The sequence below is a fragment of the Streptomyces sp. NPDC017202 genome (assembly GCF_044331705.1).
Classification (GTDB): domain Bacteria; phylum Actinomycetota; class Actinomycetes; order Streptomycetales; family Streptomycetaceae; genus Streptomyces.
The window spans coordinates 10,876-67,435 of the sequence record NZ_JBIRNP010000020.1 but is presented as its reverse complement, the minus strand read 5'-3'; the positions used below and the strand labels follow the sequence as shown (position 1 = coordinate 67,435).

At 74.0% G+C, this 56,560-nt stretch carries 49 protein-coding genes and 2 pseudogenes; 21 read left to right on the top strand and 30 right to left on the bottom strand.

Features of this window, described 5'->3' with window-relative positions:
* The first annotated feature begins 185 nt into the window (after nt 1-185).
* From ACH4N1_RS28525 to ACH4N1_RS28500, 6 genes are all read left to right on the top strand, one after another.
* On the top strand, nt 186-503 hold the full coding sequence (locus ACH4N1_RS28525; RefSeq protein WP_398101467.1) for a hypothetical protein: 318 nt from the start codon (nt 186-188) through the stop codon (nt 501-503).
* 219 nt (nt 504-722) lie between these two features.
* A complete protein-coding gene (locus ACH4N1_RS28520) occupies nt 723-1,070 on the top strand; it encodes a PRC-barrel domain containing protein (RefSeq protein ID WP_398101464.1) in 348 nt (115 codons plus the stop codon).
* A 103-nt stretch (nt 1,071-1,173) separates the two neighbouring features.
* Nucleotides 1,174-2,814 (top strand): phosphoglucomutase (alpha-D-glucose-1,6-bisphosphate-dependent), encoded by a 1,641-nt coding sequence (gene pgm, locus ACH4N1_RS28515; protein WP_398101461.1) that lies wholly within the window; start codon nt 1,174-1,176, stop codon nt 2,812-2,814.
* A gap of 303 nt (nt 2,815-3,117) precedes the next feature.
* Nucleotides 3,118-4,005, top strand: a complete 888-nt coding sequence (locus ACH4N1_RS28510) for a PP2C family protein-serine/threonine phosphatase (RefSeq protein WP_398101458.1) — start codon at nt 3,118-3,120, stop codon at nt 4,003-4,005.
* Nucleotides 4,006-4,064: 59 nt separating this feature from the next.
* Complete coding sequence (locus tag ACH4N1_RS28505; protein ID WP_398101595.1) at nt 4,065-5,063, top strand: MASE1 domain-containing protein; 999 nt, start codon at nt 4,065-4,067, stop codon at nt 5,061-5,063.
* Between the two features lie 293 nt (nt 5,064-5,356).
* Complete coding sequence (locus tag ACH4N1_RS28500) at nt 5,357-6,064, top strand: ribonuclease H (RefSeq protein WP_398101455.1); 708 nt, start codon at nt 5,357-5,359, stop codon at nt 6,062-6,064.
* Between the two features lie 15 nt (nt 6,065-6,079).
* Here the strand turns inward: ACH4N1_RS28500 and ACH4N1_RS28495 are convergent, their stop codons facing one another.
* The 3 genes from ACH4N1_RS28495 to ACH4N1_RS28485 all read right to left on the bottom strand — a co-directional run bounded on the left by ACH4N1_RS28495 (nt 6,080) and on the right by ACH4N1_RS28485 (nt 7,909).
* Nucleotides 6,080-6,532 (bottom strand): SRPBCC family protein, encoded by a 453-nt coding sequence (locus tag ACH4N1_RS28495; RefSeq protein WP_398101452.1) that lies wholly within the window; start codon nt 6,530-6,532, stop codon nt 6,080-6,082.
* 75 nt (nt 6,533-6,607) lie between these two features.
* The gene (locus ACH4N1_RS28490; protein WP_398101449.1) at nt 6,608-7,432 is read right to left on the bottom strand and encodes a tyrosinase family protein; all 825 of its coding nucleotides are present in this window, start codon (nt 7,430-7,432) and stop codon (nt 6,608-6,610) included.
* Between the two features lie 39 nt (nt 7,433-7,471).
* Nucleotides 7,472-7,909, bottom strand: coding sequence for a tyrosinase cofactor (locus tag ACH4N1_RS28485; RefSeq protein WP_398101446.1), 438 nt, complete (start codon nt 7,907-7,909; stop codon nt 7,472-7,474).
* Nucleotides 7,910-8,264: 355 nt separating this feature from the next.
* Between ACH4N1_RS28485 and ACH4N1_RS28480 the strand changes: the two genes are divergently transcribed.
* From ACH4N1_RS28480 to ACH4N1_RS28470, 3 genes are all read left to right on the top strand, one after another.
* Nucleotides 8,265-9,497, top strand: coding sequence for an FAD-dependent monooxygenase (locus ACH4N1_RS28480; RefSeq protein ID WP_398101443.1), 1,233 nt, complete (start codon nt 8,265-8,267; stop codon nt 9,495-9,497).
* 209 nt (nt 9,498-9,706) lie between these two features.
* Nucleotides 9,707-10,690 (top strand): aldo/keto reductase, encoded by a 984-nt coding sequence (locus ACH4N1_RS28475; protein WP_398101440.1) that lies wholly within the window; start codon nt 9,707-9,709, stop codon nt 10,688-10,690.
* An 82-nt stretch (nt 10,691-10,772) separates the two neighbouring features.
* The gene (locus tag ACH4N1_RS28470) at nt 10,773-11,267 is read left to right on the top strand and encodes a DUF6328 family protein (RefSeq protein WP_398101437.1); all 495 of its coding nucleotides are present in this window, start codon (nt 10,773-10,775) and stop codon (nt 11,265-11,267) included.
* 314 nt (nt 11,268-11,581) lie between these two features.
* Here the strand turns inward: ACH4N1_RS28470 and ACH4N1_RS28465 are convergent, their stop codons facing one another.
* Complete coding sequence (locus ACH4N1_RS28465) at nt 11,582-12,553, bottom strand: LLM class F420-dependent oxidoreductase (RefSeq protein WP_398101434.1); 972 nt, start codon at nt 12,551-12,553, stop codon at nt 11,582-11,584.
* A gap of 98 nt (nt 12,554-12,651) precedes the next feature.
* On the opposite strand from ACH4N1_RS28465, the gene ACH4N1_RS28460 reads away from it, so the two are divergent.
* Nucleotides 12,652-14,112, top strand: coding sequence for a serine hydrolase domain-containing protein (locus ACH4N1_RS28460; protein ID WP_398101431.1), 1,461 nt, complete (start codon nt 12,652-12,654; stop codon nt 14,110-14,112).
* A 34-nt stretch (nt 14,113-14,146) separates the two neighbouring features.
* Here the strand turns inward: ACH4N1_RS28460 and ACH4N1_RS28455 are convergent, their stop codons facing one another.
* The 8 genes and pseudogenes from ACH4N1_RS28455 to ACH4N1_RS28420 form a co-directional block, all read right to left on the bottom strand.
* Nucleotides 14,147-15,814 (bottom strand): protein kinase, encoded by a 1,668-nt coding sequence (locus tag ACH4N1_RS28455; RefSeq protein ID WP_398101428.1) that lies wholly within the window; start codon nt 15,812-15,814, stop codon nt 14,147-14,149.
* 318 nt (nt 15,815-16,132) lie between these two features.
* Entirely contained in the window at nt 16,133-17,092 is a 960-nt protein-coding gene (locus ACH4N1_RS28450) for a threonine/serine dehydratase (protein ID WP_382790399.1), read from the bottom strand.
* Nucleotides 17,093-17,181: 89 nt separating this feature from the next.
* The gene (locus tag ACH4N1_RS28445; RefSeq protein ID WP_398101426.1) at nt 17,182-18,288 is read right to left on the bottom strand and encodes a polyprenyl synthetase family protein; all 1,107 of its coding nucleotides are present in this window, start codon (nt 18,286-18,288) and stop codon (nt 17,182-17,184) included.
* Nucleotides 18,285-19,355: a tetratricopeptide repeat protein gene (locus ACH4N1_RS28440; RefSeq protein WP_398101423.1), complete on the bottom strand. Its 1,071-nt coding sequence runs from the start codon at nt 19,353-19,355 to the stop codon at nt 18,285-18,287. Before ACH4N1_RS28440 ends, ACH4N1_RS28445 begins: the two co-directional genes overlap by 4 nt.
* Before the next feature lie 231 nt (nt 19,356-19,586).
* Nucleotides 19,587-20,165: pseudogene (locus ACH4N1_RS28435) on the bottom strand (LuxR C-terminal-related transcriptional regulator); the annotation flags it as partial.
* An 88-nt stretch (nt 20,166-20,253) separates the two neighbouring features.
* Complete coding sequence (locus tag ACH4N1_RS28430; protein WP_398101421.1) at nt 20,254-20,607, bottom strand: UBP-type zinc finger domain-containing protein; 354 nt, start codon at nt 20,605-20,607, stop codon at nt 20,254-20,256.
* On the bottom strand, nt 20,604-22,112 hold the full coding sequence (locus ACH4N1_RS28425; RefSeq protein WP_398101592.1) for an ATP-binding protein: 1,509 nt from the start codon (nt 22,110-22,112) through the stop codon (nt 20,604-20,606). The genes ACH4N1_RS28430 and ACH4N1_RS28425 overlap by 4 nt, the downstream gene beginning before the upstream one ends.
* A gap of 11 nt (nt 22,113-22,123) precedes the next feature.
* Nucleotides 22,124-23,800 carry an FAD-dependent oxidoreductase gene (locus tag ACH4N1_RS28420; RefSeq protein WP_398101418.1) on the bottom strand — a complete coding sequence of 559 codons (1,677 nt, stop codon included), beginning with the start codon at nt 23,798-23,800 and terminating at the stop codon, nt 22,124-22,126.
* 448 nt (nt 23,801-24,248) lie between these two features.
* Here ACH4N1_RS28420 and ACH4N1_RS28415 point away from each other — a divergent pair, with 448 nt between their 5' ends.
* The gene (locus ACH4N1_RS28415; protein ID WP_398101416.1) at nt 24,249-25,121 is read left to right on the top strand and encodes a universal stress protein; all 873 of its coding nucleotides are present in this window, start codon (nt 24,249-24,251) and stop codon (nt 25,119-25,121) included.
* 55 nt (nt 25,122-25,176) lie between these two features.
* Here the strand turns inward: ACH4N1_RS28415 and ACH4N1_RS28410 are convergent, their stop codons facing one another.
* Complete coding sequence (locus tag ACH4N1_RS28410; RefSeq protein ID WP_398101414.1) at nt 25,177-26,412, bottom strand: DUF4032 domain-containing protein; 1,236 nt, start codon at nt 26,410-26,412, stop codon at nt 25,177-25,179.
* 9 nt (nt 26,413-26,421) lie between these two features.
* Nucleotides 26,422-27,180 carry an MBL fold metallo-hydrolase gene (locus ACH4N1_RS28405; RefSeq protein WP_398101412.1) on the bottom strand — a complete coding sequence of 253 codons (759 nt, stop codon included), beginning with the start codon at nt 27,178-27,180 and terminating at the stop codon, nt 26,422-26,424.
* 166 nt (nt 27,181-27,346) lie between these two features.
* Here ACH4N1_RS28405 and ACH4N1_RS28400 point away from each other — a divergent pair, with 166 nt between their 5' ends.
* Together ACH4N1_RS28400 and ACH4N1_RS28395 are read left to right on the top strand one after the other, a co-directional pair.
* A complete protein-coding gene (locus ACH4N1_RS28400) occupies nt 27,347-28,057 on the top strand; it encodes a TetR/AcrR family transcriptional regulator (protein ID WP_398101410.1) in 711 nt (236 codons plus the stop codon).
* Nucleotides 28,058-28,074: 17 nt separating this feature from the next.
* Nucleotides 28,075-29,772, top strand: a complete 1,698-nt coding sequence (locus ACH4N1_RS28395; protein ID WP_398101589.1) for an FAD-binding dehydrogenase — start codon at nt 28,075-28,077, stop codon at nt 29,770-29,772.
* Between the two features lie 141 nt (nt 29,773-29,913).
* On the opposite strand, the gene ACH4N1_RS28390 is transcribed toward ACH4N1_RS28395, so the two are convergent.
* Nucleotides 29,914-30,261: a DUF488 domain-containing protein gene (locus tag ACH4N1_RS28390; RefSeq protein ID WP_398101408.1), complete on the bottom strand. Its 348-nt coding sequence runs from the start codon at nt 30,259-30,261 to the stop codon at nt 29,914-29,916.
* Between the two features lie 152 nt (nt 30,262-30,413).
* Here ACH4N1_RS28390 and ACH4N1_RS28385 point away from each other — a divergent pair, with 152 nt between their 5' ends.
* The gene (locus ACH4N1_RS28385; RefSeq protein ID WP_398101406.1) at nt 30,414-31,811 is read left to right on the top strand and encodes a M1 family metallopeptidase; all 1,398 of its coding nucleotides are present in this window, start codon (nt 30,414-30,416) and stop codon (nt 31,809-31,811) included.
* A gap of 263 nt (nt 31,812-32,074) precedes the next feature.
* On the opposite strand, the gene ACH4N1_RS28380 is transcribed toward ACH4N1_RS28385, so the two are convergent.
* The gene (locus ACH4N1_RS28380; RefSeq protein ID WP_398101404.1) at nt 32,075-32,323 is read right to left on the bottom strand and encodes a WhiB family transcriptional regulator; all 249 of its coding nucleotides are present in this window, start codon (nt 32,321-32,323) and stop codon (nt 32,075-32,077) included.
* A gap of 120 nt (nt 32,324-32,443) precedes the next feature.
* On the bottom strand, nt 32,444-33,343 hold the full coding sequence (locus ACH4N1_RS28375) for a LysR family transcriptional regulator ArgP (protein WP_398101401.1): 900 nt from the start codon (nt 33,341-33,343) through the stop codon (nt 32,444-32,446).
* 69 nt (nt 33,344-33,412) lie between these two features.
* Here ACH4N1_RS28375 and ACH4N1_RS28370 point away from each other — a divergent pair, with 69 nt between their 5' ends.
* On the top strand, nt 33,413-34,027 hold the full coding sequence (locus ACH4N1_RS28370) for a LysE/ArgO family amino acid transporter (protein ID WP_398101398.1): 615 nt from the start codon (nt 33,413-33,415) through the stop codon (nt 34,025-34,027).
* A 76-nt stretch (nt 34,028-34,103) separates the two neighbouring features.
* Nucleotides 34,104-34,349, top strand: a pseudogene (locus ACH4N1_RS28365) (MFS transporter); the annotation flags it as partial.
* Nucleotides 34,350-34,448: 99 nt separating this feature from the next.
* Here the strand turns inward: ACH4N1_RS28365 and ACH4N1_RS28360 are convergent.
* The 3 genes from ACH4N1_RS28360 to ACH4N1_RS28350 form a co-directional block, all read right to left on the bottom strand.
* Nucleotides 34,449-34,904 (bottom strand): cyclic nucleotide-binding domain-containing protein, encoded by a 456-nt coding sequence (locus ACH4N1_RS28360; protein ID WP_398101395.1) that lies wholly within the window; start codon nt 34,902-34,904, stop codon nt 34,449-34,451.
* Between the two features lie 301 nt (nt 34,905-35,205).
* Nucleotides 35,206-36,684 (bottom strand): aminotransferase class I/II-fold pyridoxal phosphate-dependent enzyme, encoded by a 1,479-nt coding sequence (locus ACH4N1_RS28355; protein ID WP_398101393.1) that lies wholly within the window; start codon nt 36,682-36,684, stop codon nt 35,206-35,208.
* A gap of 57 nt (nt 36,685-36,741) precedes the next feature.
* Complete coding sequence (locus tag ACH4N1_RS28350; RefSeq protein WP_398101391.1) at nt 36,742-36,963, bottom strand: hypothetical protein; 222 nt, start codon at nt 36,961-36,963, stop codon at nt 36,742-36,744.
* A gap of 342 nt (nt 36,964-37,305) precedes the next feature.
* On the opposite strand from ACH4N1_RS28350, the gene ACH4N1_RS28345 reads away from it, so the two are divergent.
* The 5 genes from ACH4N1_RS28345 to ACH4N1_RS28325 all read left to right on the top strand — a co-directional run bounded on the left by ACH4N1_RS28345 (nt 37,306) and on the right by ACH4N1_RS28325 (nt 40,738).
* Nucleotides 37,306-37,719 (top strand): ATP-binding protein, encoded by a 414-nt coding sequence (locus tag ACH4N1_RS28345; protein ID WP_398101587.1) that lies wholly within the window; start codon nt 37,306-37,308, stop codon nt 37,717-37,719.
* 285 nt (nt 37,720-38,004) lie between these two features.
* On the top strand, nt 38,005-38,862 hold the full coding sequence (locus ACH4N1_RS28340) for a SigB/SigF/SigG family RNA polymerase sigma factor (RefSeq protein ID WP_398101388.1): 858 nt from the start codon (nt 38,005-38,007) through the stop codon (nt 38,860-38,862).
* A gap of 54 nt (nt 38,863-38,916) precedes the next feature.
* Nucleotides 38,917-39,153 carry a DUF5133 domain-containing protein gene (locus tag ACH4N1_RS28335; RefSeq protein WP_398101386.1) on the top strand — a complete coding sequence of 79 codons (237 nt, stop codon included), beginning with the start codon at nt 38,917-38,919 and terminating at the stop codon, nt 39,151-39,153.
* A 285-nt stretch (nt 39,154-39,438) separates the two neighbouring features.
* Nucleotides 39,439-40,278, top strand: a complete 840-nt coding sequence (locus ACH4N1_RS28330; RefSeq protein ID WP_398101384.1) for a DUF1206 domain-containing protein — start codon at nt 39,439-39,441, stop codon at nt 40,276-40,278.
* 28 nt (nt 40,279-40,306) lie between these two features.
* Nucleotides 40,307-40,738, top strand: coding sequence for a hypothetical protein (locus ACH4N1_RS28325; protein ID WP_366056337.1), 432 nt, complete (start codon nt 40,307-40,309; stop codon nt 40,736-40,738).
* 231 nt (nt 40,739-40,969) lie between these two features.
* Here ACH4N1_RS28325 and ACH4N1_RS28320 read toward each other — a convergent pair whose 3' ends face one another.
* From ACH4N1_RS28320 to ACH4N1_RS28275, 10 genes are all read right to left on the bottom strand, one after another.
* Entirely contained in the window at nt 40,970-43,216 is a 2,247-nt protein-coding gene (locus tag ACH4N1_RS28320) for an FUSC family protein (protein ID WP_398101381.1), read from the bottom strand.
* A gap of 56 nt (nt 43,217-43,272) precedes the next feature.
* Nucleotides 43,273-44,649, bottom strand: coding sequence for an NAD(P)/FAD-dependent oxidoreductase (locus ACH4N1_RS28315; RefSeq protein ID WP_398101379.1), 1,377 nt, complete (start codon nt 44,647-44,649; stop codon nt 43,273-43,275).
* A 268-nt stretch (nt 44,650-44,917) separates the two neighbouring features.
* Nucleotides 44,918-46,636, bottom strand: a complete 1,719-nt coding sequence (locus ACH4N1_RS28310; protein ID WP_398101376.1) for a PP2C family protein-serine/threonine phosphatase — start codon at nt 46,634-46,636, stop codon at nt 44,918-44,920.
* Complete coding sequence (locus tag ACH4N1_RS28305; protein WP_398101374.1) at nt 46,633-47,676, bottom strand: SpoIIE family protein phosphatase; 1,044 nt, start codon at nt 47,674-47,676, stop codon at nt 46,633-46,635. Before ACH4N1_RS28305 ends, ACH4N1_RS28310 begins: the two co-directional genes overlap by 4 nt.
* On the bottom strand, nt 47,676-48,119 hold the full coding sequence (locus ACH4N1_RS28300) for an anti-sigma regulatory factor (protein WP_398101372.1): 444 nt from the start codon (nt 48,117-48,119) through the stop codon (nt 47,676-47,678). Before ACH4N1_RS28300 ends, ACH4N1_RS28305 begins: the two co-directional genes overlap by 1 nt.
* Nucleotides 48,116-48,532: an STAS domain-containing protein gene (locus ACH4N1_RS28295; RefSeq protein ID WP_398101370.1), complete on the bottom strand. Its 417-nt coding sequence runs from the start codon at nt 48,530-48,532 to the stop codon at nt 48,116-48,118. Before ACH4N1_RS28295 ends, ACH4N1_RS28300 begins: the two co-directional genes overlap by 4 nt.
* The gene (locus ACH4N1_RS28290) at nt 48,529-49,428 is read right to left on the bottom strand and encodes an STAS domain-containing protein (protein WP_398101367.1); all 900 of its coding nucleotides are present in this window, start codon (nt 49,426-49,428) and stop codon (nt 48,529-48,531) included. Before ACH4N1_RS28290 ends, ACH4N1_RS28295 begins: the two co-directional genes overlap by 4 nt.
* 236 nt (nt 49,429-49,664) lie before the next feature.
* The gene (locus ACH4N1_RS28285) at nt 49,665-50,051 is read right to left on the bottom strand and encodes an STAS domain-containing protein (RefSeq protein ID WP_366056328.1); all 387 of its coding nucleotides are present in this window, start codon (nt 50,049-50,051) and stop codon (nt 49,665-49,667) included.
* A 243-nt stretch (nt 50,052-50,294) separates the two neighbouring features.
* On the bottom strand, nt 50,295-52,904 hold the full coding sequence (locus ACH4N1_RS28280) for a SpoIIE family protein phosphatase (protein ID WP_398101584.1): 2,610 nt from the start codon (nt 52,902-52,904) through the stop codon (nt 50,295-50,297).
* A 59-nt stretch (nt 52,905-52,963) separates the two neighbouring features.
* On the bottom strand, nt 52,964-56,560 hold a 3,597-nt coding region (locus ACH4N1_RS28275), incomplete at its 5' end, for a HAMP domain-containing protein (RefSeq protein ID WP_398101364.1).

Sequence of the window (56,560 nt, the reverse complement as noted above, 5' to 3'; positions counted from 1 at the left end):
CGCCCGCGGAGCCCGGCTGCCGGTCCGCCCGCGGAGCCCGCGCGCGGTTGCGGGCAGGGCGGCGGCCCCGTGCGGCCCACGTCCCCGTCTCCGGGACACCCCGCCGATCGGGGCAGGTTCGGCGGCGTTCCGATGGCCGGGCGGAACTCGGGGTAGGCGGGGAGACAACCCAGGAAAGGATCGCCATGACGACCTACGTGATCAGCGTCCCCGGCACCTTCACCACCGGCGTCGACGCGGACACCCGGGCCCGGATCGGCCGTTCCCTCAGGCCGACCGACCCGCACCGCACGCAGATGGGGAACGCCGAGGACCTCGACGCCCTCTCCCTGAACGACGACGACACGTTCACCATCCGCCTGACCGTGGAGGCGGACAGCGCGCCGCACGCCGAGGAGAGCGCGCGGCTGCTCGCGCAGTCGGCGTTGCGCGAGTCCGGCCTGGACGAGGACGACGCCCCGCTGGGCCCGGCGGCGGTCACGGGCATCGACTCCGACATCTGAGCCCCGCCCCGCGCGATCGGGGACCGTACGACATCCGAGTCCGCCCCGCGCGATCGCGGACCGTACGACATCCGAGTCCCGCCCCGCGCGGGCGCCGGCCGGAGGGGACTTCCGGAAGGCCTGCCGCGCGCGGGGACGCGGGAACCGGTTTCCCGAACGTCTGCCGCGAGCCGTACCGGGCACACGCAGGAACCAGGACACGACCACAGGGAGGACACCGTGAGCGAATACCGAGGGCACAGCGTCCCGACCGCCGGGCACACGCCCGACGACGACCTGACCGGCTACCAGCTGGACGCCACGGACGGCCACGCGGGCAAGGTCAGCAAGTACTCCGCCGACCTCGGCCCGCAGTTCCTGGTCGTGCGCACCGGCGTCTGGTTCCTCGGCAAGGACGTGGTGCTCCCGGCGGACGCCGTCATGGGCATCGACCACCAGGCGCGCATCGTGCAGGTCTCCCGGACCAAGGACGAGGTGCGGTCGGCGCGCGTCTTCGACGTGGACAGGTACCTGGGCGACCCCCGCCACCGCGACCAGCTCGGCGGCCGGCACGGTTCGGGACACTGACCCGCTGCGCGCGGCCGCGGGCCGGGCCCCCTCGCGGACCGGCCCCCCGACGAGGAAAGATGGGACGGCGAGCGACGGATCAACCCAAGCGGAGGAACGGACCATGCAGCACGAACGAGCGGGTCGGCCGGCCGGCCCCGAGGACCTCGTCGACGTGGCCCGGCTGGTCACCGCGTACTACGCGCTGCACCCCGACCCCGCCGACCCGGCGCAGCGGGTGGCCTTCGGCACCTCCGGGCACCGCGGTTCCTCCCTGAACACGGCGTTCAACGAGGACCACATCGCCGCGACCAGCCAGGCCATCTGCGAGTACCGCACCGCGCAGGGCACCGACGGCCCCCTCTTCCTGGGCGCCGACAGCCACGCCCTGTCCGAGCCCGCCCGGGTCACCGCCCTCGAGGTGTTCGCCGCCAACGACGTGACGGTGCTCATCGACGCCGCCGACGGCTACACGCCCACCCCGGCCGTCTCGCACGCCATCCTCACCCACAACCGGGGCCGTACGGAGGGCCTCGCGGACGGCGTGGTCGTGACCCCTTCGCACAACCCGCCGGGCGACGGCGGCTTCAAGTACAACCCGCCCAGCGGCGGCCCGGCCGGCTCGGACGCCACCTCCTGGATCCAGGACCGCGCCAACGAGATCATCACGGCCGGCCTGAAGGACGTACGCCGCGTCCCCTACCGCCGGGCGCTCGCCGCCCCCGGCACCGGCCGCCACGACTTCCTCGGCGCGTACGTCGCCGACCTGCCGGCCGTCCTGGACCTGGACGCGATCCGCGCCGCGGGCGTCCGCATCGGCGCCGACCCGCTCGGCGGGGCCTCCGTCGCCTACTGGGGCCGGATCGCCGAGGAGCACCGGCTCGACCTGACCGTGGTCAACCCGCTCACCGACCCCACCTGGCGGTTCATGACGCTGGACTGGGACGGCAAGATCCGCATGGACTGCTCGTCGCCGTACGCGATGGCCTCGCTCATCGACCAGCGTGACCGGTTCCAGATCGCCACCGGCAACGACGCCGACGCCGACCGGCACGGCATCGTCACGCCGGACGCGGGCCTGATGAACCCCAACCACTACCTGGCCGCCGCCATCGCCTACCTCTACACCCACCGCGAGCAGTGGCCCGAGCACACCGGGATCGGCAAGACCCTGGTGTCCTCCTCCATGATCGACCGGGTGGCCGCCGATCTCGGCCGCCGTCTCGTCGAGGTGCCCGTCGGCTTCAAGTGGTTCGTGGACGGCCTGGTCGACGGCTCGCTCGGCTTCGGCGGGGAGGAGTCGGCCGGCGCGTCCTTCCTGCGCCGCGACGGCTCGGTGTGGACCACCGACAAGGACGGCATCATCCTGGCGCTGCTCGCCTCCGAGATCACCGCCGTCACCGGGAAGACCCCCTCGGAGCACTACGCGGCGCTGACGGCCCGCTTCGGCGAGCCCGCCTACGCCCGGATCGACGCTCCCGCGACCCGCGAGGAGAAGGCGCTGCTCGCCAAGCTCTCGCCCGCGCAGGTCACCGCGGACACGCTGGCCGGAGAGCCGGTCACCGGCATCCTCACCGAGGCGCCCGGCAACGGCGCGGCCATCGGGGGCATCAAGGTGACCACCGAGAACGCCTGGTTCGCCGCCCGCCCCTCCGGCACGGAGGACGTGTACAAGATCTACGGCGAGTCGTTCCTGGGCCCCGACCACCTCCGCCAGGTGCAGGAGGAGGCCAAGGACGTGGTGATGACGGCCCTCGGCGGCTGACGGCCGACGGCTGCCCGCTGGCCCGCTGACGCACACGCCGCGCCGGGCCGCGCTGTGCCGTGCTGCGGCCCGGGCGACGGTGAAGCGGAAGGCTCCGTCGCCCGGGCCCACGGCGTCAGCCACAGGTGCGGGTCCTCCCGCACCGGCGGCAGCGCCACGTACGCGCAGCCGGGCCGCGGCCGTGCGCTCCCGGACAACTCGCCCCGGTTCGACGTTCCCGACCGCCGACCTGTCGGTATCATCCAATAAACGTAAAAGGCGAGTTTCGCCCCGAAGGGGTTACCGTCCTCTCCGGAGGGAGCCATGGCCCGCAAGCGCCCGACGGACGACGGCGACGAGCTGCTGGCCAGGCTCGGTTCGCTCACCGCCCAGGCGCGCGAACGCGCGGAGCTGCAACGCTCCCGCGTCGAACTCGCCGTCGCCCTCCAGCGCGGCATGCTCCCCAGGGACCTGCCCACCGCCCCCGGCTACCGGCTCGCCGTCCGGTACGCGCCCGCCCACCACGGCCTCAACGTGGGCGGTGACTGGTACGACGCCTTCCGGATGGCCGACGGCCGTGTCGGCCTGTCCATCGGCGACGTCCAGGGCCACAACATCGAGGCGACCGCCTTCATGGGCCAGGTCCGCGTCGGCCTGCGCGCCCTCGCCTCCGTCACCGGCGAGCCCGGCGAACTCCTCGCCGCCACCAACGACCTGCTGCTCTCCCTCGGCGGCCACCTCTTCGCCACCTGCACCTTCATACGTCTCGACCCCGCGACCGGCGTGCTGGAGAGCGCCCGCGCCGGTCACATCCCGTGCGTGTGGGCCACGGCGGACGGCAGGTCCGGCATCGCCGAGGACGAGGGCGGCCCGCCCCTCGGCGTCCTGGCGGGGATGACGTACCCGGTCACCCGCTACCGGCTCACCCGGGGCGGGGTGTTCGTCCTGCTCACCGACGGCGTCGTGGAAGGGCCCTCGATGAGCGTCGACGAGGGCCTGGACCAGGTCGCGCGGCTCGCCGGTGTCGCCGCCGGCGCCGGCCTGGACGCCCCCGCTCTCGCCACCGCCGTGATGAGGGGCGCCGAGCGCGTCGGGCACGAGGACGACGCCGCCGTCCTGGTCGTCGGACGCGACGGAGCGGACGGCGACGAACGGGGAGCGGACGCCCATGGAGCGGACGGCGACGAACGGGGACGGCGCGTTCAGCCATAGGGCCGTCCCCCGCGCCCCCCGCCTCGCCGTGGGCGCGGGCCCGGTGTCTGATGGCTGCTGTGGTGGGTACCAGCGATCTGCGCCGGGCGGCCGTCCTCGCCGCCGAGACGGCGGCGGTCGCGGCCTGCTACTACGCGGCCGGAAAGCTGGGCCTGCTGCGGCAGCTCGTCGTCGAGGGCGCGATCTTCACCCCCATCTGGCCGCCCTCGGGCGTCGCCGTGGCCTGCCTGCTGATCCTCGGACTGCGCTGCTGGGCGGGCATCACGCTCGGGGCGCTGCTCGTCATCCTGTCGCTCACCTCGCCCGACCCCGCCATCGTCTTCAACCTGGCTGGCAACACCGCCGCCCCCGTCTGCGCCTACCTGATGCTGCGCAGGGCGGGCTTCCGCAACGACCTCTCCCGCTTGCGCGACGGTCTCGCGCTGGTGTTCCTCGGGGCGCTGACCGCGATGCTGATCAGCTCGACCACGGGCGTCGGGGTCCTCGTGCTCACCGACCAGCTGCCCGCGCACGCCTTCTGGTCCGTCTGGCTGGCCTGGTGGGTCGGGGACGCGATGGGCGTCCTCATCGTCACGCCCGTCCTGCTCCTCGTGCACACCGCTCGCCGGCCACCGCCCCTGACCCGCTGGAAGGAGGCCACGGGCCTGGCCGTCATCGCCCTCGCGGTGATCCCCCTGGCCACCAACAGCTCCGTCAGTCTGCTCTTCCTCGTCTACCCGCTGCTGATCTGGGCGGCCCTGCGCTTCCAGCTCGCGGGCAGCATGCTGTGCGCCCTGGTCACCTCGGTCCTCGCCACCGTCGCGGCCACCGACGGGGTCGGCCCCTTCGCCCACCTGACGCGGACGGAGGTCATGGGCAAACTCCAGGCCTTCAACGGCACCATGGCCCTGACCGCCCTGCTGCTCTCGGCCGTCATCACCGAACAGCGCAACACCCGCCGCTCGGTGGAGCGGGCCTGCCAGGAACTGGCCGAGGTGCTGGAACACCTCACGGCGGGCGACACGCCGCACGGCCGGCCCCAGAAAGGAGCGGAGGACGATCCGCCCCGCGAACGCTAAGCCCCGTCGTCGCCTTCCCGCCGTCCGCCCGCGGGGCGGTCGGGAAGGTGACGACAGGGCCCTGGGGCAGGGGAGGCATCCGGTGCGCAGGACGGCACCCGGACGACCGGGGCGAGGAACCGGGCACCACCGACGGGCCCGCTGTTCTCCCCCCCCGCCCGCCGCCCGCACCGACCCGCGGGGCGCGGGCTTCCCGGTGATCGACGTCACCACCACCGAGGGCGGGACGCCGCAGACCGGGGGCGTCCCCCGGGCCCCGGGCCGGCCGCGGCGGGCCCCGGCCGGGGCATGGCATGATCGTGCGCATGCGTGAACGAGTGGTGGCCGCGTGCGACGGGGCCTCGAAGGGAAACCCCGGTCCGGCGGCCTGGGCCTGGGTGATCTCCGACGGCTCCGAGGCCCCGGCCCGCTGGGCGGCGGGACCACTCGGCAAGGCCACCAACAACGTCGCCGAACTCACCGCCCTGGAACGCCTGCTGGCCGCGGTCGACCCCGACGTACCGCTGGAGATCCGCATGGACTCGCAGTACGCCATGAAGGCCGTCACCACGTGGCTGCCCGGCTGGAAGCGCAACGGCTGGAAGACCGCCGCGGGCAAGCCGGTCGCCAACCAGGACCTGGTCGTGCGCATCGACGAACTGCTCGACGGCCGCACGGTCGACTTCCGCTACGTGCCCGCCCACCAGGTGGACGGCGACAGGCTGAACGACTTCGCGGACCGGGCCGCCAGCCAGGCGGCGATCGTCCAGGAGCCGGCGGGCAGCGCCCTCGGTTCGCCCGAGCCGCCTCCCGCCCCCGACGTCCCGGCGAAGTCCGGCGCACGCCGCAAGGCCGCCGGGGGCACATCGCCCCGGCGGCCCGGCGGTTCGTCCGCCCGCACGATCAAAGCCAAGTTCCCCGGCCGCTGCGCGTGCGGGCGGTCCTACGCGGCGGGGGAACCGATCGCCAAGAACGATCAGGGCTGGGGTCACCCGGACTGCCGCACGGCGGCCGTCGGGTGACCGGGACGGCACCGGTCAGACGACCGCGCCGCGCCAGCCGCCGGTCTCGAGACCGCGCTCCTCGATGAACTCCTTGAAGCGCTTGAGATCACCCTTGGTCTGCCGCTTCACGAAGCCGAGCTTGTCACCGACGGTCTCGGCGAGACCCTCGGGTGCGAACTCCAGCTGCAGCATGACCTTCGTGTGGTCGTCGTCGAGGCGGTGGAAGGTCACCACGCCGGCCTGCCGGGCCTGTCCGGCCACCGTCGTCCAGGCGACCCGCTCGTCCGGGATCTGTTCGGTGATCTCGGCGTCGAACTCACGGTGCACGCCGTTCACGGCCGTGACCCAGTGGGTGAGCGTGTCGGTGCGCTGTTCGACGCGCTCCACCCCGCCCATGAACTCCGGGAACGTCTCGAACTGCGTCCACTGGTTGTAGGCCGTGTGCACCGGGACACTGACCTCGATGGATTCCTCGACCTGCGTCACGGTCGTCTCCTCCTCGCTCTCGTCGGGTACGTGGCGCCCGGGTATCCGTGACCCCGGTGGCCAATCCGGCCGCGGTCAGGCGGAGTCGAAGGTGTAGTGCGGGGTGTGGTCGAGCAGGTCCGCCGGGGTGGTGTCGTTCCACGGCTTCATCGTCTCGTGCAGGTCCACCACGTCCGGCGTCCCCGCCACCGGGACGTACCCCGCCCCCGGGTGCCTGCGCTGCCACGTGGCCCACAGTTTGTCGATGTAGGCGTGGTGCAGCCAGAACACCGGGTCGTTGGGGGAGACCCCGGTGGCCATCTGGCCGCCGACCCAGACGTGCACCCGGTTGTGCAGGTTCACGCCCCGCCACCCCTCCAGATGGTTGCGGAAGCCGTCCGAGCCGCTGTTCCAGGGCGCCATGTCGTACGTCGGCATCGCGAGCACCGAGTCGACCTGGGCCCGCGTCGGCAGCTCACGCACCCCCGCACCCAGCGCGCGCCGCAGATAGCTCCGCCCGTCGACCCGCACCCCGATGGGCCAGTTGCCGCCGGACGCGGCGAACGGGCCGTCCATCACCCGCCCGTCCAGGCTGCGTCCGGTGCCGCCGAGGAAGTCCGGAGCCCACAGCGAGGAACGCGTCGAGCGGTCGGCGGACCAGTCCCAGTAGGGCAGTGCCACCGAGGCGTCCACGGACTGGAGCGCCCGCTCGAACTCCAGCAGGAATCTGCGGTGCCAGGGCAGGAAGGACGGTGAACGGTGGCCGGTGCGCTCGCCGTTGTCGGTGTCGCCGACGATGAACGCGTTGTGCGTGGTGACGAAGGCGTCGTAGCGGCCGCTGCGCTTGAGTTCGAGGACGGCGGCGACGAAGCGGCGCTTCTCGTCGGCGGTCAGGGAGGCCTGGTTCTTGCGGACGGTCATCTGCGGGGTGCTCCAAGGGCAAGTGCGCTTGCGGGAAGGTCAGTCGGTCGGGAACGGCAGCAGCCGGGCGCCCTGCAGCTCGTCGACCGCGGCGCGGGCGGCGGCCCGTGGCGTGGGCACCGGGTCGTAGTGGCTGACCACGCTGATCCAGCTGCCGTCGGCGTTGCGCATGACGTGCAGTTCCACGCCGTCGACGAACACCGCGTAGCCGCCGCCGTGGTGACCACCGCCGTGGTGACCGCCGCCGGTGGCCGGCCGGCCCTGTATCCGGCGTCCCTTGTAGACCTCGTCGAAGGCGGCGGGGAAGCCGGAGGAGGTCGCGGAGGTGGTGGAGGCCGCGGAAGCGGGGGAGGTGGGGGAGCCGGGCGAGTTCGCGTGGTGATCGCCCGGGGCGGCGTTCGCCGCGCCGGCGGCGCCGACGGTCGCGGCGAGGGCGGCCGCGCCGGTGAGCGCGCGACGACGGCTGAGTTCCGGCATGCGGGACCTCCTGGGGTGTGTTCGGTTGACGACCCCGCATGCCTATCGGCCCACCGGAGAACGGGAGAAATCCCTCAGGACGGGTTGGCTCCGATCCGGACAATCAATAACAAGCCGTACGGTCTTCAATGAAGATGATCTTGCTGTGGGGCGGGTGCCGCGCGCCGCGGAACGGGCAATTCCTTTCCCCGGGACGGGCTCTTCCGGTGATCCTTCGCGCGAGACCGCTCCGCCGGTGGTGTGGCTCACGTGGAGAAAGTGACGGAATCACGAAGAAGGCCCCACCGTGACCGGCCGCGGCGACTGCTACTGTGCGTCGTCAATCGACCACATTTCGTCATTCCTGGGGGTGTGCGTGAAGGTCGCCTGCGTCGGCGGCGGGCCCGCCGGCCTGTACCTCTCCATCCTGCTCAAGCGGCAGGACCCGTCCCACGAGATCACCGTCCACGAACGCGACCCGGAGGGCTCGACCTACGGCTGGGGCGTCACCTACTGGCGAGGACTCCTCGACCAACTCCACGCCCGCGAACCCGAGTCGGCGCGCGCCGTCGAGGAGAACTCCGTCCGCTGGAACCAGGGCGTCGCCCACGTACGGGACCTGGTGACCCGTCAGCCCGGCGACGAGGGCCACGGCATCGGCCGCCACAAGCTCCTGGAGATCCTCACCGCCCGCGCCCGCGCACTCGGCGTACACCTGGAGTTCGAGCGCGAGATCACCCCCGACACCCTGCCCGAGGCGGACCTGGTCGTCGCGGCCGACGGCGTGCACAGCGCCCTGCGCACCCGCCACGCCCAGCACTTCGGCGCCCGGCTGACGACCGGCCGCAACCCCTACGTCTGGCTCGGCACCACCAAGGTCTTCGACTCCTTCACCTTCGCCTTCGTGGAGACCGGCCACGGCTGGATCTGGTGCTACGGCTATCCGTTCAGCTCCGAACGGAGCACCTGCGTCATCGAGTGCTCCCCCGCGACCTGGACCGGCCTCGGCCTGCACCGGGCGCAGGACGCCGACGGGACGGCACGGCTGGAGAAGCTGTTCGCGCACATCCTCGACGGCCACCCCCTGATCGGCCGCGCCCGCGGCGACGGCGGCGCCGCCTGGCTGACCTTCCGCACCCTGACCAACCGCACCTGGCACCGGGACAACGTCGTCCTGCTCGGTGACGCCGCCCACACCACCCACTACTCCATCGGCGCCGGCACCACCCTCGCCCTGGAGGACGCCTTCGCGCTCGCCGACGCCCTGCGCGACGGCCCCGGCCTCCCGCAGGCCCTCACCCGCTACGAGCGCGAGCGCACCGCGGCCCTGCTGGCCCCGCAGAGCGCCGCCCGGCACAGCGCCCAGTGGTACGAGAACCTCGACCGCTACATCGACCTGCCCCCGGAGCGGATGTTCGCCCTGCTCGGGCAGCGCCACTCGCCCCTGCTGCCCTACGTCCCGCCCCAGTTGTACTACCGGCTCGACAAGGCCGCCGGGCAGCTGGAAGCCCTGCGCCGCCTCAAGCGCTGGCTCGGCCCCCGGCTCGCCAGGACCGCGCAGAGCAGGACCCCGGCCGCCCGCGAGCAGCCCCACGGCACCCCGCGCTGAGCACGGCCCCACCGGGAGGACCGCCGACCGCCACGGCCCGGCGGTCCGGGCACCCCCACCGTCCGGCCCCCACCGTCCGGCCCCCACCGTCCGGCCCCCACCGTCCGGCCCGCGCCGGCGGACGAACCGCAGGTGACACACCGAACCGCAGGTGACGGACCGGACCGGTCGGTTCCGCACCCGGCCGTCACGGATGACAGACTGCCCCCATGGACGAGCGCGAATTCGGCAGGTCTGGTCAGCACGCATCCGTCATCGGTCTCGGCACCTGGCAACTGGGCGCCGACTGGGGTGACGTCGACGACAAGGAGGCCCTGGCGGTACTGGAGGCGGCCGCCGAGTCGGGCGTCACCTTCTTCGACACCGCCGACGTGTACGGCGACGGCCGCAGCGAGCAGACCATCGCCGCCTTCCTGAGCGGACGGCCCGACCTGCACGTGCTGGTCGCCACCAAGATGGGCCGCCGTGTCGACCAGATCCCTGAGAACTACGTCCTCGACAACTTCCGCGCCTGGAACGACCGCTCCCGCCGCAACCTCGGCGTCGACCGCATCGACCTGGTGCAGCTGCACTGCCCGCCCACCCCCGTCTACTCCACGGACGAGGTCTTCGACGCCCTCGACACCCTGGTGGAGGAGGAGCGCATCGCCCACTACGGCGTCAGCGTGGAGACCTGCGCCGAGGCCCTCACGGCGATCGCCCGGCCCGGCGTGGCCAGCGTGCAGATCATCCTCAACCCGTTCCGCATGAAGCCGCTGCACGAGGTGCTCCCCGCCGCCCGCGAAGCCGGCGTCGGCATCATCGCCCGCGTGCCGCTCGCCTCCGGCCTGCTGTCCGGCAAGTACACCAAGGACACCGTCTTCCCGGCGAACGACCACCGCACCTACAACCGGCACGGCGAGTCCTTCGACCAGGGCGAGACCTTCTCCGGCGTCGACTACGCCACCGGCGTCGAGGCCGCCGCCGAGTTCGCCGCCCTCGCCCCCGAGGGGTACACCCCGGCCCAGCTCGCGCTGCGCTGGATCGTCCGGCAGCCCGGCGTGACCACGGTGATCCCGGGCGCCCGCTCCCCCGAACAGGCCCGCGCCAACGCGGCCGCCGCCCGCCTGCCCGAGCTGTCCGAGGAGACCCTCACGGCGATCCGGGACCTGTACGAGCGGCGGATCGAGCAGCAGGTCGAGGACCGCTGGTAGTCAACACCGCGACCGGGGCGGAGAAAAACGCCGATCAGCGGGTACTCGCCGGGTGAACATCCACGCGAACCGGGGAGGACACGTGAGCACCGCAGTGGGGGACGAGCGTCGCAGAGGCCGTGACGAGACCGAGGAGGAGAGGGCCGACCGGAAGTGGGGCGAGCTGATCCAGGAGGTCCGCGTCGCCCAGACGGGCGTGCAGATCCTCTTCGGTTTCCTGCTCACCGTCGTCTTCACCCCGCGCTACGCGACCCTCGGGGACACCGAGCACGCGATCTACCTCGTGACGGTCGTCCTGGGCGCCTGCGCGACGGGCGCCCTGATAGGACCGGTCTCCCTGCACCGCCTGGTCTCCGGGCGGCGGGTGAAGCCCGAGGCGGTCACCTGGGCCTCCCGGATGACCTTCACCGGCCTGGTGCTGCTGCTCGCCACGATGACCTCCGCCCTGCTGCTGATCCTGCGGGTGGCGACCCACGACGCCTACGTGCCCTACCTGGTCACCGCTGTGGTCGCGTGGTACCTGCTGTTCTGGTTCGGCATCCCGATGTGGACCCGGCACCGCTACACCTCCCGCTGAGAGGCCTTCCGGACGGCGGCACGAGCGGAGAACACGGCCGGCGCTCGTGCCGCCGTCCGCCGTCCGTGGCTCAGTCCGTGGCTCAGTCCGCGGCGCGGGCCCCGCGCAGGGCCGCGATGCAACCACCGATCGCCTGCTGGAGGTCCTCTGGCTGCCGCACCATGTCGTCCTCGTGGAAATCCTGCGCGTCGTCGAAGCCCAGGACGAGGACGCGCAGACCGGCAGCCCAGGACAGTCACCGGCGCCGTCCACGCCCGTCACGCCGGTCGAGGACCGGGCGGACGGGCGGGGCGGACAGGTCGCGCGGCGCGGGATCAGGCGAACGCCTCGCGCAGTGCCGGCAGCAGGGTCTTCTCCGACCAGTCCAGGTACGCCGGCTGCGTGTCACCCCCGATCTGCACCAGGGCCACCTCGGTGAACCCGGCCTCCGCGTAGGGGCGGACCGCTTCGACGAAGGCGTCCGGGTCGTCGCCGCAGGGGATCGACGCGGCCACGTCGTCCGGGGTGACGAACTGGGTCGCCGCCTCGAAGGAGTCCGGGTGCGGCAGCTCGGAGTTCACCTTCCAGCCGCTGCCGAACCAGCGGAACTGGGCGTGCGCCCGCTTCACCGCCGTGTCCCGGTCGGGGTCGTAGGAGACCGGCAGCTGGCCCACGCGCGGCTTGCCCGCACCACCGTGCCGGTCGAAGGCCTCCAGCAGTCCCGGCTTCGGTTCGGTGGCGATCACCAGGTCGGCGAGGCGGCCCGCGAGCGCGCACGACTGCTCCCCGGAGACCGCGATGCCGATCTCCGGCGGCTGGTCGGGCAGGTCCCACAGGCGGGCCGAGTCGACGTCGAAGTGCGTGCCGTGCCGCGTCACGTGGCCGCCCTCGAAGAGCGCGCGGATGATCTCCACGGCCTCCTCGAGCATCTCGTGCCGCACGTTCACCGGCGGCCAGCCGCCGCCCACCACGTGCTCGTTGAGGTTCTCCCCGGAGCCCAGCCCCAGCCGGAAGCGGCCCTCGGACAACAGCTGCATCGTGGCCGCCTTCTGCGCCACGATCGCCGGGTGGTAGCGGACCGTGGGACAGGTCACGTAGGTCATCAGCGGGATGCGGGAGGTGGCCTGGGCGGCGGCGCCCAGCACGCTCCACGCGTACGGCGAGTGCCCCTGCGACCGCAGCCACGGGAAGTAGTGGTCCGAGGTCACCGAGAAGTCGAAGCCGGCCTCCTCGGCCCGCACCAGATGGCCGACCAGTTCACGGGGGCCGGCCTGCTCGGTCATCATCGTGTATCCGATTCGCACCATGGGTGCCGGGTCCCCCGGCGGGCGGGGGAGGAAACGGGCCACGGGCGGGACGGGAAATCCCCGCGGTGTCCGCCCGGCGCACGGGGAAGGATGCGGGCATGAGCGCCCGTCCCCTGCCTTCCAGCACCCCGTCCGCCCAGGGCGTCGACGCCTCGGGCGTCCTCGCCTTCCTCGACGCCGTCGAGGCGGCCGAGGCCATCGAGCCGCACAGCCTCATGGTCCTGCGGCACGGCCGTGTCGTCGCCGCCGGCTGGTGGGCGCCGTACGCGCCCGACCGCCTCCACCTGCTGTACTCGCTGAGCAAGAGTTTCACCTCCACGGCCGCCGGGTTCGCCGTGGCCGAGGGGCTGATCGGGCTCGACGACCCGGTGATCTCGTACTTCCCCGAGTTCGACGCCGACATCACCGATCCCCGCAGCCGCGCGATGCGGGTACGGCACGTGGCGTCGATGGCGAGCGGGCACGAGGCCGAGACCCTGGACCGGGCCCGCGCCCTCGACCCCGACGACCTCGTCCGCGGCTTCCTGCTGCTGCCGCCGGACCGCGAGCCGGGCACGGTCTTCGCCTACAACCAGCCCGCCACCTACACCCTCGCCGCGATCCTCCAGCGCGTCACCGGCCAGTCGCTCACCGCCTACCTGCGGCCCCGGCTGCTGGACCCGCTCGGCTTCGGCGAGGTCGCCTGGCCGACCGACCGGACGGGCCGCGAGCTGGGATTCAGCGGCCTGCACGGCACCACCGACGCGATCGCCCGACTGGGTCAGCTGTACCTGGACGAGGGCCGTTGGGAGGGGCGGCGGCTGCTGTCGCCCGAGTGGATCGCCGAGGCGACCCGCGCGCACGTACCGACCGCGGGAGCCATGGGCGACGCCGACCGGCAGGACTGGGACCGCGGGTACGGCTTCCAGTTCTGGCGGTCCCGGCACGGCTACCGCGGCGACGGCGCCTACGGCCAGTTCTGCCTCGTCCTGCCCGAGCACGACGCCGTCGTCGCCACCACCGCGGCGACCCCCGACATGCAGGGCCTGCTCGACCTCGTCTGGGAACACCTCCTGCCGGCGTTCCGCCCGGCCCCGCTGCCCGGCCCCCGGGACGCCGACACGGCACTCGCCGACCGTCTCACCCGCCTCGCCCTCCCGCCCGCTCCCGGAAAGCCCGCGCCGCCGGAACGCCCGCGGGAGTGGCGGGGCGCCGGCTTCATCCCGTACGGCGGTGTCCGCGCCGACCGGCCGAGCCTCACCGGTGTCACCGTCACGGCGGACGGCGACGGCTGGACGCTGGTCCTCGCCGAGGGCGACGACCGCCTGACGGCGCGCCTGGGCACCGGCGCCTGGACCGTGACCGAGGAACCCGTGCCCCTCGCGGTGAGCGGCGGCTGGAGCGACGGCGACACCCTCACCGCGGACCTCGTCCTCCTGGAGACCCCTCACCGGCTCCGGGTGACCTGCACCCTCCCGGACGGCACCTTCACCGCCCGCTGGGCCACCCAGCCGCTGCACGGCGGCCCGCTGCGCAGGATGCGCGCGCCGCGCGGCCCGGTCCCCTCCGACGGAACCTAGGTTTTCCGTCCGGGCCGGGCCGGACCGGGCCGGGTCAGACCGGACCGGGCCGGAAGGTCGTGAGGAAGGCGTCCAGGGCCCGCCGGTTGGCGGTGGTGTCCCAGTCGGCGGCGGGGGTCGTCCAGCGCAGGGAGAAGCCGCGGTGGCCGCCGAGCAGGAAACCGCGGCCGAAGGTGCGCACCCGGGTGCCGTCGACGTCGACGAGCCATTCCATGTCGGCCGCCTCGTACCCCTGGTACGTCGTCGCCTCGATCGCCCCGATGCGCTCGAACCCGTCCGCCCCGCGCAGTCCCGGCTCCACGTCCTCGCGCCAGACGGCCACCGGGTCCGGGCCGACCCGCTCGCTGTAGGTGACCGCGAGGGTGCGCGGGTCGCCCTCGGCGCCGAAGGTGACGCGGTAGGCGAGGTCCCCGGAGCGCGCGGTGTCCAGCCGGGTCCAGCCCTCGGGGAGGGCGACGGAGAAGCCCTCGGGCGCCCGGAGGACCCGGAAGCCGGCCGGCAGGGTCCCGGCGGTGGCCGACGGGGAGGCGGCCGTGGGGCTCGGGGCCGGGGCCGGGGTCGGGCTCGTGTCCGGGGAGGTGGCGGGCGGCGAGGCGGGCGCCGGCCGGCCGGGGTCCGGCGCCGGCACGCCGGTGACTCTGTCGGCGCCGTCCTCGCCGGGCGGGGCGCCGGGCGAGGACGGACGGGACTGGGCGCTGTCCGACGCCGTCTGTTCGATGCCGGGCAACTGGCCCGTCGCGGCCAGCGCGGCGACCGCCACCGTGACCACGGCCAGCGCGGTCCCCGCGGCCATCGTCCGCCCGCTCCACCGCGGACCGGCGACCCGCGCGACGGCGTACGCCCGCCGCAGCCGGGGCGCGGGCACGGCGTGCGTGTCCTCCTCCAGGGCGCGGACGAGGTTCTGGCGCGCCGTCGGCCGGGTCATCCGCTCCCGTGATTCCTTGCGCAGCAGGCCCTGGACGGCGGGTCCGAGCGCACCGGAGCGCAGGGGGGTGCGCAGCGGCAGCCGGTCCACGCCCTTCAGCGTGGCCTCCGGCCGGTCCCGGTCCCGGTAGGGCGGCCGGCCCTCGACGACCGTGTAGAGGATCGCGCCCACCGCCCACAGATCGGCCGCCGGCCCGATGCGTTCGTCGCGCGCCTGCTCGGGGGAGGCGTACGCCGGGGCCGCGAGCCGGGGGGCGAGGGTCGCGCCGGCGAGGCCGAAGCCGGTGACGACGACCGGGCCGCGCGCCCGCACGAACACCTGACCGGGGCTCAGTTCGCCGTGGGTGATGCCCTCACCGTGGGCCGCCTCCAGCACGTCGAGCAGTTCCAGCCCGATCCGGGCGGCGCGGGCGGGCCGGAACACGCGTCGCTGCTCGATCAGTTGGCCGAGGGGGAGGCCGTCGATCCACTCGGTCACGGTCCACAGGGACCCCGCCTCCACGAGGGCGTCGAGGACGGTGGCGATCCGGCCGGGGCACACCCGGGTCATCGTCTCGGACATCCGCACCACGCGTTCGGCGGCCCGGTGCGCGTCCTCCTCGGCGAGGTCCGCGGGCAGCTCGATCCGGGTGACCAGACACGGCCGGGAACCCGCCGGCCCGTCGGCGTACTCGCCGTACCAGCTGACGCGGTTCGTCTCGCGGTGGACGACGCCGAGGAGCCGGTACCGACCGGCGACCAACTCGTGCGTGGAGACGTGCGCCTTGACCATGGTCATCCCTCGCTGAACCCCGGCTGCTCACCTTTCCCAGTGGTACGGCGGTCGAGAGGGTGCGCGTTCAAGAGCGGAGCGACTCGGCGGGATTTCTGTCTTTCGGTCAAAAACGGCGCGCGCCCGTGCGGGGAAACCCGTGCGGGGAAAGGAGCATGACGGCGAGCGGTCCGGCCGTGCGACCAGCGGTGAACCCGCGCCGGCCGCCCGGGGAGACACCCGCGCCGGGTGCCCGCGGAAACGCCTGCGGCGGCCGTCGGCCGGAAACACCGCGGCGGCCGTCGGTCCCTTCCCGGCAGAGGCCGCCGCGGACGTTTCCCGGTCTCAGCGCAGGCCGAAACGCCCGACCCAGGACGCCATGTCCGCGGCCGACGCGTTGCCCCCGCACACCACCAGTCCCAGCCGGGCGTCGGGGCCCACCCGCTCCACGACCCGCCGGGCGGCCGGCAGCAGACATCCGGCGGCCGGCTCGGTCCACACCTTCGCGTGCTCGGCCAGCTCCAGACAGCCCCGCACGGCCTCCCGGTCCGGCACCACGAGCACCTCGCCGACCAGCGCCGAGACGTGCTCGTACGTCAGCGGCGCGACGGCCGGCGCGCTCAGCGTGGTGGAGATGGACGACACCTCCACCGGCACCGGACCGCCGGCCTTCAGCGCCTCCGCCATCGCCTCCGCGCCCTCGGTCTCCACCCCCCAGATCCGCACCCCCGGCCGCAGCGCCCGCAGGGCCGCGGCGACACCGGAGATCAGCCCGCCGCCCCCGACGCTGACCAGGACGTCCGTCAGCTCGTCGGCGTCCCGCGCGAGCTCCAGGCCGACGGTGCCCTGACCGGCGACCACCACCGGGTCGTCGAACGGGTGGACCAGGGTCAGCCCCTCGTCCCGCAGGTCGTTCACGAGCGAGAAGGCGCTGCCCATCCCGTCCGTCAGCCGTACCGAGGCGCCCGCCTCCTCGACGATCTCGACGGCCCGGGCGGGTGCCGAACGCGGCATGACGACCGTGGCCTTCACGTCGAGGGCGGCGGCCATGACCGCCACCGCGATCCCGTGGTTGCCGCCGCTCACCGCGACCACCCCCGCCGCCCGCTCCGCCCCGGAGAGCGAGAGCAGTTTCGCCGTGGCCCCGCGCGCCTTGAAGGAACCGGTGCGCTGGAGCAGCTCCAGCTTGACGGTGACGGGGACACCGAGCAGCCCGGACAGTCCGGGACTCGGGAGGGTCGGGGTGCGGACGACGTGCCCGGCGATCCGCTCCGCCGCGGCTTCGATGTCCGTGATGCCGATCAAGACGACCACCTTTCCCGCGCGCTGTGCCGCGCGCTCCCCGCACCCTGTCGCGCGGCGGTGGACCGGGTCAACCGGGGTCCGGACGGTGGTCAGAGGTCGCGCCGCACCAGGAAGTCCAGCAGCGACCGCAGGTCGTCCGCGGCCCCCGCCCGCAGCGGCACCCCGGCGAGCGCCGACTCCACGGCGGACACCTGCCGGCGCGCCTCGGCGAGTGCCGCCGCCCGGCCCCCGGCCTCCTCGGCCAGCGCCGCCGCCTCGACGGGATCGCCCCCCGACTCCAGCAGCCGGGCGAGGCGCCGGGCCGCCGGCCGGGGGGACTCCAGGGCCGCCAGCACCGGAAAGGTCTTCTTGCCCGCGCGCAGGTCACCGTGGACGGGCTTGCCGGTCACGGCCGGATCGCCCCAGATCCCCAGCAGGTCGTCGACCACCTGGAAGGCGATCCCGAGATGCCGTCCGGCCCGGTCCAGCGCGGTGACGGTCGCCTCGGGGGCCCCGCCGAGCACGGCGCCCAGCGCGGCGGCGCAGCCCAGCAGCGCGCCGGTCTTGCCCTCGGCCATCGCCCGGTACGCGTCCGGCCGCACCCGCTCGGGCCCCGACCAGGGCCGCGCGGCGAACAGCAGGTCGTCGGCCTGCCCGTGGACCAGCCCGGCGAGCGCCCCGGACAGCAGCCGTACGCCGCCGGCGCCGCCGGGGGCCGCGGCGAGGGTCTCGACGGCCAGGGCGAACAGGGCGTCACCGGCGAGGACCGCGGGTCCCGTGCCGTAGGCCTTCCAGACCGTGGGGCGGCGCCTGCGCGTGGGGTCGCCGTCCATGATGTCGTCGTGCAACAGGGAGAAGGCGTGCACGAGTTCGACCGACACGGCCGCGGCGACCCCGGCCCGTGCGGGCGCTCCCGCCGCCTCGGCGCCGAGCACGGCGAGGGCCTGCCGCAGCCCCTTCCCGCCGGAGGCGGCGGTGGGCGCCCCGCCCACCTCGCACCAGCCGAAGGAGTACGCGGCCATCTCGCCCACCCACGGATGCAGTCGGCCGACCGCTTCCGCCAGCGCGGGCCGCACCAGCGTGCGGCAGCGGTCGAGGACGGCGGGGGCGGCCGGCCCCGCCGCCGGCGCGGCGACCGCCGTGGAGAGCCCCGTGCCCGAAGGCGCCGTCGCGGAGAGCGCCGTCGCGGAGAGCGCGGTGGTGGAGAGCGCCGTCACCGTGCGGCCTCCGCGGTCGCGCCGCCCGGACGGCCGGCGGCCGTCCCGATGCCGAGTTCCTCCTCGGCCCGCGCCACCATCTCCCGTGCGTGCCGCAGTCCGATCCGCTCCAACTCCGCTGCCAGTCGCGTCAGTTCCGTGGCCGTCTCGGAGCGGTCGCGGCCCAGGCGGGCCAGCGACTTGGCCAGCCCGAGCCGGGCGAGGGCCGTCCCGCGCGGCTCGCTCATCGCGCCGAACTCCGCGAGGGCCTGCTGGTAGAGGTCCCGCGCCTCGGCGTAACGGGCCGCCCGGTACAGGACGTTGCCGCGCATCTTGTGGTTGTAGGCCAGTGCGCCGGTGAGGTTCATCGCACGGCAGGCCGTCTCCGCCTCGGCCAGCAGGACGAGGGCGCGCTCGGTGTCGCCGTCCCGCACGGAGACGACGTCCGCCAGGCCGCGCAGCGCCCAGGCGTGGCCCCGCCGGTCGTCGGCGCGCGCGGAGATCTCGGCCGCCTCCTGGAACAGCGCGTAGGCGGTGTCGAAGTCCCCGGAGTTGCGGTGCATCTGCGCGATGCCCTCCAGCGCCCACACCGTGTGCCGTGCCTCGCCGCGCCGGCGGGCCTCGGCCAGGAGCTGTTCGTGCAGCCTGCCGACGGCCTCGTAGTCGCCCTGGATGCGGCCGGTCTCCGCGAGCCCGGCCAGCGAGTAGCCCCGGACGACGACGTCCCCGCCGCGCTCCCCGAGGTCGGCCGCCAGCGCCAGCAGCCGCCGGGCCAACGGGAAGGCGCCCCGCTGCCGGGCCAGGGTGCCGCCGCTCCACAGGGCCCATGCCATCGCCGCCACGTCGCCCGCGTCCCGGGCCGCGCGGTAGCTCGCCTTCCAGGCCCGGTCGGCCTCGCCCACCTGGCCCAGCCTGCGGTGCGCCTCGGCGACCGCGAGCCCGGAGCGCGCCACCTCGGCCCGTTCACCGGCCCGCTCGGCCGCCGCCAACTGCTCGGTTCCGGCGGTCAGTACGTCGACCAGGGACGAGTTCACCGACAGGGTGGTGAGGGCGCCCTGGTACTCCGGGGCGAAAGCCTTGCCGTACATCGGTTCCTTTCGGCCATCACGTATACACTGTGTGTATACATGGCGTGTATAGTGCGTCCGGAAAACGCCCCGGTCGAGAAGACGACCGGGGCGGGCGTCATCGGACGCCGCGTGTCGTTGCCGGTCAAGACGTGTGTACGGCGGACCGGGTTGCCTGTGAGGCGCAGATCACTCGACGGGCCGCGGCACGGTGGGCCGCCGGGGCGGCGGGGGAGGGGTACCGCCCCGCGCTCAGCCCGGCGCGTCCGTCCCGGGCTCCAGCAGTCCCTCCCGGTGGGCGATCGCCGCCGCCTCCGTACGGCCGGCCGCGCCCAGCTTCGCCAGGATGCCGGAGACGTGGACGCCGGCCGTCTTGGCGCCGATGAACAACTCCTCGCCGATCTGCCGGTTGCCGCGGCCGCGGCCGCGGCCGAGGGCGAGCAGCCGCAGGACGTCCCGTTCCCGGGCCGTGAGGACGGCCGGTCCCTTCCGGCCGGACGCCACGGGCGTCAGGCGGCCCCGCCGGACGGGGGCGTCCACCCGTGCCGGCAGCGGCGCCGCCCGCAGTCGTACGGCCGTCTCCCGGGCGGCGCGGGCCTCGCCCGCCGCCTCCTCGCGCCGGCCGGCGGCCGGCAGGGCCTCCGCCGGCCGCAGCCGGCAGCGCGCCCGCTCGTACACGTCGCCGAACGCGAACGCGGCCATCGCCCGCTCCCAGGCCGCCGCGTCCGGCTCGTCGGCCGCCCGCGCCCGCTCGGCCCCGGCCCGGGCCGGCCAGGCCTGCCCCTCCGGGCCCTGCGGCCTCCCGGCCGCTGAACGCGGTGGTGAACGCCGTGGGTGGCACGGCTCCATCCCGGCACGCGGCACCGACGACACCGCCCGGCGGCGGGGCGGACCCCGCGGGGGAACGGGCTGCCGGGCGTCAGCGGTTCAGCGACCGCGCCCAGTCGTCCGGCAGCCGGCCCGCCGGGCCGGGCACGGGCTGGTCCAGAGGGTGGGAGGACGGCTGCGCCAGGTCCGGGCCGGACTCGTACAGCTCGTCGCCGTCGTAGTCCCAGAACCAGTCCTCGCCCGGCTCGAAGCTCTGCACCAGGGGATGCCCGGTGGACTTCCAGTGCGCGGTGGCGTGCTGGGCGGGGGAGGAGTCGCAGCAGCCGACGTGGCCGCACCGGGCGCAGCGCCGCAGGTGGAACCACCAGCCGCCGCTCGCGTCGCACTCGACGCAGCCGGTGCCGCTCGGCGGGACGCTCGGATCGATGGCGTGGGCGTCGGTCATACGGGCTCCTCGGCGGTGTCGGACGCGGTGTCGGAGGTGCTTTCGGCGTCGGTGCCGGTGCCGGTGTCGGCTCCGGCGTCGTTCGTGGGCTGCGGCGCGGTCAGCGGCAGCAGTACCTGGAAGCGGGTGTCGCCCGGCGCGGACTCGACCTGGAGGCTGCCGTGGTGCTTGTTGACTACGATCCGCCAGGAGATGTCCAGGCCGAGGCCGGTGCCCTCGCCGACCGGTTTGGTGGTGAAGAAGGGGTCGAAGATCCGGCTGCGGACGTCCGCCGGGATGCCGGGCCCGGTGTCGCCGAACTCGACCAGCAGCCGGTCGCCCTCACGCGCGGTCCGCACGGTCAACGTGCCTTCCCCGCCGACGCTGTTGATGGCGAAGACCGCGTTGTCGACGAGGTTCGTCCACACCTGGTTCAGCTCCGCCGGGTACGCGGGGACGTCCGGTACGCCGCGGTCGTAGTCCTTGACGACCTCGATGCTCTGCCCGATCTTCCCGGACAGCATCAGCAGCGTGCTGTCGAGGAGTTCGTGGACGTCGACGACCCGGTAGGGGGCGCGGTCGAGCTGCGAGTACTGCTTGGCCGCGTCGACGAGATGGGAGATCCGGTTGGTGGAGTCGTCGATCTCGTCCATCAACAGCTCGGTCTCGACGGTGTAGTTGAGCCAGCCGATCGCGTTGGGCAGGATGTCGGCCGCCACGGCCGCCGCGACCTGCTCCAGCCAGTCCACGTCGAGTCCGGCCTGCACGAACGTCGGCGCGATCCGCCAGCCCTCCGGGATGCCGTGGTCGTCGAGCCAGTCGGTCAGCTCGTCCTCCCGGTCGGAGGCCTCCAGGGGGCTCAGCACCGGAGCCTTGGCGACCCGTTCGGCGGTGCGCTCCTGGATCTCGATCAGTCCGGCGAGCACCTCGCGGGAGTAGGCGCCCTGCGAGATCACGGCGAGCTTGTGCCGCATCTTCGCCACCCGCTCCCGCAGCGTCGCCGTGGCCCGTACGGCCGCGGCGGCCGGGTTGTTCAGCTCGTGCGTGAGCCCGGCCGACAACGAGCCGAGCGCCAGCAGCCGTTCGCGCTGGCCGACGGCCCGCTGGGTGCTCTTCGAGCCGAAGAACAGCCCCTCCAGCAGGTGCGCGGCCATCGGGAACCACTCCTGCATGACGTCCGAGAACGACTGGGCCGGCAGCACGAAGAAGCGGGTCGGCTCGGTCACCCGCATCGAGTTGTTGTAGACCTGCGGCACCCGGTCCCCGAGGTAGGCCTGCATCGCGCCCGCGTACACACCGCGCTGCGAGGTGCGGCTGACCTCGACGTCGTCGCCCCCGACCCGGCGGTACAGCACCACCGTGCCCTCGATCATCACGTAGAAGCAGGTCGCCGGGTCGCCCTCGGTGTAGACCGGACCGGCCTCGAACCGCTCCACCCGCCCCTCGGCGCACAGCCGTCCGAGCTGCTCGGGGGAGAGCTTCTCGAACAGGAACAGCGTGCTGATCTCGGCCGGGTCGCAGGGCATCGGCGTCCCGCTCACGACTGCTCCAGATAACGGTGGACGAGCATGACGGCCATGGCTCCCTCTCCGACGGCGGACGCGACGCGCTTGGCGGACTCGGCGCGCGCGTCGCCCGCCACGAACACGCCGGGGATGTTGGTCTCCAGGTGGTACGGCGGCCGGTCCAGCTCCCATTCCGCCGGCGGCCGCCCGTCCGGGGTGAGGTCCGGCCCGGCCAGGATGAACCCGCGCTCGTCGCGCAGCACGGTGCCGTCCAGCCAGTCGGTCAGCGGGGCCGCGCCGATGAACACGAACATCCACTGCGCGTCGACGAGTTCGCTCGCCCCGCTGTCCACGTCCCGCAGCGTGAGCTGCTCCAGGTGCTCCGCCCCGTGCGCGGCCTCCACGACGGTACGGGTCCGCACCGAGATGTTCGGCGCCTCCTCGATCTGCTGGATCAGGTAGTACGACATCGACGCCGTCAGGGACTCGCCGCGCACCAGCAGCGTCACCGACTTGGCGCCCCGCGCCAGGTACATCGCCGCCTGGCCGGCCGAGTTGGCGCCGCCCACGATGTACACGTCCTGCCCCTGGCAGGAGGCCGCCTCGGTGAGCGCCGAGCCGTAGTACACCCCGCAGCCGGTCAGGTCCTCGCAGCCCGGCGCCAGGAGCTGCCGGTACGACACACCGGTCGCCAGGATCACGCTGTGCGCGGCGACCGCCGAGCCGTCGGAGAACCGTACGACGCGGGCGGCGCCGTTGACCTCCAGTCCCGTCACCTCGCGCGCGGTGAGGATCTCGGCGCCGAACCGGGTGGCCTGGCGGCGGGCCCGGTCGGTGAGCTGCGCGCCGGACACGCCGTCGGGGAAGCCGAGGTAGTTCTCGATGCGGGAGCTCTGCCCGGCCTGCCCGCCGGTCGCCGACCGCTCCACCAGTACCGTCCGCAGCCCCTCCGAGGCGCCGTAGACGGCCGCGCCGAGTCCGGCCGGGCCGCCGCCGATCACCACGAGGTCGTAGAACTCGGCCTCCGGGGTCGTCGCCAGCCCCACGCGGGCGGCCAGCTCGGGAGCGTCCGGCTCGGTCAGCGGGGTGCCGTCGGGGGTGATCACCAGCGGCAGTTGCCGGCCGTCCGCGCCGGCCGCGGCGAGCAGCCGCCGCCCCTCCGGCTCGTCGGCGGAGTACCAGCGGTAGGGGACCTGGTTGCGGGCCAGGAACTCCCGCACGTCGGAGGAGCGCGCCGACCAGCGGTGCCCGACGACCTTGGTGGCCGGCACGGGCCGGTGGTCGCTGGCGCGCCAGGCCGCGAGCAGGTCGTCCAGGACCGGGTAGAGCTTCTCCTCCGGCGGGTCCCACGGCTTGAGGAGGTAGTGGTCGAGGTCGACCACGTTGATCGCGTCGATCGCCGCGTTGGTGTCGGCGTACGCGGTCAGCAGCACGCGCCGCGCGCCGGGGTACACGTCCAGCGCCTGTTCGAGGAACTCGATGCCGTTCATCTGCGGCATGCGGTAGTCCGCGAGGATCACGGCCACCAGGTCGCCCCGCAGCTTCAGCTCGCGCAGGGCGTCCAGCGCGGACTCGCCGGACTCGGCGCGCACGATCCGGTACGCGGCGCCGTAGCGGCGCCGCAGGTCGCGGGCGACGGCGCGGGAGACCCCCGGGTCGTCGTCCACGGTCAGAATGACGGTCCGCGCGGTCTCGGCGGCCTGTGCCATACGTCTCCCACCCCGAGGGTTCAGGACTCGCCGCACGGCGGGCCCCGCGCCGGTTCCCGCCCATCGTATGTTCGATCGCCCGCGTCCGCTCCGGGGCCGGCGGGGCCGTGCGCTCCCGGTACAGGACGGGGCACCGTGGGTCGACACGACACGGGGCCCGCCGGCCGGGGACGGACGGGCACCCGCGGCCGGCCGGGAAGGCCACCCGCGGCCGGACCGGGGCGGGTCTCCGCCTTCACGGGCGCTCAGCACGCGGAACTCGTTGCCCCCGGGATCCTCCAGCACCACCCGGCCGAGGGCCTCGGCCGGGTGGTGCCCCGGCCCGGCCGGATCGGCCGCGTCGATGATCACCTGTCCCGACTCCAAGGTCATGACCGGAAGGCCGGTGGTGAAGACTGGACCCGACGAACCGAATCGATTCGGTGAAGAGAAGCGGGGAGGCGGCAGGATGACGGGCCCGATCACGGCAGGCGTCGACGGAACGGAAGAGAGCCTGGCGGCACTGGCCTGGGCGGCCAGGGAGGCCGTCCGGCGGGATCTGGCGCTGCGGGTGGTGCACGCCTGGCGGTTCCAGCCGGACGCGGCGGCCGAGGTGGCGGACCGGGACGCCCAGCGGGACTGGGTGCGGGCCGCCGCCGGGGAGGCCGTCGCCGAGGTCTCGGCGCGCCACCCGGGACTGCGGGTGACCGGCGACGTCCTGGAGGGCGAGCCGGCGGACACGCTGGTCGCCGCCGCGGCGGAGGCGGAACTGCTGGTGCTGGGCTCGCGCGGGCACGGCGCGGTCGTCGGCTTCCTGCTCGGTTCGGTCGGCCAGCAGGTGATCGCCGAGGCCCGCCGTCCGGTCGTCCTGGTGCGGGCCGGGGACAAGGCCGCCTCCGAGGTCGCCGGGCACGAGATCGTGGTCGGCCAGCACGGCTCGCCCGAGGACAGCGCGCCCACCCTGCGGTTCGCGTTCGAGACGGCGGCCGCCCGCGGCGCCTCCGTCCGCGCGGTGCGGGCCTGGACGCTGCCCCCGGTGTTCTCGTACAGCCCCGCCTCGCTCAAGTTGCTCGACGACGCGGGCGGCCTGGAGCCGTACGAGAAGAAGGCGCTGGCCGACGCCCTCGCCCCGTGGCGCGAGCGCTTCCCGGACGTACCGGTGGTGGAGCACGTGGAGATCGGCAGCGCCGGCCAGGTGCTGCTGTCGGTGTCCGGGCGGGCCCAGCTGGTGGTGGTCGGCCGACGGGCCCGCCGTACCGCCGTCGGCGCCCGGATCGGCTCGGTGGCGCACGGCGTGCTGCACCACGCGGACTGCCCCGTGGCCGTGGTCCCGCACGAGTGACGCGGGGGTCCCGCACGAGTGACGCGGGCGGGACCCGGCCCGTCCGGTGCCCGGCTCACTCCGGCGTCGTCGGCTCCAGGGTCTCCCGCGCGCGGGGCAGGATCCTGGCGATGTAGTCCTGCACGGCCGTGTCGAGGCCGATGTCGTGCTGTGCGCGCTCCGACAGGTACCAGCGGTGTTCGAGGAGTTCGTGGTAGATCTCCGCCGGGTCCATGGAGCCGCGCAGTTCGAGCGGTACGGCCCGCACGGTCGGCCGGAACACGTCCCGTACCCAGCGGTGCGCCAGCACCTCGGGGCGGGCGGCGAGGGGGTCGCCCGGGGCGTAGTCGTCCTGGGTGGCCATCCAGCTCTCCAGGTCGTTCAGCAGCCGCCTGGCCTGGTTCTCCTCGGTGTCCAGGCCGGTCAGCCGCAGCAACTGCCGCTGGTGGTGGCCCGCGTCGACGACCTTCGGCACGAAGGTGACCGTGTCGCCGTTGGAGGAGTGCTCGATCTGCATCTCCGCGACGTCGAAGCCCAGCTCGTGGAGCCGGCGGATACGGCGCTCGATGTAGTGGTACTTGCCCGCCGGGTAGACGGAGGTGCGCGTCAGCTCCTGCCACAGCCCCTGGTAGCGGGAGCAGATCTCCATGCCGAACTCGACCGGGTCCACCGACGGGTGCAGGGCGCCGGAGGCCTCCAGGTCGAGCAGCTCACCGCTGATGTTCACACGGGCCAGGTCGAGGTCGTAGTCGCGCTGTCCGGGGCTCAGCTGCGGATGCAGGTCACCGGTCTCGGCGTCGACCAGGTACGCGGCGTAGGCGCCCGCGTCGCGCCGGAACAGGGTGTTGGACAGCGAGCAGTCGCCCCACGCGAACCCGGTCAGGTGCAGCCGCACCAGCAGCACCGCCAGGGCGTCCATCAACCGGTGCATGGTCGCCGGCCGCATGGTCGTCTCGAACATCGACCGGTACGGCATCGACCCGCCCAGATGCCGGGTGACCAGGACCGGCTCCAGCGGGTCGCCCGCCGGGTCGACGCGCCCGGTGATCACGGCCAGCGGGTCGACGGCCGGGATGCCCAGCCGGTCCAGGTCGCGCAGCAGCTCGTACTCGCGCAGCGCCGGGCGCTCGGCCAGTTCCTTGACGGCGATCACCTCGTCGCCGGCGCGGGCGTAGCGCACCACGTGCCGGGAGATGCCGCGCGGCAGCGGTACGAGAAGGTCCTCGGGCCACTCCTCCAGCGGGAGCTGCCAGGGCAGTTCCAGCAGGAGGGCCGGATGCTCCGGATTGGTGGCGCTGATCTGCAAAGCCATGGCCCGACCTTAGACGGAGTGTTCCCGGGCCCGCTGGGCAGCCTCCCGCACGGACCCCCGGTGCACCGGCCCGTGGCCGGGCAGCAGCGTGTCGGCCGCCAGGGACCCGATCACGTCCAGCGAGGCCAGCGCGCGGGCCCGTTCGTGGTGGAACATGCCGGGCAACAGCTGCGGCCCCCGGATCCGCGAGGTGGCGTGCCCGCTGACCAGCGCGTCACCGGAGACGAGGATCCCGGCCTGCGGGAGGTGGAAGACGGTGTGGCCGTCCGTGTGACCGGGGGTGTGCACGGGCACGGGCCGGCCCGGCAGGTCCAGCGCACCGCCGGTGCCGGTGGCGGCGGGGAACGGCTCCGGGGCGGTGACCGGATGCTGTTCGGTGCCGCCGGAGCGCAGCACGTGCACCATCCACGGCAGGACACCGGGCCGCCAGGCGTTGCGCAGCACCGTCCCGACGCTCACCTGCTGGAGGAAGTCCCTCCGGGCGTGCGGGACTTCGGCCGGATGCAGGAGGACGGGCGTGCCGTACGCGGTGCGCAGGTGCTCGGCGGACCCGAGGTGGTCGTTGTGCGCGTGGGTGACGAGGACGGCGGTGACGGCCCGCGGTGAACTGCCCACCGCGGCGAGGGAGTCCAGCAGCCGCTGCCGGTCCGCCGGGTAGCCGGTGTCGATCAGGGTGACGGCGTCGCCCTCGGTGAGGATCACCCAGTTGGTGTTGCCGCCGTGCACCAGATAGGTGCCGTCCGCCACCTGCCGTACGTCTGCCCGCATGATCGTCCCGTGGGGTGAGGTCCGTGTCCGACGGGAACAGCAAAGCAGATCACCGGGGGACTCTGGCAGTGGCAGTGGCAGTGGCAGTGGCAGTGGCAGTGGCTGTCGCGAGTCTTTCGATACACGAATGCATCGGATACATTCCCGTATCGAACGGAGGTCCGACATGGCGGCGGAACAGACGGCGAGGCGTGTCACCCGGCGCCGGGTGCGCACCCGGGCCAACCTCCTCGACGCCGCCTTCGAGGTGTTCGCCGCCAAGGGCTTCGGGCGGGTCTCCATCGAGGAGGTCTGCGAGGCCGCCGGCTACAGCCGGGGCGCCTTCTACTCCAACTTCGCCAGCCTGGACGAACTCTTCTTCGCCCTCTACCGGCAGCGCGCCGACCTCATCGCCCGGCAGGTCGCCGACGCGCTCGCCGGGGACGGACCCGCCCTCGACGTGCCCGCGTCCGTGGACCGCGTCACCGAGGTGCTGCTCCTCGACCACGACTGGCTGCTGGTGAAGACGGACTTCCTCGTGCACGCCGCCCGCGCCCCGGCCGTCGCCCGCACGCTGCTCGAACACCGCGCGACGCTCCGTGGCGCCATCGCCGACCGGCTCGGCCGCGACCGCGGTCCCGACGCACCGCCCGCCGTCCTCGGCGACGCCGACGCCGCCGCCCGCGCGGTGGTCGCCGCCTACGACGGGGTCACCACCCAACTGCTGCTCGACAAGGACGTGGACGGGGCCCGCGCCTGGCTCAAGCAGCTCCTCACCGCGCTGCTGACCGAAGGCGGCGCCCACCCCGGGAGCCCCCCGGAGCACCACCCCGCAAGAGCTCCCGGGAGCCACCCCGAGCGCCACCCCGCAAGAGCCCCCGAGAAGCACCCCGAATGAGAAAGGCAACGGTCGCCATGGACGCGGACGTCATCGTCGTCGGAGCGGGCCTCGCCGGCCTGGTCGCGGCGCACGAACTCACCAGCAGGGGCAGGCGGGTCGCCCTGGTCGACCAGGAGAACGCCGCCAACCTCGGCGGCCAGGCGTTCTGGTCCTTCGGCGGGCTGTTCCTCGTCGACTCGCCCGAGCAGCGGCGCCTCGGCGTCAAGGACTCCTTCGACCTCGCCTGGAGCGACTGGCAGGGCAGCGCCCGGTTCGACCGCACCGACGACGAGGACTCCTGGGCGGTGCGCTGGGCGCGCGCCTACGTCGAGTTCGCGGCGGGGGAGAAGCGGACCTGGCTCGCCGGGCACGGCATCTCCTTCGTGCCGACCGTCGGCTGGGCCGAGCGCGGCGACCTGCGCGCCGACGGGCACGGCAACTCCGTGCCCCGCTTCCACGTCGCGTGGGGGACCGGCACGGGCGTCGTCGAGCCGTTCGTGCGGTACGCCCGGCAGGCCGTCCGGGACGGGCTGCTCACCTTCCACCACCGTCACCGCGTCGACGAGCTGCTCGTCGACGGCGCGGGCGGCGCGGGCGGCGCGGGCGGCGCGGCGCGGGGCGTACGCGGCACGGTCCTCGCGCCCGACGACTCGCCGCGCGGCGTCCCCTCCAACCGCGAGCGCGTCGGCGACTTCGAGCTGACCGCCCAGGCCGTCGTCGTCACCAGCGGCGGCATCGGCGCCGACCACGACATGGTCCGCCGCCACTGGCCCGAACGCCTCGGCACCCCGCCCGCCGAGATGGTCACCGGCGTCCCCGCCTACGTCGACGGCCGCATGCTCGACATCAGCGCCGCGGCCGGTGTCCGCCTCGTCAACCGCGACCGCATGTGGCACTACACGGAGGGCGTCCGCAACTGGGACCCCGTCTGGCCCGGCCACGGCATCCGCATCCTGCCCGGCCCGTCCTCGATGTGGTTCGACGCCCTCGGCCGCCGCCTGCCCGACCCCTGCCTGCCGGGCTACGACACCCTCGGCACCCTCCGGCACCTGCGCACCACCGAGGACATCGCCGGGTACGACCACTCCTGGTTCGTCCTCACCCGGAAGATCGTCGAGAAGGAGTTCGCGCTGTCGGGCTCCGAGCAGAACCCCGACATCACCGCCAAGGACCGCAAGGCCGTCCTGCGCGACCGCATCCTCGGCAGGGGTGCGCCGGCCCCCGTGCGGGCCTTCCTCGACCGGGGCGCGGACTTCGTCGTCGCCGACACCCTGGACCGGCTGGTCGAGAAGATGAACGGCCTGACGGACGAGGCGCTGCTCGACGCCGACGACCTGCGCCGCCAGATCCGTGCCCGCGACCTCCAGATGGCCAACCCGTACGCCAAGGACTCGCAGGTGCAGGGCATCCGCAACGCCCGCCGCTACATCGGCGACCGCCTCGGCCGCGTCGCGACCCCGCACCGCATCCTCGACCCCGAGGCCGGACCCCTCGTCGCCGTCAAGCTGCACGTCCTCACCCGCAAGACCCTCGGCGGCATCCAGACCGACCTGGACTCGCGCGCCCTCGGCGCCGACGGCAGCCCGATCGAGGGCCTGTACGCGGCGGGCGAGGTCGCCGGATTCGGCGGCGGCGGCGTCCACGGCTACAACGCCCTGGAGGGCACCTTCCTCGGCGGCTGCCTCTTCTCGGGACGCGCGGCGGGACGGGCGGCGGCCCGGCAGACGGGGTGAGACCGGGACCGGGCCCGTCCCCGGCGGAGGCCGCGGACCCGTCCCCGGCCGGCGATCACGCCGCCTCCCGGAACCGGCCGGGGGCCGGGCCGCCCCCGGCCGGGAAGGGGCGCGCCCCACAGCAGGGCAGGCGGCCCGTCCTCAGCCGAGGAGACGGGCCAGGACCGCCGCGTGGCCGTGCTCCGGATCCTTCACCGCGGTGAGCAGGGTCACCGGCCCCGAGGCCGCCAACTCCCGGACATGAAGAAGGAGTTCCTCCGCCTCGGGACCGGCCAGCTCGGCCTCGTAACGGCGCGCGAACTCCTCGTGGGAGCCGTCCCCCGCGTGGTACCAGCGGCGCAGCTCGTCCGACGGCGTCAGACCCTTGGGCCACTCGTCCACCCGCGCCGCGTCCTTCGCCAGGCCGCGCGGCCACAGCCGGTCGACGAGGACGCGGACGCCGTCCTCCGGCTCGGGCGGGTCGTACACGCGGCGTACGCGGACACTCATGGGCGGCCTCTCCACGGGGCGGGCGGTGGTGCCGAGGGTAAGCACGGGCCGGCCGCCCGCGCCGCGCGGCTTGACCTGAACGGGGGCGAATCCGAAGGGCCCGGTGCCTAGTCTGATCATGTTTGACCACCAGTCACCCCCCAGGAGCGCACGTGACACACCTCCGCAGACGCCCCGCCCTCCTCGCGGCCGTACCCCTGGCCGTGACGGCACTGCTCACGGCCGCCGACCCCGCGCTCGCGGCCGGTCCGGTGGGCACGCCCGGTGTCGGCGACCCCTACTTCCCGCTCGCCGGGAACGGCGGCTACCACGTCGACCACTACGACCTGACCCTCCGTTACGACCCGGCGACCCGGCACCTCGACGGCAAGGCGGTCCTCACCGCCCGTGCCACCCGGTCGCTGAGCCGCTTCGACCTCGACCTCAACGGCCTGAAGATCACCGCCCTGACCGTCGATCACGTCAAGGCCGGTCACCGGCGCGACGGCCAGGAACTCGTCGTCACCCCGCGCCGCGCCCTGCGCAAGGGCGCGCGGTTCCAGGTGACCGTCGCCTACTCCGGCACCCCCGGCCCGGTCACCGACCCCGACGGTTCCCCCGACGGCTGGATCCCCACCGACGACGGCGCGTTCGTCGCGGGCGAGCCGCAGGGCGCCATGACCTGGTTCCCCGCCAACAACCACCCCACCGACAAGTCCTCCTACGACTTCACCATCACCGTCCCCGAAGGCCGCACGGCCGTCGCCAACGGCGTCCTCCTCGGCAAGCGGACCGCGCACGGGAGGACCACCTACCGCTGGCGGCAGGCCGAGCCCATGGCCGCCTACCTCGCCACGGCCACCGTCGGCACCTTCCGGGTCCGGCAGTACACCACCCGCGACGGCATCCGCGTCTACGACGCCGTCGACCCCCGCGAGGCGGCCGCCGCCGAGCCCGTGCTGGCGAAACTGCCCTCCGTGCTCGCATGGGGGAGCGGCCTGTTCGGCCCGTACCCGTACCGCGCGGCCGGCTCGATCGTGGACCACGCCCCGGACGTCGGCTACGCCCTGGAGACCCAGACCCGGCCCGTGTACGACAGCGCGCCCGACCTGAGCACCCTCGTCCACGAGAGCGCCCACCAGTGGTTCGGCGACTCCGTCTCCCTCACCTCCTGGAAGGACATCTGGCTCAACGAGGGCTTCGCCACCTACGCCGAGTGGCTCTACGACGAACAGCACGGCGGCGCGAGCGCCCAGGCCGCCTTCGACACGCTGTACGCCCGCCCGGCGAGCGACGGCCTGTGGGAGTTCCCGCCCGGCGACCCCGGCAGCGGCGCGAACATCTTCGGTACGCCCGTCTACGCCCGCGGCGCCATGGCCCTGCACGCCCTGCGCACCGCGGTCGGGGACCGCGCCTTCTTCCGCGTCCTGCGCGCCTGGGCGTCCGGCCACCGCGACGGCCACGGCACCACCGCCCAGTTCGAGAGCCTGGCGGAGAAGGTGTCCGGCAAGAACCTCGAAAACCTGTTCAGGACCTGGCTGTACGCTCAGGGAAAGCCCAACCGGCCTTGAGAACCTGACCGGTTCCTCACCCCTCTCGGCCAAGGCCGAGTCATGGTCCACGGCGGGGGCGGCGAGCACGCCGGGCGCCGGAAGCGTGTTCACCCTGCGGCTGCCCGCCGCCACGGCACCGCGGGACGGCCGAGCCGACGGGGGCCTCGTGGCGCGGCCGGCGGTCCCCGGCGCGGCGCGCGGGGAGGCGGCCCCGCGGGAGGCGTGGCAGGGCACGCCGCGGAGGGCGGGCCGGTCGGTACCGGCCCGCCCTCCGCGGGGAATCACGAACTGCGGCGTGCCCTGATGCGCCGCTTGAGGGCACGCCGTTCGGTCTCGCTCGTGCCGCCCCAGACGCCGAGGCCCTGATCGGTCTCCATCGCCCATTCCAGGCACTGGTCCCGCACCGGGCAGCCCCGGCAGACGGCCTTCGCCTGCTCGGTCTGCAGCAGTGCCGGACCCGAGGTGCCGATCGGGAAGAAGAGTTCCGGGTCCTCATGGCGGCACGCGGCGCTCTGTCGCCAGTCGTCCATCGAAGTCACCTGCGATCGAAGTCGTGTGCGGTTCCGGATACTTGCTCCTGATCGGGTCACCGGCAGGGCCGAAGTGAAACCGCGCCGCACGGATCGGTGGCCGCGGCCCCGGCCGCCCGCTCAGCCCCGCAGGGTCTTCGCCGCCGTCTCCGTGACGGCGGTCGTCACGGCGGCCAGGGCGGGGGAGTCGAGCTTCCACTGCTGCCAGAACAAGGGGACGTCGAGGGGACGTTCCGGTGCGAGGGAGAGCAGGCGCCCGGCCGTCAGCAGCTTCCGGGCCTGCAGCTCGGGCACCATGCCCCAGCCGAGCCCGGCCACCACCGCGTCGAGGAAGCCCTCCGAGGTCGGCACGGCGTGCCGCAGCCGGCTCGCGCCGTCGGGGCCGCGCCGCAACCTCCGTACGAACGCGTCCTGGAGGTCGTCGCGGCGGTCGAAGGTGACCACGGGCGCCCGCGCGAGCCCCTCGCCCAGCGCCGCGCCGTCGAGGAACGCCGCGGCGAAGTCGGGACTCGCTGCCGCGAAGTAGCGCATCGAGCCCAGGGATCTGACCGAGCAGCCGGTGACGGCGTCCGGCAGGGAGGTCACCGCGGCCATCACCAGGCCCTCGCGCAGCAGTTCCGCGGTCCGCGTCTCGTCCTCCCGGTGCAGTTCGAAGCAGAACGGCGGCTCGCGCGGTACGCGGGTGAGGGCGGGCAGGAACCAGGTGGCGAGCGAGTCCGCGTTGACCGCCACCGTCACGCGCGTCGGCTCTCCGGCACCACTCATGCCCAGTTCGGACCGCGTGTCGCGCTCCAGCCGGGCCAGCTGCCGGGCGAACCGGACGACGATCTCCCCGGACTCCGTCGGCCGCACCGGCTTGGTGCGCAGCAGCAGGACCCGGCCGGTGCGCTGCTCCAGCGCCTTCACCCGCTGGCTGACCGCCGACGGCGTCACGTGCAGGGCGGCGGCCGCGGCGTCGAAGGTGCCCTCGTCGACCACGGCGAGCAGGGTGCGCACCTGGTCGAGGGGAAGATCCGTCATCACGATCGCTAATGATACGTAAGAATCTTTAGCTGGTCCCGCAGTGATTCACTCCCTAGCGTGGACGCCATGTCCACCTCCCTCGCCGCCGCGGCGGCCGGCTTCGGCACCGGTCTCTCCCTCATCGTCGCCATCGGCGCCCAGAACGCCTTCGTCCTGCGCCAGGGCATCCGCCGGGACGCCGTCCTCGCCGTCGTCGCGATCTGCGCGCTGTCCGACGCCGTCCTCATCACCCTCGGGGTGGCCGGGGTGGGCGCGCTGGTGGTGGCCTGGCCCGGCGCCCTCACCGCCGTCGCCTGGCTCGGCGGCGCCTTCCTGCTCGGCTACGGCGCCCTCGCCGCCCGCCGGGTGCTCAAGCCGGGCGGCGCCCTGGAGACGGGGGGCGAGGCCACCGGCTCCCGGCGCCGGGCGGTGCTCACCTGCCTCGCGATGACCTGGCTCAACCCGCACGTCTACCTCGACACGGTCTTCCTGCTCGGCACCGTCGCCGCCGACCGCGGCCCGCTGCGCTGGACCTTCGGCCTGGGGGCGGCGGTGGCCAGCCTGTGCTGGTTCGCCGCGCTGGGCTTCGGGGCGCGGCTGCTCGGCCGCTTCCTGGCCCGGCCCGGCGCCTGGCGCGTCCTGGACGGACTCGTCGCCGCCACGATGATCACCCTCGGTGCCACCCTGATCGCCGGCGCCTGAGCGTCCGCGCCGTCACAGCCCGAGCTGCGGCAGTGACCCCCGGACCAGAAAGATGTAACGGGCAACCAGGGACTCCATGGACGCGAGCGAGAGCAGCGACGCACCCGGGGCGAGAACCGGAGCGGCGGCCCGGACCGCCCCCGAGCCGGGCCGCCCGCCGGACCCGCCGCCGGCGCACCCGCAGGGCCCCCAGGACACAGCCCGGCGCGGCCGGCGCCGCCGGGCGATGGGCACCCGCCCGCTGCGCCGGCCCGCCTACCTCCGGCCGTGGTCCTCGACCGTCGTCACCGCCGTCGGCAGCCGGCTCGCCGCCGTCGCCGTCTGCTGGTCGTCGCCGTCATGCTGGGCCTGGCCTGCGCGGTACCGGCCCTGCGGCGCCACCGCGTCCAGGGTCCGTCGTCCGGATGACCTGTCGTCCGGATCAGATGATCCTGCGGCGGTTCATGCCGTACTGCTCCATGAGTCTGCCCCGGGTGGTCTCCAGGCGGTGGGCGAGGATCTCGGCCACGATGCGGACCAGGGAGAGGCCGAGTGCGGGGTCCTCCTCGCACAGCTTGAGCACCGCCCGGGCCTCGAACTCGTAGGCGCGGACCGGGCTGAACGCCTCCGCGCCGAAGTCCCACCGGTACGGCGGGAACAGCCAGGACCAGCCGAGCAGGTCGCCGGCGCCGAGACTGGCGACGGTGACCCGCTGCACGGACGTCACCTGCTGGTCCAGGGAGACCGCCCCGGAGCGGATGACCCAGAAGCGGTCGGCCGTGCCGCCCGCCTCGAAGATCCTGGTGTCCTCCGGGAAGGACACCTCGCGGGCGAGGGTCATCAGACGCTGGCGCTGGGGCGGGGGGAGGGCGGTCAGCAGCTTCGTCGCTCTGGTCATGGCACGGGGCTCCTCGCCGGCGATGGTTCCGGGGTGTTCCCTGAGGCCTCGAGGCCCTAAGCCCATTTCAGCGGCTGCGGGCGCCCCGGGCACCTCGGCGGCGGGAGGTTTCGGCGGCGGGCATGCGAAAGCCCTGGCTGGACGGGGGAAGCCAGCCAGGGCCGTCGCATGCGGTATGCGGAGGAGAAGAACTCGACTCCGCGACCACTGGGTGAACCGTAAACCATTCTGACGCTTTTCGCGCAACCATAACCCGGTCACGTGACCTGTTTCACTTCCCCGCCCGTCGGTCCCGCTCCGCTCACTCCGCGTCCCGCGCGACCACCCTGATCGTGTCGAGCCGCCGGTCCGTCGGGTCGGGCAGGTTCATGCCCGCCTCCAGCCCCGAGCGCAGATAACGCAGCACCGGCTCGGTGAGCCGCTCACCGGGCAGGACGGCTGGGATGCCGGGCGGATACGGTGTGATCATCTCCGCGGCGACCCGGCCGGCCGCCTTCGACAACGGGACGTGCTCGGCCGGACCGAAGAACGCGTCCCGCGGCAACAGGGCTTGTGCCAGACGGAGTTCGGCAGGGGGCGGCACCTGTGTGCGGGGCGCCGGCCGCAGGTCCGGCGCGGCACGCGCGAGGCCCTTGAGGGCCGCGAGCAGCTCCCCGGTCGTCTCCCGGTCGTCGCCGTGGGTGATCTGGGTGCCGATCCGCCGGTGGTCGGAGAGATGGACGCCGACCGACCGGTGCTCGTGCAGCCAGTCGGCCGCCTGGAAACCCGAGACCCCCAGCCCCTCGAGGTCGATGACGACGGGCAGCGGGTCGAAGTCGTCGGCCAGGCCCGGACCGCAGTAGTCCGTCCGGTCGTCGACGTGCATGCCGTCGATCTGCTCGACGGCCGCCCGCACCTCGGCCGCCAGCTCCAGGGCGGTGCCCATCAACTCCTCGCCGTGCAGGCGCATCTGCCGCCGCCAGCCGTCCATCCCGGCGTACAGCAGCACCGACGGGCTGGTCGTGCCCAGCAGATCCGCACGGGTCTTCAGCAGCTCCGCCGGGACACGGTCGCCCTGGAGGTGGAAGACCGAGCCCTGCTCCAGGCCGCTGCCCATCTTGTGGACGCTGGTCACGCAGATGTCGGCACCAGCGTCCATCGCCCAGGACGGCAGCTCCGGGTGGAAGGGCAGATGCGCACCCCACGCCTCGTCCACGACCAGCGGCAACGAGCGGCGGTGACAGACCTCGGCGATCGCCCGCAGGTCCGCGCAGGCGCCGTACGGCGTCGGACTGGTGACCAGGGCGCCCTTCGCGTCGGGGTGGACCTCGAAGGCCTTCTCGAAACTCGCGGCGGACGGCGGATGCGCCAGATGCCGCTCGGCGTCCCACTGCGGCTCCACCCACACCGGTTCGATCCCGGCGAGGATCAGGCCCGACACCACGGACTTGTGCGCGTCCCGCCCGATCAGCAGTTTCTCGTGCGGCCCGGCCACCGACAGCATCGCGGCCTTGACCGACAGGGAACTCCCGCACGTCGTGAAGAAGGTGTGCTCGGCGTGGACGGCGTCCGCCATCAGCTCCTCGGCGCGTTCCAGGACCCGGCCCCGGGTCAGCCGGTCGTCGAGCCCACCCGACGCCAGGACGTCGCCGAGGAACACCGCGTCGCCCAGCACCGCCCGTACGTCGGGGTCGGCGCCGCGTGCCTGCTTGTGTCCTGGCGGCGAGAACGCCAGCCGCCCCTGGCGGTGGTACTCGACGAGGGCTTCCAGTACGGGTGCGCGCGTGTGATCGACCGACATGCGGAGCCGGGTGCCCGCACCGCCGCCCGTCAATCGGGCGGCCGCGGAAACCTCAGGTCAGGTGGCACCCGTGTGATGCCCCGGGGTCACGATCTCGTCCAGCACGTCCAGGACCGCCTCGTACGCCAGGCTCCGCAGGTGCGCCTCGCGCGCCGCGTCGGGATCGGTGCGCCCCAGATCCTCGCTCCGCGACCGCAGGTTCCGCAGCTCCTCGCGCGCGCAGGCCCTGGCGCGCTGGATGCGCCGCAGCAGTTCGTCCGAGTCCACGACATCCGTCATGTACTCCGCCTACCCCCGGAAGGCCCGTCGATGACCTGCCGAATGCCGTCGAATGCCCGGAAAGGCAGGTTTGGCCGGTCTTTCGGGGGCCAGCCGGAAGGAGAGGGCCGTGCCCGGCGGCCGGCGGGGGAGAGGGTCCACCAGACCAGTCGAGGACGTCAGGAGAGCGAAAGGATGCGTGCGAACGCGAACCACCGGACCGACCGAACCAGCAAGACCTATGGGACCAGCAAGACCGAAGGGACCGGCGAGACCGACGGGACCAGCAAGACCGGCGAGACCGGCGGGACCGGCCGGCCGGACCGCGCGTACCGGCCGGACCGCACCGACGGCACGCACGGCATCGGCGCGCCGCCCCCGGTGCACTGCCACGGGGACGGGCCCTGCCGGCCGTCCGACGTCCGCAGTGCCATACGCCGCGCACTCGACGGACGAGGCGGGGCGACCGGCAGCCCCTACGACGAGGAGGCCGTCTCCGACGCGCTGCTCGTCGCCTCGGAACTCACCTCCAACGCCATCCTCCACGGGGGCGGCATCATCGACTTCGACGTGGACATCGACGGGCGGGCCGTACGGGTCTCCGTGAGCGATCGCAGCGACCGGCTGCCCGTCGTCACCGACCCGCTCGACGACCAGGGACGGCGCCGGCCCGGCGGCCGGGGCTGGCCGATCGTCTGCCGGCTGGCCTGCGACGTCCGGGTGTCCGGCCTGCCGTCCGGCGGCAAACGCATCACCGTCGTCGTCCCCGTCTCCTGACCCACCGCCGGCCCCTCCCACGGCCGCCGGGCCCCGACCGCCGCCCGATCGTCGCCGAGGCCCCGTGTCCGAAGACGCCGCCACGGCCGCACCAGCCACCCGAAGAGGTTTCCCGACACCGGAGTTTGTTCCTCCGGACCCAGGGCAGATGGAGGTTCGTGCTTCGGACCGGAGGCGCGCCCAGGGGAGCGGTACGACCGCTCCGGGGCGCTCCAGGCGCCCCGGACGGCAGCGGCCCCTCCCGTGGTCATTCCCCCAGACTCCACCGTTCAGGAGCGATTCCGCATGCTCATCGACATGGCGACAAGCCGTCCCGCCGCATCAGCCCCGAACACCACCGCAGCCCCGAACCCCACCGCCCAGTCCCGTCGCACCCACGACGACGCTCCCGACACCACCGCCCTCTTCGTCCGGCTGACCACGATGGAGGAGGGGCCCGAGCGGGACGCCGTGCGCGACCGGATCGTCACCGCCTGGCTGCCCATGGCCCACCGGATCGCCGGCCGCTTCCGCGACCGCGGTGAGGCCATCGAGGACCTCCGGCAGGTGGCCGCGCTCGGCCTGGTGAAGGCCGTCGACCGCTTCGACCCGGAACGCGGGGCCTTCGAGAGCTACGCCGTCCCCACCATCACCGGCGAGATCAAGCGGCACTTCCGGGACCGGATGTGGGCCCTGCGGGTCCCCCGCCGGGTGCAGGAACTGCGCAACAAGGTGCGCGTCGCCCGGCGCGAGCTGGCCCAGACGCCCGGCGCCCCCGAGCCGTCGACCGCCGACCTCGCCGCCCACACCGGACTCACCGAGGACGAGGTCGCCGCGGGCCTCGAGGCCCTGGAGAGTTTCAGCACCCTGTCGCTGGACGCCGAACTCCCCGCCGGGGACGACGGCTACAGCCTCGCGGACACCCTCGGCGGCCCCGACGCCTCCTACGACATCGTGGTCGACCGCGAGTCCGCCAAGGAGAGCCTGCGCCGACTGCCGGAGCGCGAGCGGGCCATCCTCTACATGCGCTTCTTCGAGGACATGACCCAGAGCCGCATCGCCGACCGGCTCGGCATCTCCCAGATGCACGTCTCGCGGCTCATCAGCCGCAGCTGCGCCCAGGTGCGGCAGGAAGCCCTGGGGCGACCGGGCGACCGCCGCTGAACCGGCCCGAGGGCCGTACGTATCCCATCCGTTCCGGACCAGGAGCAGTCGTTGATGCTGATGCCTCACCCCGCCGTCCTGCGCACCCTCGTCGCCGAGTACGAGGCCGCCACGGCGAGCGGATCCACCGCGGCCGACACGCGGGCGCAGGACCTCGCTTACACGCTGTGCGTCTCCACCGGGACCCGCGAGGTCACCCGGGCCCTGGAAGTGGCCCGGAGCTGGCTCGCCGCGGCCACCGACACCACCGCCGGCCGCAGCACCGACGACGGGCCGCACGTGTACGCCTGACCGGCCGGCCCGCCCCCGACGCCCCGCCGCGGCCCCCCGCGGCGGGGCGCACGTGTGTACGGCGCCGTGTGTACGGCCCCTGAGGGTGCGGCGCCTGAGCGCACGGCCCGCGCGTGCGGCGCCCGGGCGTGCGGCGCCCGCGCGTGCGCCGCACGCATGCGCGGCCCGCGCACGGCCCGTGTGTGGCCCCCGTGAGGCCCGTGTGTGCGGCCTGTGTGTCCGGTCCGCGTGTGCGGTGCCGAAGCCGGGGCATCCGGGTCTCCGAGACTCTTCCAGGAGGTTGACATGAACGCGAGTGCCCTGGCGCGCAACGGCCGGATGGAGGCCGAGCGCGCCGCGCGGGGTTCGGTCACGCAGGGGGCCGCGCGGGCCGGACTGGCCGCGCGCGGAGTGATCTACCTGCTCGTCGGGGCGCTGGCCCTCCAGATCGCCTTCGGCGAGAACAAGAAGAAGCAGGCCGACCGGCAGGGCGCCCTCGCCGAGATCGCGGACCAGCCCTTCGGCTCCGTCCTGCTGTGGGCCCTCGGGATCGGGCTGGTCGGCATGGCGCTGTGGCGGCTGTCCGAGGTGGTCTTCGGCGCGGCCGGACCGGACGGCCGCAAGGCGAAGAAGCGTCTGCTGGCGCTCGTCCGCTGCGTCTTCTACTCCTTCGTCGCCTACTCCGTGCTCGCCTTCGCCGCCGGATCGGGCGACGGGGGAGGGTCGAGCGACGAGCAGTCGCGTGACGTCACCGCCCGCGTGCTCGAACTTCCCGGAGGCCGGTGGATCGTCGGCGCGGCCGGTGTCGGGATCATCGTCGGCGGCATCTGGATAGGCGTCCGGGCCGCCCTGCGCAAGTACCACAAGCACCTGCGGCTCGGCCAGATGTCCGCGCGGGTGCGCCGCCTCGTGGACGTCACCGGGGTGGGCGGCGGCACGGCGCGCGGCCTGGTGTTCGCGGCGGCCGGCGTCTTCGCCGTCCGCGCGGCCGTCGACTACGAGCCCGACAAGGCCAAGGGGCTCGACGACACCCTGCGTTCCTTCGCCGAGACGCCCGCCGGGCCGTGGCTGCTGGCCTGCGTGGCGGCCGGTCTGGTGCTGTTCGGGCTGTTCTCCTTCGCGATGGCCCGCTGGCGGAAGGTCTGAACGCGCCGTCGGCGGGAACCCGGGGGAGATGAACGAATCCGAGTTCCCGCCGGACGGACGGCCCGTGGACATGTACCTCGACCTCCTGCGCGTCCGCATGGACAGCGAGGACTTCGCGATGCTGCTCAAGGTCGTCTCACCCGCACTGCGCGCGCTGGACGAACAATCCGCCGAGACCCTCGACTTCGCGCTCGATCCGCAGGAGACCGAGGAACTGCCTCAGGAGATCCGTGACGAGGCCGCCCTGGTCATCGCCACGGCCGTCACCGGCCGACTGGACAACCAGCTCGTCGAGATCCAGGTCGACGGAACCGGCCCGGTCCGCGTGGTCACCGACGCGGAGACCGCCTCCGACCCGGGCCGCCTGGCCGAGATCGCCGGCTGCATCCAGCAGCGCCAGAACGACACCGAGGCACTGCGGGGCATCGCGGCGGCCAGCGGCCTGCCGACGGACTTCTGACCCCGCCCCTCAGCGGCCCCGTCCGGGCGCCCGCTCCCGGCGCCGACCGGCGCCGGGAGCGGGCGCCCGTGTCTTGTGCGGGGGAGTCGCCGCGGCCCGACCGGCCCGTGCTCCCGTGCTCCCGTGCTCCCGTGCTCCCGTGCTCCCGCTCGGCGCCGGGGCCCGGGCCCTCGGCCGCCGCCGGGCGCCGGTCCGGCCGCACGCCTCACCTCGCGGGCCCGGCCGCACGCCTCACCTCGCCGGTGAGGTCACCGGGACCCCCAGCGGCCGGGCCAGGCCCGTCACCGCTTCGTCGAGGCGTTGCAGGTGACGCAGGACGCGGTCGGTGACGCGGCCGTAGCGCGGGGTGCCGTAGGCGCCCGGGCCGAGGAGGGAGGCGACGCTGGGGCCGGTGCTGACCTCGGCGGTGCTGCGGTCGTCGGCGACGCGTGCGGCGACGGCGTCGATGTTGCGCAGGATGCGCCGGCCGGCACCGCGCAGCCGGGGGTCCGCCGCGATCGAGGGGTGCGTGGGCAGCAGCTCGGCCGTGGCCGCCAGCGACCGGGCGTGGTAGGCGCAGGTCTCCAGCAGCGCCACGACGTACTGGGCGGTGTCCCGCCGGGTCCGCAGCGGGGTGACCGGGTGGGTCAGCGGCTGGGTCGCGGAGCGCAGGTCGGCCAAGGCCTGGTCCAGTTCCCGGGCCCGGTCCAGCAGCTCGGCCGGCGGTCCGCCGCTGAGCTGTTCCACGGCGGCCCCGGTGACGTCGGCCAGCCGGTCGAGGACGGTCGTGAGCAGTTCGTCCGTCCGCCGGTCCGTGCGCACGGGCAGCACCAGCGCCGCCGCGACCACCCCGCTGGCCACCCCCAGCGCCGTCTCCTCCACGCGCAGGACCAGCACGTCCAGGCTGTAGGTGTGCAGCAGCGTGTACAGCACGCCCAGCGCCGCGGTGACGAAGAACGACATCAGGGTGTACGACAGGGGCGCCGTGTAGAACATCGCGAACACGCACACCAGCACCACCGCGAACGCCGTCCCCGTGTGGTGGCCGACCAGTCCCGCCAGGCCGATCCCCGCGACCACGCCGAGGGCGGTGCCGAGCAGTCGCCGGTAGCCCTTGACCAGGATCTCCCCGGTGGACGCGGTGTTGATGAAGACGATCCAGCAGGTGAGGACCGCCCAGTACCAGCGCTGGGTGGACAGCAGTTCGCCGCCGACGATGGCCAGCGCCGAGCCGACGGAGACCTGGACGGCCGCGCGGGTGGTGGGGCGCCGCAGCCCCGTGGGCTGCTCCGCGGTCTCCTCGTCGGACTCCTCCCCGCCGATCGCCGCGTCCTCCGCGTCCAGCTCCTCCCGGGAGCGGGCCGTCTCGGGGCTGTCGTCGGACTCGTCCTGCGGCCCGTCGAGCGCGAGGCGCAGCCCCAGCACGGCGCGGGCGCTCTCCCCGACGCCCCGGAAGACGTCCCGCACGGCCGGGGGAGCGGGCGGCAGGTGCTCCTCGTCGCGGTAGCCCAGCAGGCGGTTGCGGACCTGAGCGAGCCCGGTGCCGTCGGCGACCGGACGCCGGACCAGCAGGCGCAGGGCCCGCAGATCACGGCGGAGCACGTCCGTCGCCTCCTCCTCCGGCATCGGCAGGCGCCCGCGTTCGGGGAGGGGCGCGCCCGGCAGGTGCAGGGTCAGGGTGTCCGCGCGCTCGGCGCCGCGTGCCGTCAGCAGGAGCAGCCCGAGCCGCTCGGCGGCGATCTCCGCGTCGGCGATCCGGCGCTGCACCAGCCGGGCCGTCGCCTCGTCGGGCGTGCCCTCCTCGAGCCGGCCGTGGATCATCATCGCCGTCTCGTGCAGCCGGGCGGTGCCCGTGCGCACGTGCGCCAGTGCCTTCTCCACGTCGTCCGGGCCGGCGTCGAGCAGTTCCAGCTGGGCGTCGAGCAACTGCGCGAGCCGCGCCCGGAAGGCGTGCCGCAGCCGCAGCAGGATCCCCGCCGACGTCTGCGGCACCAGCACGAACCGGGCCAGCGCGCTGCACGCGAAGGCGACGGCGAGGACCCCCCAGAGTCCCGGCAGCAGATGGGGGGCGGCGCCCACGAACAGGGACATGAAGTAGACCTGGAAGCCGATCAGTCCGAGCGCGGTGCCCCGGTCGCCGAACCGGCGTCCGTACACCGCGCAGAAGATGAGGACGACGAAGAAGACGTCACCGGCCACCACGCGCGAACTCAGCAGCGCCGCCAGGGACACCGAGGCCAGCGCCACCGGCAGCCCCAGCGCCAGGGTCACCGCCTGTGGCCCCCGCTGCTTCTCCCGGACGGCGAACGTGGCGACCATCGCCGCGATGGCCCCCGCGACCAGATGCGTGACGTCCGCGTCCAGCAGGGACAGCACGGCCAGCGTGAGGGTGATCGCGCCGACCGTCCGCAGGCCGGCCGCGAGCCGCAGCAGCCCGGGATCGGATGCCAGCACCCGGTCCCGCACCCCCGCCGCCCACGCCGGTGCCGCCGCCTTCACGCCGCTGTTCCCTCCCGCCGCTGTTCCCTCCCACCGCCGTCCCCCTCCCGTCCGTCTCAGCCGGCCCCGGGGCGCCCGCTCTCCACCTGGGCCCGCACCTGCTCGGGCGTCAGATAGGTGTCGGTGTACTCGAAGTCCTTCAGCTTGGCGGGCCGCCGGGCCTGGAAGCCGGTGCGGACGAAATCGTCGCCCGCGACGGCGTTCAGCGTCCAGTTCGTCAGGACGCGCGCCTTGGCCACTCCGGTGCGCAGCGCCCCCCAGTGGTACCCGCGGGCCACCAGCTGCGCGGGCAGCCCGTGCAGTTCGATGCCGAGCGGCTTGGACACGGCGTCGGTGCCGCCGAGATCGACCACCAGCCCGAGGTCCTTGTGCGCGTACGGCCGCATCTCCTGGCCGCGCAGACGCGCGATGACGTTGTCGGCGGCGACCTTGGCCTGCCGCATCGCGTGCTGGGCGGTCGGCGGGCAGACGGCGCCCTCCCCGCCCTTGGCCTCGTCGGGGACGGCCGCGGCGTCGCCGAGCGCGAACACCCCGTCGTGGCCGGGCAGGTCCATGCGCGAGGTGACCGCGAGCCGTCCGCGGACCGTCTCCGCGCCGAGCGTGGCGATCAGCGGGCTCGCCACGACCCCGGCGGTCCAGATCAGCGTGCGGGTCGGCACCACGCGGCCGTCGGTGAAGGTGACCTCCTCGGGCCCGGCCTTGGCGATGGACACCCCCAGCGACACCTCGATGCCCCGCCTGCGCAGCACCTCCTGCGCGCTGCGCCCGAGCTTGTCGCCGAGTTCCGGCATCAGCTTGGGTGCGATGTCGATCAGGTGCCACTTGATCAGGCTCGGGTCCAGCCTGGGGTAGCGCTTGACCGCGTTGTGGGTGAGCAACTGGAGACAGGCGGCGGTCTCGGTGCCGGCGTAGCCGCCGCCGACCACCACGAACTGGAGCCGTGCGGCCCGCTCGGCGGGGTCGTTGCTGGCGTCGGCGAGGTCGAGCTGGCTGATGACGTGGTCGTGGAGGTAGGCCGCCTCCGCGAGCGTCTTCAGGCCGAAGGCGTGGTCGGTCAGCCCCGGGATGTCGAAGGTGCGGGTGACGCTGCCGGGTGCCAGCACGATGTGGTCGTACGGCTCGTTGACGATCTCGTCGGTGATGGTGCGGATGACGCAGACCTTCGACCGCAGGTCCACGCCGATGGCTCCGCCGGGGATGATCCGGGTGCGGTACTTCCTGCTGCGGCGCAGCGACAGCGCGATCGACTGGGGGGTCAGCACCCCGGAGGCGACCTGCGGCAGCAGCGGCAGATAGAGCTGGTAGGCGAACGGTGTCACCAGGGTGACGTCGGCCTCCGCGGCGGCGAGTCTGCGTTCCAGGCGTCGGACGCACCCCACTCCCGCGAAGCCCGCGCCCACCACCAGGATCCTGGGTCGTGTCACGATGTCCATCCCTTTCTGCGGCTCCAGGCGGTCTGCCTCGACGTTGTGCGGGTGCCCGCCGGACGGCCTCTTCGCACACCGCCGATCCCACCGCGACCGAAGCGGTTGCGCCAGCCGGACGGAGCATGCAGACGAACGTCCCTTCCGGTGCCCCGTGGTACCCGCACACGGCCGGTGTACGCCCCGGTCCTTCCCGCCGCGCGGCCGGCGCGAGGCGCAGCCGGTGCCGGCCTCCTGTGACGGGGGCGACGGCCGGCGGACGGCGGACCCGCCGCCGTCAGCCCGCCCGCACCGTCGCGCCGGCGGCGCTGTCGATGTGGCACAGCAGCAGACACACGTCGTCGTCCCGCTCGGAGTCGCTCAGCATCGGGTCCAGGATGCGGTCGGCCGCGCCGTCGAGGTTCGCGTCCAGTTCGCCGGTGCGGAAGGAGCCGAGGGCCGCCGCGAGCCGTTCGATGCCCGGGTCTATGCCCTGCGCGCGCCGCTCGACCAGCCCGTCGGTGTAGAGCGCCAGCGTCGACCCGGGCACCAGGGGCACCGTGTGGTCGGCGATCTCCTGGTGCAGCGGGATGCCCAGCATCGCCCCCGGCTTGGCGTCCAGGGTGCGCACCCGTCCGTCCGGGCCGCGCAGCACGGGCGGCGGATGCCCCGCGGCCGCCCACGTCAGCACCGGCTCCCCGGGCTGGAAGCGGGCGATGACGGCGGTGGCGTACAGGTCGGGCTGGAGGTGGTGCAGGAAGGTGTGCAGCCGGGTCAGCAGCACGCCGGGGCTGCCGCCGTCGACGGCGTAGGCGCGCAGCGCCGTGCGCAGCTGGCTCATCATGACGGCCGCGTGCAGTCCGTGGCCGGTGACGTCGCCGATGACGGTGATGAGGCTGCCGTCGGGCTGCCGGAACGCGTCGTACCAGTCGCCCCCGATGTTCAGCCCGTACGTCGCCGGCAGGTAGCGGGCCGCCAGGCGCAGGCCGGGAGTGGTCGGCAGCTCGGTGAGCAGGGCCCGCTGGAGGGTCTCGGCGATGTCCCGGTTGTGCTCGAAGCGGCGCGCGTTGTCCAGCGCGATGCTGGCCCGCCTGGTCAGTTCGATCAGCATGACGGCGTCGTCGGGGTCCCAGCGCTCGCCCGGCGGCGTCAGCGTCAGCACGCCCAGGGGCGCACTGCGGGTCGGCAGCGGGACGCACAGCAGCGGCCGGTCGGGGTGCAGTGCCGACGGCGGCCGGTCGTCGACGCCGGGCAGCCCGCCGGGATGCCGGGCGGAGTACTGGGGGCGGCCGGTCCGGGCGGCGACCACCGCGGCCGCCGGGCGCGGTGCGGAGGGCCGCCGGTCGTCGTCCATGTCGAAGAGCCACACGTCGACGGCGCGCGCGTACTCGGGCACCAGCAGCTCGGGCAGCCGGCGCACGATCTCCTCGTGGTTGAGGGACGCCGTCAGCACCACGCTGGCGTCCGCGAGGAACGTCAGCCTGCGCCGGGCCCGCTCCGCCTCCTGGCGGGCCGCGCGCTCGGCGGCGAACGCCTCGCGCTGGGCCCGGCCGGCCGCGTCCAGCTCGGCGTGCAGCGCCAGGACGCCCTGGTTGGTCTGGTGCAGCTCGTCCCGGTGGAAGGCGACCAGCTCCTCCTGCTCGGCGAGCCGCTCCAGCACCAGGGCGGTGTCCTCGTCGGCGCCGAGCAGGGCCTCCGCGAGCACACCGGTGTCGTCCGCCACCCCGGCGGACACCGAGGGGTCGGCCGGCTCGGGGCAGGGCACGCCGAAGTGCCACGGCGGCTCCGCGGTGGCGGGCAGCGGGGCGACCTCGACGCGCAGCAGACCCTCGGCCGACTCCAGGCCGAGCCGCCAGCTGCCACCCTTGGTCAGGCACTGGCGCAGCCGCCCGCTGAGCGCGGCCGCCAGCCGGGTCCGCTCCAGCGGCACGACGCCGTACGCCGCGGCCAGCCGCGCCGCGGCGATCCGGGCGCGCGCCGCGTCGGTGACGGTGGTGATCTGCCAGGTGCGCATCATGGGCGGTCCGGCGGGGTCGGGGACAGGACGGCCACGGCGGTGTCGTCACGCACCGGGCGGGCGGAACTGCTGGTGTCGCGCACGATCACCGCCGCCGTCACCGCGGGGTCGGCCGTCGCGAGCCGGGGACCGGCGGGCGGCACCCAGCGGCTGGGCAGCCCGTCGCTGTGCAGGACCAGTAACCGGTCGGCGGCCCAGGGCACCATGGTCTCCGGCAGCCTCGTGGGGCGGTGCACGCCCACGATGCCGGGCCGGGAGAGCAGATGACGCCAGGAGTCGCCCTCGCGCAGCCGCGCCCCCACGTTGCCGATCCCGGCGAACCGCAGCCGTTCGGACGGTACGTCGAGCTGCGCCACCGCGACGGCGGCGCCCCGCGTGCCGCGCAGCGCGGCGTCCAGGCGGTGCAGGATCTCGGCGGGCGGGAGGTGGGCGCCGCGGTGCAGCTCGTCCACGGCGGCGGTGGAGGCGCGGGCCGCCTCCGGGCCGTGGCCCAGCCCGTCGGCGAGCATCAGGGTCAGCAAATCGCCGGCCCGCACCCAGGTCCAGGCGTCCCCCGAGTACGCGGCGCGGGCGAGGGGGATGTTCACCCCGCCGGCCCGGGCGGGCGCCGGATCGTCCGGGTCGGTCCGCGCGGCGGCGCCGAGCCGGGCCAGCGCGACCGTGCCGCGCCCCGGCGCGCTGTGCAGGTCGAAGCCGTCGGAGACCCGCCGGCACGTCCCCAGTCCGGCGCCCAGCGAGCCGGCCGTGGAGAACCCGTCGCCGAACGCGGCCGGTACGTCGGCCATGCCCGGACCGTGGTCCACGGCGGTTATCTGCACGACGACCCCGCCCCGCCCGGCCGGCGGGGGGACGAGGTCGACGAGCAGCTGGCCGCCGCGGGCGTGCTTGAGCAGGTTGGTGGCCAGCTCCGTGGCCACCAGCGCGGCCGCCGCCGTGCGCTTCCCGTCCAGGCCGACGAGCGCCGCGGCCTCCTCGGCGGCCACCCGCGCGTCCCGCACGCGCGTCGAGTCGTGCACCGGCACGTCCCACACCCGGGGCATCAGGACTCCTCGCGCGGCCGGGGCGTCCGGGCCGCCCAGGAGGCCACGGTGATCGTCGTACCGGCACCGGGCGTGCTGTCGATGGCGAACTCGTGCACCAGCCGCCGGGCGCCGCCCAGACCCATGCCCAGCCCGCCGCCGGAGGTGAAGCCGTCCCGCAGGGCCTGTTCCACGTCCGGGATGCCGGGACCGGAGTCGGAGAACACCAGCCGCAACCCCTGGGCCCGGCCGTCGGTGAGCGGCACCGTCCGCACCTCTCCGCCCCCGCCGTACACCAGCGTGTTGCGGGCCAGTTCGCTGGCGGCCGTGACCAGCTTGGTCTGTTCCACCAGGCCGAAGCCGAGCGCGGCGGCCGCCTGCCGCACATGCTGCCGTACCCACACCAGGTCCAGATCGGAGCGGATCGGCAGGCGGGTCTCGACGCCCGCGGCCGTCCCGCTCACCGACGCTCCCGGCGTGGGCCGCCGGCCGGCGTGGCGTCCGCCCGCCCGAGGAGTTCCAGGGCCGCTTCCGTGCTCAGCGCGGTCCGCAGGCCCGGCAGCGTCAGCCCGAGTTCCACCAGGGTGAGCGCGACCGCGGGCCGCATCCCGGCCACCACGGTCTGCGCGGCCAGCAGCCGGGCGTTGGCCGCGATCTCGGCCAGCACCCGTCCGAGGAAGGAGTCGACGATCTCGACGCCGGAGATGTCGATGACCACACCGGTCACCCGGCTGCGGGCGATCGACTCCACGATGTCCTGCCTGAGCTGCTCCGCCGTACCGTCGTAGAGATCTCCCTGAAGGGTGACCAGCAGGACGTCGCCCAGCCTGAGCACCGGTACGGGGGCCCCGCCGACGCGGGAGAAGTCGTCGTTCACCGCGGGCCCGCACCGCCGGGTGCCGCCTGCACGATGTCGGCGCCCAGCCCGTGCAGGGCGTAGGCCAGGGCGTCGGCGAGACCGGCCCGCGTGATGACGGTGCCGAGGTCGAGTCCGAGGTGCACCATGGTCTGCGCGATCGCGGGCCGGATGCCCGAGACGACGCACTCCGCGCCCATCAGCCGTACCGCCGCGACGGTCTTCATGAGGTGCTGCGCGACCAGCGAGTCGACCGTCGGCACCCCGGTGATGTCGAGGATCGCGTACCGGGCCTGCTGGTCGACGACCGCCTCCAGCAGGGTCTCCATCACGACCTGGCTGCGCGCGCTGTCGAGCGTGCCGATGAGCGGGACGGCGACGATGCCGTCCCAGAGCCTGATGACCGGCGTGGCGACCTCCAGCAGCTGCGTCTGCTGCCGGTCGATGAGGGACTGGACCTCCGTCAGCGCGGTCTCCATGACGACGAGCCGCAGGGTCCCCATCAGGACCGTCAGGATCTCCGTGCACTCCCGGACGTGGTCCGCCGGCGCGTCCGGCAGATCGGCGACGAGCAGTTTCACGACCGGCGCCCGCAGGGCGTCCACCTCGCCGGAGACCTGCGACGTGCTCATCCCGGACCGGGCACGGGAGGCGGCCATCCGCGCCAGCTGCTCGCGCACGACGGTGAAGCCGGCGCTGTCGGAGTCCTCCACCCGCCCGGAGGCGGTGACCTGGGCCAGGGCGTCCACGACGCTCCGGCCCGCCTCCGCCGCCTCGTCGCGCGACACGGTGAACACGGCGCGGAACAGGGGTTCGTCGGCCCAGCGCTGGGCGATCTGCTCCCGGCGGCGGCTCAGGAAGGCCCCGACCTCCTCCGTCGGTGTCTCCTGCGGTGCGGCCGCTTCTTGCTCCGGCACTGCGTCACTCCTTTCTGCTCCTGCCGTGGCGCACCGGAAACCGGCCGGTGCGCGACGGTGTTCGTCCGTGGCGGCCGGACGCGCGCCGCGACACCGCGGCGCCCGCCGCCGGCCTCGCTCACTCTCTTGCCCGCCCCACATAGTTGTCAAATGGCAACTGTCGGCCCGGCGTCGGCCGCGTCCCCGGAGGCGCACGGGGTGCACGCGGGGTGCGGCCGGGCCGGGCCGGCCGGGTCCTACGGGGCCTCGGGCGACGGCTGCATGCGGTCGATGAGGGCCAGGGCGTCGTCCACCTTGTCGGAGATGGGGACGGTGATGCTGACGCCGGTGAGATCCAGGACCCGGCGCACGGCGGGTGTCGGATCGATCACATGCACGCTGCCGGGCAGTTCCCGCGCCTCTTGGTACACGCGCAGGATGATGTTCATGCCGGAGGAGTCCATGAACGGCACCGCCGACAGGTCCAGCAGGAAGTGGCGCCTGCCGTGATGGAGCTGGTTCGCCAGATGGGCCTGGAACTCGGTCGCGGTGTCGAGGTCCAGATGACCCTCGACCGTGACCAGGGCCACGTCCTCGCGGGGCAGGGTGACCTCGACGGACAGCGGGTTCTGGGCAATGGACACGAGTACCTCCGAAAACTTACGGTCCGGGCTCTGCGCACCGGCGGACGGCTGCGCCGCGCGGCCGGAACCCCGGCGGACCGGCGGCGCGCCGGCTCGGCCCGCGCACCGCACTCACCACCTGCGGATCCCGGCCTCACGCCGCGCACCGGCGGATACCCCCGAACGGGAGGGACATGCCTCCTCGGCCGGGTGAACCGTGCGCGGCCGTCCGGGGCCCGTCCGACGCGATCCGCCGGACAGGCCCTAACCGAGCCTGATGCCCACGATGCAGGTGTCGTCGTCCGTGTCGGACCTGCTGTGGGTGAGCAGCCGGTCCAGCTGCTGTTCCAGCGACGGCAGCGCCGAGCGCGCCTGGCTCAGCAGCTGCGTCAGCGACTCCTCCACCGACCGGTCCCGCCGCTCTATGAGACCGTCGGTGTACATCAGCAGCGTGTCGTCCGCCGCCAGCTCGATCTCCGCCTCCTCGTACGACGTCTCCGGTACGGCGCCCAGCAGCATCCCGCTCAGCAGCGGCAGCGCGGCGGCACCCGAGCCGCGCACCAGCACCGGCGGCAGATGGCCCGCCCTGGCCCACCGCAGGGTGCGCCGCACCGGGTCGTACAGCCCGCACACCGCCGTCGCCGTGACCGCGCCCGTCAGATGGTGGGCGACGATGTTCAGCCACGACAGCAGCTGGCCCGGACCCGCGCCGGTCACCGCCAGACCGCGCAGCGCGTTGCGCAGGACGACCATGCTGGTCGCCGCCTCGATGCCGTGCCCGGCCACGTCGCCGACGCACAGCAGCACCAGCCGGGACGGCAGCACGACGGCGTCGTACCAGTCGCCGCCCACGAGGTGCTCCTCCTCGGCCGGCCGGTAGCGGACCGCCACCTGGAGGCCCGCCATGTCCAGCGGCGCCCGCGTGGGCGGCATGATCGCGTTCTGCAGCTGGAGCGCCAGCCGGCTGCGCTCACTGGCCTGCTGCTCGGTCTGGACGAGCTGGTCGCGGGTGGCGGCGAGCGCCACCTCCGTCCAGTGCTGGGAGGAGATGTCCTGGTACGCGCCGCGCACGGACACCAGCTGGCCGTCGGTGTCCAGGACCGGCTCGGCGACGATGCGCACGTGCCGGGTCACCCCGTCGGGCCGCTGGAGCCGGAAGGCGGCGGACGCCGGACGCAGGTGGTGCAGCAGGGTGCGCAGGAAGCGGCCGATGGGCACCGCGTCGTCCGCGTGGGCGTGGGCCCCCAGCTCCTCGAGCCGCACCGGAGGGCTCGACGGTTCCCGCCCGTACAGCGCGTACAGCTGTCCGTTCCACGTCGTCTCGCCCGTGAGGACGTTCTCCTCGAAACCGCCGATCCGGCCGAGGCGCTGGGCGTGCTGCAACAGACTCGCCAGCCGTGCCGTCTCGTCCTCGATGCGCCAGATGAGCAGCACGCAGGTGCCGTGCCGGCTGATGCTCAGGTCCGCGACCGCCGACAGCGGCACCTCGTCGACGAGCGCGGTCAGGCTCATGCGGCGGGCCCGGAACGGTTCACCCGTCGCGTGGACCCGCTCGATGCGCTGGAAGAGGTCGCTGTCGCCGGCCGCCATCGGGTAGGCCTCCAGCAACAGGGCGCCGTTGACCACGGCCCGCGGCCGGCCCGCCGGGTCGAGGAAGTGGTCGTTGACGTGCTGGATGCGGAAGTCCACCAGCCGCCCCGCCGCGTCCACGACCGGTACGAGCACCAGCGCCGGGTCGTGCAGTCCGTCCGCGAGGTCCATCAGCTCGGCGGCGTCCGGCAGCACCCGCGGCTCCCGGTCGGCGGCCTGGGCGTGGGGGTACGCCTGCAGCGTGTGCGCGCACAGCTCCGCGAGCGCCTCCACCTGGCGCACCACCTGGGGCGACTGCGGCTCCAGGAACGACGGCCAGGCGATCTCCAGGACACCGTGGATCCGGCCGCCGGTCCCGGCGGGAACGGCGACCCGGCCGCCCTCGGGGTGGGCCTGGCGGCCGATGGTGGGCAGCCCGGTCTGCGCGAGCGAGCCGATCCACTGGCCCGCATGCTCGGTGAGGCCGAGCCGGGCCACGGTGGCGACGTCCGGCGGGACGTAGTGCCAGCGGGCGGCCTCGACGGGGGCGAAGCCGGCGCTGCCGGCGAGGGTCAGCGAGCCGTCGGAGCCCGCCGCCCAGATCGCCACCGCCACCGCGCCCAGTGGTTCCAGCGCGTGCTGGAGCAGAGAGTCGGCGACGGCCTGCGTGTCCTGGGCCGCCAGCGCCCCGCTCTCGGCCGCCCGCAGCCGCACGGCCGCGGACTCGTCGGCCGCCACGTGCCCCGTGACGGCCGCCAGGAAGGCGTCGGTGACCTCGGAGACCCGGTCCCTGGCGGCCTGGTTGATGACGTCCACCGCGAACTCCAGCGGTGTCGTCCCCGCCTGCCCGGCCAGCTCGGTGAGCTGGCGGGCCGCCTCCGCGGGCCCGCAGCCGAGCCGCTCCACGAGGATCCCCTTGGCCAGCTCGATCAGCGCCCGCCCCTCGGCCTCGGCCTGCGCCGCCCGCACCTCGCGCCGCAGCCGCTTCACGGTGGCCGCCAGACGTCCGACGGGGGAGGGCTCCTCCTCCCGGCCGGCCGCCGCGGGGGCGTGCCCGCGCACCGTGCCACCGGTGCCCGCGGCCGCCTCCGGGAGCGGTGCGGCGGCCGGGTCCTCGTCGGCCGGCCCGGGCTCGTCGGCGAGGTCCTGCGCCGCACCGGGCGATGCGGGCGGTGCGGGTGACGCGGTCGTACCGCGGGCCGGCGCGACGGGGTGCGCGCCGCGCGCCGTGGCGCGCGGCGCCGGGGACTCGGGCTCGGCCGGCCCGGCCGGACCCCCGGCCCGCTCGGGCTGCTCTTCGGACATGTTCACGGTGCGATGACTCCTCGGCCGGTGCGCCTGGTGCTCGGACGGGCGGGCTGCCCTCAGGCGGTCAGCCAGCGGCGGACGCAGGACATGAGGTCATGGGTGTCCACGGGCTTGGTGACGTAGTCGCTGGCCCCCGAGGCGAGACTCTTCTCCCGGTCGCCCGGCATCGCCTTCGCGGTCACCGCGATGATGGGCAGGTCGGCGTACTGCGGCATGGTGCGGATCTCCGCCGTTGCCGTGTACCCATCCATCTCCGGCATCATCACGTCCATCAGCACCAGTGCGATGTCGGGATGGGCGCGCAGCGCCTCGATGCCCTCGCGGCCGTTCTCCGCGTGCAGCACCCGGATGCCGTGCAGCTCCAGGATCCCGCTGAGCGCGAACAGGTTGCGCGCGTCGTCGTCGACGACGAGGACCGTGCGGCCCACGACGGCGTCGTCGACGGGCTGCGGCGCCACGGGCTGCGGCTCGTCCTGGCGGACCAGGGCGAGGACGTCGCCCGGCTCCTCGGCGGACAGGTGCAGCGTGATGCGCTCCCGCAGTTCGTCGAGGCTCGACAGGAACTCCAGCGGCCGGCCCGCGGACCAGGACCGCAGCGCCTCCTCCTGGGCGAAGTCCGCGCGGTGACCGCTGTGCACGAGCACCGGTACGTTGGCCAGCGCCGAGTCGCCCCGCAGGGCCTCCAGGAAGCGGGACGCCTCCGCGTCGGGCATCCCCAGCTCCAGGACCACGCAGTGGCACGGCTCGGCGGCCAGTGCCCCCGCCGCCTCCTGCGCGCCCACCGCGGTGACGACGTCGACCGGCGGCGGGGTGCCGTCCTCCCGCCCGCCCGCGACGTCGGCCACCACGCTCTCGGCGACCAGCGTCAGCAGCCCGCGCGGCCGTTCCTCCACCACCAGCAGCCGGCGCGGACGCCGGGCCGTCCCCGAGGGCGCGGGCAGGCCCAGCGGGTGTGCGGTGTCCGCCGAGGCCCCGCCGTCGCCGTCGCCGTCGCGCTCCACCGGCCGGCCGCCGGCGAGCACCTCCTCGAAGTCGCCGCGGGCGACCGGCAGGTACAGCGTGAACGTGCTGCCCCTGCCGGGCGCGCTGTCCACCGTCACGGCACCGCCGAGCAGGTGGGCGATCTCCCGGGTGATGGACAGTCCGAGGCCGGTGCCGCCGTACTTGCGGCTCGTGGTGCCGTCGGCCTGCTGGAAGGCCCCGAAGATGGTCTCGAGCTGCTGCTCGGGGATGCCGATGCCGGTGTCCCTCACCCGGAAGGCCACCACCGTGCCGCCGCGGACCACGCCCTCGGGCACCTCCTCCGCGGCCACCGGCTCGATGCGCAGCTCCACGCTGCCCTGCTCGGTGAACTTCACCGCGTTGGACAGCAGGTTGCGCAGCACCTGGCGCAGCCGGGAGTCGTCCGTCAGCAGGTCGGCCGGAGCACCGGCGGCCGTGCTGATCGAGAAGTCGAGGCTCTTCTGCGTCGTCATCGGCCGGAACGTCGCCTCGACGTACTCGATGAGCTGCCGCAGCGGTACCCGCTCCGGGGACACGTCCATCTTGCCCGCCTCGACCTTCGACAGGTCCAGGATGTCGTTGATCAGCTGGAGCAGGTCCGAGCCCGCGGAGTGGATGATGCCCGCGTACTCCACCTGCTTCGGCGTCAGGTTGCGGGAGGGGTTCTGCGCGAGCAACTGGGCCAGGATCAGGAGGCTGTTGAGCGGCGTACGCAGCTCGTGGCTCATGTTGGCCAGGAACTCGGACTTGTACTTCGACGCCAGCGACAGCTGCTGCGCGCGCGCCTCCAGCTCCTGCCGCGCCTGCTCGATCTGGAGGTTCTTCGCCTCGATGTCCCGGTTCTGCGCCACGAGCAGCGAGGCCTTCTCCTCCAGCTCGGCGTTGGAGCGCTGCAGCTCCTCCTGCTGGGACTGCAACTCCGCGGACCGCGCCTGGAGTTCGGCCGTCAACCGCTGGGACTCACCGAGCAGCTCGTCGGTGCGGGCGTTGGCCACGATCGTGTTGACGTTGACCCCGATGGTCTCCCGGAGCTGTTCCAGGAAGTCCCGGTGGATCTCCTTGAACGCGGTGACCGACGCCAGCTCGATGACCCCGAGCACCTGCCCCTCGAACAGGATCGGCAGCAGCACCAGCGCACTGGGCTCCACCTGCCCGAGCCCCGAGGAGACGACGACGTACCCGGCGGGCAGGTCGTCGACCATGATCGTACGGCGGCTGCGCGCGGCCTGGCCGACGAGCGAGCGGCCGAACGGGATCCGGGTCGGGCGGGAGTCGTCGTCGGGGTAGCCGTAGGCACCCACCAGCCGCAGCTCCGGACCCTTGGCGCCCTCCTCGGCGAGGTAGAAGGCGCCGTACTGGGCCGCGACCAGCGGCACCAGCTCGTCCATGATCAGCTCGGCCACCACGGGCAGCTCGCGGTGCCCCTGCATCAGCCCGGAGATCCGGGCGAGGTTGGTCTTGAGCCAGTCCTGCTCCTGGTTGGCGAGCGTCGTCTCGCGCAGGGACCCCACCATCGAGTTGATGTTGTCCTTGAGCTCGGCGACCTCGCCGGAGGCCTCGACCGTGATCGAGCGGGTCAGGTCGCCCTCGGCGACCGCGCTCGTCACCTCGGCGATCGCCCGCACCTGGCGGGTGAGGTTGCCGGCCAGCTCGTTGACGTTCTCGGTGAGGCGCTTCCAGGTGCCGGAGACACCCTCCACCTCGGCCTGGCCGCCGAGGCGTCCCTCGGTGCCGACCTCGCGGGCGACGCGGGTGACCTCGTCGGCGAAGGCGGAGAGCTGGTCGACCATCGTGTTGATGGTCGTCTTGAGTTCGAGGATCTCGCCGCGCGCGTCGACGTCGATCTTCTTCGACAGGTCGCCCTTGGCGACCGCCGTCGTCACCAGCGCGATGTTGCGCACCTGGCCGGTGAGGTTGTTGGCCATGGAGTTGACGTTGTCGGTGAGGTCCTTCCAGGTGCCCGCCACGTTCGGCACGTGCGCCTGGCCGCCGAGGCGTCCCTCGGTGCCGACCTCGCGGGCGACGCGGGTGACCTCGTCGGCGAAGGCGGACAGCGTGTCCACCATGGTGTTGATGACGTCGGCCAGCGCGGCGACCTCGCCCTTGGCCTCCACGGTGATCTTCTGCGAGAGGTCGCCGCGCGCCACCGCGGTGGCCACCTGCGCGATGGAACGCACCTGGCCCGTCAGGTTCGACGCCATCACGTTGACGTTGTCGGTCAGGTCCTTCCAGGTGCCGGAGACCCCCCGGACCGTGGCCTGCCCGCCGAGGTTGCCCGCGGTGCCGACCTCGCGGGCGACGCGGGTGACCTCGTCGGCGAAGGCGGAGAGCTGGTCGACCATCGTGTTGATGGTGTTCTTGAGTTCGAGGATCTCGCCGCGCGCGTCCACGGTGATCTTCTGCGACAGGTCGCCCTCGGCCACCGCGGTGGCCACCTGGGCGACGTTGCGGACCTGGGCGGTCAGGTTCCCGGCCATGAAGTTGACCGAGTCGGTGAGGTCCCGCCAGGTGCCCTTGACGCCCTTGACGTCGGCCTGCCCGCCGAGGCGTCCTTCGGTGCCGACCTCGCGGGCGACGCGGGTGACCTCGTCGGCGAAGGCGGAGAGCTGGTCGACCATCGTGTTGATGGTGTTCTTGAGTTCGAGGATCTC

What these genes read in the sequence shown, in the direction of transcription:
- ACH4N1_RS28395 (WP_398101589.1), top strand. Translation starts at nt 28,075, where the DNA reads ATGGACGCGGACGTCATCGTCGTCGGAGCGGGCCTCGCCGGCCTGGTC.
- ACH4N1_RS28525 (WP_398101467.1), top strand. Translation starts at nt 186, where the DNA reads ATGACGACCTACGTGATCAGCGTCCCCGGCACCTTCACCACCGGCGTC.
- ACH4N1_RS28305 (WP_398101374.1), bottom strand. Translation starts at nt 47,676, where the DNA reads ATGCCCCGGGTGTGGGACGTGCCGGTGCACGACTCGACGCGCGTGCGG.
- ACH4N1_RS28390 (WP_398101408.1), bottom strand. Translation starts at nt 30,261, where the DNA reads ATGAGTGTCCGCGTACGCCGCGTGTACGACCCGCCCGAGCCGGAGGAC.
- ACH4N1_RS28360 (WP_398101395.1), bottom strand. Translation starts at nt 34,904, where the DNA reads ATGACCAGAGCGACGAAGCTGCTGACCGCCCTCCCCCCGCCCCAGCGC.
- ACH4N1_RS28375 (WP_398101401.1), bottom strand. Translation starts at nt 33,343, where the DNA reads ATGACGGATCTTCCCCTCGACCAGGTGCGCACCCTGCTCGCCGTGGTC.
- ACH4N1_RS28500 (WP_398101455.1), top strand. Translation starts at nt 5,357, where the DNA reads ATGATCGTGCGCATGCGTGAACGAGTGGTGGCCGCGTGCGACGGGGCC.
- pgm (WP_398101461.1), top strand. Translation starts at nt 1,174, where the DNA reads ATGCAGCACGAACGAGCGGGTCGGCCGGCCGGCCCCGAGGACCTCGTC.
- ACH4N1_RS28475 (WP_398101440.1), top strand. Translation starts at nt 9,707, where the DNA reads ATGGACGAGCGCGAATTCGGCAGGTCTGGTCAGCACGCATCCGTCATC.
- ACH4N1_RS28440 (WP_398101423.1), bottom strand. Translation starts at nt 19,355, where the DNA reads ATGTACGGCAAGGCTTTCGCCCCGGAGTACCAGGGCGCCCTCACCACC.
- ACH4N1_RS28405 (WP_398101412.1), bottom strand. Translation starts at nt 27,180, where the DNA reads ATGCGGGCAGACGTACGGCAGGTGGCGGACGGCACCTATCTGGTGCAC.
- ACH4N1_RS28335 (WP_398101386.1), top strand. Translation starts at nt 38,917, where the DNA reads ATGCTGATGCCTCACCCCGCCGTCCTGCGCACCCTCGTCGCCGAGTAC.
- ACH4N1_RS28315 (WP_398101379.1), bottom strand. Translation starts at nt 44,649, where the DNA reads ATGGACATCGTGACACGACCCAGGATCCTGGTGGTGGGCGCGGGCTTC.
- ACH4N1_RS28425 (WP_398101592.1), bottom strand. Translation starts at nt 22,112, where the DNA reads ATGCCCTGCGACCCGGCCGAGATCAGCACGCTGTTCCTGTTCGAGAAG.
- ACH4N1_RS28370 (WP_398101398.1), top strand. Translation starts at nt 33,413, where the DNA reads ATGTCCACCTCCCTCGCCGCCGCGGCGGCCGGCTTCGGCACCGGTCTC.
- ACH4N1_RS28400 (WP_398101410.1), top strand. Translation starts at nt 27,347, where the DNA reads ATGGCGGCGGAACAGACGGCGAGGCGTGTCACCCGGCGCCGGGTGCGC.
- ACH4N1_RS28490 (WP_398101449.1), bottom strand. Translation starts at nt 7,432, where the DNA reads ATGACCGTCCGCAAGAACCAGGCCTCCCTGACCGCCGACGAGAAGCGC.
- ACH4N1_RS28465 (WP_398101434.1), bottom strand. Translation starts at nt 12,553, where the DNA reads ATGGTGCGAATCGGATACACGATGATGACCGAGCAGGCCGGCCCCCGT.
- ACH4N1_RS28455 (WP_398101428.1), bottom strand. Translation starts at nt 15,814, where the DNA reads ATGACCATGGTCAAGGCGCACGTCTCCACGCACGAGTTGGTCGCCGGT.
- ACH4N1_RS28325 (WP_366056337.1), top strand. Translation starts at nt 40,307, where the DNA reads ATGAACGAATCCGAGTTCCCGCCGGACGGACGGCCCGTGGACATGTAC.
- ACH4N1_RS28380 (WP_398101404.1), bottom strand. Translation starts at nt 32,323, where the DNA reads ATGGACGACTGGCGACAGAGCGCCGCGTGCCGCCATGAGGACCCGGAA.
- ACH4N1_RS28310 (WP_398101376.1), bottom strand. Translation starts at nt 46,636, where the DNA reads ATGATGCGCACCTGGCAGATCACCACCGTCACCGACGCGGCGCGCGCC.
- ACH4N1_RS28430 (WP_398101421.1), bottom strand. Translation starts at nt 20,607, where the DNA reads ATGACCGACGCCCACGCCATCGATCCGAGCGTCCCGCCGAGCGGCACC.
- ACH4N1_RS28420 (WP_398101418.1), bottom strand. Translation starts at nt 23,800, where the DNA reads ATGGCACAGGCCGCCGAGACCGCGCGGACCGTCATTCTGACCGTGGAC.
- ACH4N1_RS28340 (WP_398101388.1), top strand. Translation starts at nt 38,005, where the DNA reads ATGCTCATCGACATGGCGACAAGCCGTCCCGCCGCATCAGCCCCGAAC.
- ACH4N1_RS28355 (WP_398101393.1), bottom strand. Translation starts at nt 36,684, where the DNA reads ATGTCGGTCGATCACACGCGCGCACCCGTACTGGAAGCCCTCGTCGAG.
- ACH4N1_RS28280 (WP_398101584.1), bottom strand. Translation starts at nt 52,904, where the DNA reads ATGTCCGAAGAGCAGCCCGAGCGGGCCGGGGGTCCGGCCGGGCCGGCC.
- ACH4N1_RS28330 (WP_398101384.1), top strand. Translation starts at nt 39,439, where the DNA reads ATGAACGCGAGTGCCCTGGCGCGCAACGGCCGGATGGAGGCCGAGCGC.
- ACH4N1_RS28410 (WP_398101414.1), bottom strand. Translation starts at nt 26,412, where the DNA reads ATGGCTTTGCAGATCAGCGCCACCAATCCGGAGCATCCGGCCCTCCTG.
- ACH4N1_RS28460 (WP_398101431.1), top strand. Translation starts at nt 12,652, where the DNA reads ATGAGCGCCCGTCCCCTGCCTTCCAGCACCCCGTCCGCCCAGGGCGTC.
- ACH4N1_RS28350 (WP_398101391.1), bottom strand. Translation starts at nt 36,963, where the DNA reads ATGACGGATGTCGTGGACTCGGACGAACTGCTGCGGCGCATCCAGCGC.
- ACH4N1_RS28415 (WP_398101416.1), top strand. Translation starts at nt 24,249, where the DNA reads ATGACGGGCCCGATCACGGCAGGCGTCGACGGAACGGAAGAGAGCCTG.
- ACH4N1_RS28485 (WP_398101446.1), bottom strand. Translation starts at nt 7,909, where the DNA reads ATGCCGGAACTCAGCCGTCGTCGCGCGCTCACCGGCGCGGCCGCCCTC.
- ACH4N1_RS28510 (WP_398101458.1), top strand. Translation starts at nt 3,118, where the DNA reads ATGGCCCGCAAGCGCCCGACGGACGACGGCGACGAGCTGCTGGCCAGG.